Origin of the sequence: Vibrio sp. L85, from assembly GCF_963871815.1 — a bacterium.
GTDB classification, from domain to species: Bacteria; Pseudomonadota; Gammaproteobacteria; order Enterobacterales; family Vibrionaceae; genus Vibrio; species Vibrio harveyi.
In genome coordinates, this window is the sequence record NZ_CAWMYL010000267.1 from 1 (window position 1) to 57671 (window position 57671).

Here is a 57671-nt window from a genome sequence, read left to right on the forward strand (position 1 = left end):
ACCACTTAAGAAATTAGCTTATGTGTCCAACCACTGGGGTCCACTTCTGTTACTTCTTTTCCAGCGCTACCGCTACGCGACCAATTACCCTTATATCCTCTTCAGACACTTCAACAGTTGAGTTACCAAACACGATTGCTAATTTGTGTGGTAATCGTTGAATGTGGTTGATGGACAGACGTCCATTCATATCAATCAAATACTCACCACTCACTGCATCGTTCTGTGTTTTATCTATAAGAAAACGACCCTCGTTAGTTTCTATTTCAATGGTGTTCCTGGCTTCCAAACCCCAAGAGTTGAACATGCGTTGTGCATATGGAATTTCTCCAGTTGGTGCAAGTTGACCGTTCGATAGGCAGAAGCTCTTAATTGCTAAGACAGCTAACTGAGGGTTCTGCAACTCTAGATTAGATGAGGTAATGCCTGACTCAGATGTTTCTTGATTGCCCCAAAATGAATGATGCAGCTCAGTAAGAGGGAAGCTCTTTGGGAGAATCAGTTCTTGAACTGGAATGCCTGTACGTAAATGAGTTCTTACCACTAACTCGTGTGAGTTTCTCTTGTGTGAGTTCCAAGTGCTAAACGTTGTCTTCGGTACATTATAAATATTTGCAAGTTCGCCAAGAGAGCCAACGCCATTGACTTCTTTAAGTTTTTCAGTGAATTCCTCGCCTTTGATGTAATCAAATATCGACAATTCAAAACTCATATACGTTCACCATATTGTGATTGATTTCAAATTTGTACGGGTTTGAGTTGATCGTACGTAAAATCGGATCGATACTAAATTTGTTTTCGGACGTCGTGCCGACCAAAGCATGCAACAACCGATGAAGATAGATATAAATATAAGGATATCACCATGTTAACTTACAAGATACCACCCCTAAGTCCTTATGTGACTTATGAAGAGTACTCACGCATCACCGGTTTGCCTATGGGTACCATCAAGCAGTACGTTGAACAGGGGCGCGTCATTATTAAACCTAAGAACAAACCTCGCGATAAACCACTTATAAATATGGTTGCAATGCATGAGATGGCAGCTCGTGAAGCTATTGCAGTTTTAGGTTGAGTTACTCAAATGGACGTTTTTCGAACATGCACTCATCATATTATGACGTGGAGGTTAGTATGGAAAGTTTAGAACTATTTTTATTGAATCAGTCAATAGAGCAGATACAAAAACTCTTTAGGCAAAGCGGTACGAAAGAACAGCAAACAATACTGCAATATCTTGAGGCTATTGCAAAGAAACTGTCTGCTCCCGAGGTACATCGTCCTCAATCAGACATTTTGGCTGAAATACGCGACGCGATGGAGGGAGAGCGCGCTCGTGTATTCTTCTCCCATTCATTTGTCAGTTGGTATCGCTCCGGAAATGTTAAGTGCGTACCGCAACTTCATCATTGGTCTTATTTGGATTTCAATAATCGTAGCTTGTTTGTGGAGATGCTCACTCTTAGAGACCATGGACATTTCGATGATGAAGCGTTGTTCCAGTTTGAACAATACTGCTTAGGCGCTATGGGGGGCAACGCATGAGTTATCTAACGGTTCAGATACCAATCTCCAACGTTGATGAAGCACTCCATCTTCAGAACGTAGCATCACTAAATATCGCTAAGTATCGAGATAACCAAGTCGAGGGACAAGAGGCGTGTCAAAGTAATTTGATTCGGATTTGGCGTGATATACACAACCAAGCTGGTATAGCTCTTAAGACATTTGCAAGCGAGACGAAAGGATGACATATCTCCTTGTTCATAGAAACTAGAGGGTGCTCTCACGCGAAGACCCCCTCTAAGTCTTGAGCCCTTCAACATTAATAATGACCCTGTTTCTACAGTCGATCCCAATATCGAAGGTTACCTCTGTGCGTCGGGATTATTATAGTGTTGGCTAGAGTATGCCTGTGAAGGTTATCAATTGCTTCCTAACCATGACTAAATAACTTTAGGCAGGTTGTTATGCTCCCTCTAAAAACAACGAGCAGCTCGTTTCAGCGTTTGCTCGATGAAGCCCCGTATCTGTCTAGATGCAGCGATAATAAAACTGCAATGCTTGTTCGACCAAGGCATTATGCTGTCCGCTGGCCTTATATGCAGGTGAATCGTAAAGATATGCTCTCTTGGTTAGTGTTCGACATTGACCATGATGACCAAGCAATCCCCAACCCTTACATTTGGCAAGATGAAGGGTTACCACCTCCTAATCTCATTGTACGAAATCGACACAGTAACAAAGCCCACCTTTACTATGCGATTGTTCCTGTTTGTAATAGTGACAACGCGAGAAGTAAACCTATCCAATATCTCAAAGCTATTTATCAAGCTATGGCTCTACGCCTCAAAGCTGATCTTGCGTATTCAGGACCAGTGGCTAAGACGCCTTTTCATCCATGGTGGCAAACAACCGAACTTCATTCCCAAATTTATGAGCTTGGTGAGTTAGCTGACTCTGTAGAAGTTGAAGCGGCTTTGCATTGGCGTCAACCCGCTAGTTTAGATGATATGTCTCACTCCCGTAATTGCACTTTATTTGAGTATGCTCGTCTCTACGCCTATTCGATTGTAAAGAGCGAGCGTAGGGAAGGGAGTTATGAGAATTTCAAGCGTCGTGTCAGTTACTTTGCAACATACAAGAACCACTCGTTTGATACTCAGACTCCTTTGAGGCATAGCGAAGTTCAGTCTGTGGTTAAAAGTATTGCTCGGTGGACTTGGGATAAGTATTACGCTTGTTCGCATGTAAAGCGGGGAGTGATGAATCTGTCGAGCGACCTAAACATTAAGCAAAGGCAAAGCTTAGCTGCAGCGAGAACACATCAAGTAAGGCGTGAAAAAACTAAAAAGCGCGTGATAAACGCCAGTCGATATCTATTGAATAAGGGGGAATCACTTAGCATCACGCTAGTTGCGAAAACCGCTTGTCTATGTCGAAAAACCGTGCGTCGTTATTTCAATGAAATTCAACCATTGATTGAGTCTGCTGAAGATGCTCGAATTCTCCCCATTTCATCACTACAAGGTTTGAAGGAAAGTGGTCCTTATGCTGTACATCAGATAACAGCCGTTAAGAATGTTTCTTTAAATGGCGTAAGTGTAACGTGCACATCCAATGATTTTGAGCGAGCACTTAAGAAAGAGAGCATGTATGTCGTTGATGGTTAGTTATAAGGGCAATAGAGAAATTTTACATATCTATGTTTAACAGTATTTGTTTGTTAAGAAATATCCTTTATAAAAGATCGAGAGGTTTTATATGGAAACATTTTCCGATTGTTTCGAAGATGAGCTTAAGATTCATTTTATTGCTAAATACTATTGACGTGAAAAAGAGTACCGTTATCTTTCTCTTTGTCTCTGTCTCTATGCATTATGTTGGATAGGTGGTGTTCGACACCCTTTACTCAATGCTGTCTTTCAACACATGAATAAAGAAGGTGTGATTCATAATCAATTGATTCACGAAGGTGTTGATATGTTAAACCAAAAAGAAAACGATGTTGTACTATCAGCTTTAGAAGTTGTCATTGATGGAGTTTCCAGCAGTGAAGCTAGTGAAAAAACTCGGGTCGCAGGAGTTTACATAACAGGCTTAATTTTAGCTGATACAAAAGGACTGCTAGAGATTGACTCTCAAAAAGCGGTATCAAGCATTATCAGGATGGTACACTGTCGAGATAAGTTAAATCTATTTATTGATGATTAAAGGCTGTTCAACTGATAATTGATGAAACTTTTAAATTACTAGTGAGGATTGCTATCGCTAGCTATCCTCACTATGAGTCACATCTCCAGTTTAACGATAGCGAGTAGTTATTAAACTAACATAAAAAATACTCTCTAAGGATTTGCTACATCCAACGATTGCATGCAGCTAATTCTGTTATCTGGCTAAAATCTTCCGCAGATAAAACATCGGTTGGTACATCATTAATCAATGACTCTAATTCACTTAAGTCTTCAGTACTTCCACATTCATACACTAAAGCTCTAATTGTAATGCGCTTAAGCGCATCGTAGTCGATTGGGTTCAGGATATCCTTAGCTGCTTTTAAGTTCTCGATAAGCTCCTGTTTCAATTCACCTAAGGCATCAGTGTTTTCTATGGTTTTAATAAGCTTTGATACTAGGCTTCTATATTGGTTCATTCATGCCTCTATATATCGTGTAATTTTGAGGTGTGGGTTACGTTGGTAATGGAGCACCCTGCAAACGTAAAGTAACTTGATGCTAAAAATGATACGAGTTGTAGGTGAACCTGGCGCGCGCTGTTACAGTTGTGAGTTGCTGATTGCAATATCGCACTCTAATTTGCATGAGCAATCGCTTTTGCTGGAGTATTGGTTTTCTTGCCATCCTTGACAAGTTCGTTTTATGTACAAGTGTTGTCTTTGTTTTTTTACGGTGCTTTCAATATCTGTCGATATATCAAATCCGCCTTTTATGCATCCAATACAAGGACATGGAATATTCAAATTTACTTTATCCGTTGATTGATACTCAAGCGATTCTACCACTTCATGTGCAAGGTGTATGGGCTGTGTAAATTTCAAGGTCACTTTGATATTTTTGGTATTTAAATATCTATATTCGATTTTAGTCACGTGTCATCTCTTTGGTATTTAGAATATTGATATTATCACCTTTAATTATTGGATTGGCTGTCTAATTAGAGAGGCTTATCAGAAATTAAAAACTCACTATTAATTATGCGTGCAGTCCTTAGCTATATTCACTTTACTGAGCCCATTTGTAACGGTGATCTCATATTTTAGGTTAACTCAAGTTTCTATCCTTATTGTGCTCAGTCATTCATCGCATTCCCTTGAACCGTCTACTATCAGAACCTAACCGGCAAGGTAGGGCAGAGCCGCTTCGCGCCCTTGCAGATTAGAACCACGACAGTAGATCGGACAGTCAGGCGAAAACAACATGAACACAAGGATATAAGCCATGACTGAATCAACCTTCAACTATACAGATACGTCATTATTTACCGCGCAAGAGCAGGAAGTATTGTCTCATGCTGCCGCAATCCTAAAGTCAAAGCTGTTTATTAGTGAGCAACCAGCTCTCAGTTCTCCTGAAATGGTAAAGCTCTTTTGTCAAAACTCATTAGCGACTAGAGAGCATGAAGTCTTTGGCGTTATCTTCTTAGATAACCAGCACCGAGCTCGCTCTTGTGCCGAGTTGTTTACTGGGACCGTTGATACAGCCTCGGTTTATCCTCGTGAAGTCGTCAAAAGAGCACTTGTTGAAAATGCTGCAGCCGTCATTTTCTATCACAATCACCCTTCTGGTGTTGCGGAGCCGAGCCAAGCTGACCGTCGTATTACGCGCTGCTTAATCGACGCACTATCACTTGTTGATATCAAAGTCCTTGATCACTTTGTCGTTTCTTTTGAAAACACAGTTTCGTTCGCAGAACGTGGCTGGATTTAAAAAGCGGCTTCGGCCGTTTTTCGCTTATGAATGAAATTTGATGTTTTAAGCGAGCTTAAGTTAAGGATTTCCGTTGTTAACGGTTCCCCACGGTTCGATACAACCGCACTCTGTACAAACATAAGTCAAGGGTTTAGGCTGAACTTTAATTTGTCGCTGGAGTCCGTACCTTTTTCTTATTTCTGCTATCAAACAACACGATCTATGAGCTTTTATTGGATCAAAATTACTAACCCCTTCCATGTCTGGGCAAGGAAGGTGTATGGGGTCGGTAATGGGTAAGTACGCAATAGATACCGACGCTTTGTAGTCGATGTCTTCCAAAATGTTCACCTTTCTTTAGCTTGGTTTCTAATTCTCAATTTAGCTCCCTATCTCACAAGACGAATGCGAGTAGATAGAATACCGTTCCCAACAGACTGCTAACGAATAATGCGTTGACAAATAAGGCGGTGAAGAAGAACCCTTTATTTACTGGTATGTAGCCACTTAGCTTATTTGATATTCGTTTATCGATGGCTTTTAATTGTTGCTCATTTTGAGTTTGCAACTGTTGAATAAGTGAGTCACTAAACATTATTTGTGACTGCTCGATAGCAGATCTTAGTTTCCTGCTGTGCTGTTCCATCTCGCAGGTGATATCGAGGACACGATTTATTTTTTGCTGAAACGAGGCATCAAACTCGCTCGGGACGAGCTTGATGGCCTCACTTAATGCAAGAACCGTTTCTCGCAGTTCGTGGAGTTCATCAAGAGTGAGCTCCTTAGTTATTTTGGCAAGGTTGTTCATGGCACCCCCTTAGATTAGCTTTAACGCAGAAAATGCTTGGTCTAACTCATCATTAAACCCATTGACGAGGCGATGCGCCGAACGCTCAAACGAGAGAATATTGCGTTCTTCTTTTGATTCACTTTGACGAATTAGCGTACGGTAATCTCTCTTGTCATTTAATACATCCAAAAATGGGCGATCTATTTTTGCGAGCAAATCAAACACACTGGATTCGAAGACGACAGGATATTCTGAGAGTGAAATACCAGAAGGTATACCACTTAAAAATTCTGCGTACTCTTTGGTGACGGCCAGTTTTTTATTTGCCATATTGAAGATAACTTTAACGCGTTCAGGCTCTATACCAAGAGTCATTAGATTTTGAATAGTAGTAACAGAGTCCACTTGTTGTTTGTTGGGTGGAGTTACAGGGACTAAAAAGTAATCAATATCTTCATGACTGCTTTTGAACTCCTGCATTTTCAATAAAAAGTTTTCGATGTTGGAAGATCCAACATCTATGATTGAGCAATCATGTTCATCCATTTTATTGAGTACGTCTTCGAACTGCTCTGCTGAAATTTTTTCGTCGTTCGTTCCATCTGAATTAATGGTTTCGACTTTGACAACCTTTGCCCCTTCTAATCTTGGTTTTAATAAGATGTCACAGATGGTAGATTTACCTACGTTACCAGAGTTGTTAACGACAGCAATATTTAAGTACATGTTTATTTCCTCTTCATTTTACGCATGCGATATTCATTGATTCGCGTACTCAGTTGAATTTGGTTAGGGCAATTCCAACTTTTTACTTCTTTCGGTGTTAGGTCAGTTTCTTGCAAGACTTTAATTAGATATTCATTGTGAATGCCAATTTCTTCCCAATCCAAGTTAGAAAAGTGACCTGTTTTTTTTAAATTAGTATCAGGTGAAAGTTTTTTTTGACTTGTTACTTTGTCACTAGAAGTAACAGGTATTGGCATTACTTTGTTTTCAATAGAGGTTGCTTTACGCTTTTTCTTTGCGCGAAAAATCAGTGAATGAAAGTGTTTTAAAGCAATTGGAACATCACAACTACTCAGCAGTTCCTTATAACTGACTCCTGATTTGCTCAGTATTTCTATATCAGAAAGATGCTCATCAATGATGCTCTGTTTATTCCTTTTTCCTTGAGTTAGCTTCTCTTTGATACTATTTGCGGTTTCAATAGTGATTTTATTTATGTCCATTTATTACACCTTGAAAGACAATGAGAATACAAAACGGATACAATGTGAAGATTATCCGGAGATATTTCTCTTTTACCTGTGAGAACATCATGAGGTAATGTGGATAATATTGAAAGTCAATGTGAGGAAATAAAAGACCCGTTTCAGGTCTTTTTTATTTCCATAGGCACGCTGTCGAATGTATACATTCGCGTGCCAAGGGGATAACATCCCCTTGAACCCCTGAAACTCTACGAGTTTAATTATGGAAAAAGAAAGTGCCACTATTCATATTCAAACAAGACTAACACCTTCTGAATATGAACCCTTTAAAACCGTTATAGAAAACTTTGATATAAAAAAGGCTGAGCTTTTTCGCAAAGTTATTTTATCAAACGAGAAAAATATGGTGGAGGTGAGCGGTTCAGTTGAGGAAACTGATGCTCAAAAACGCATGATTTTTCTAGCCAATAAAACCTCGAATAACATTAACCAGATCGCCAAGAAGCTCAACCAAGCTTACCGTGGCGAAGTGGTTAGTGAGCGAAACTACCTCAAGATCATGAATGAGTTGATTGGTGTTCGCTCGGCTTTTGAAAAAGGCATGGATAAATGTTAGTTCGAGTTCGTGGTGGTAAGGATGGCATTGCTGAGTATTTGCGCGATGGAATGAAGTCCGACCGCGAAATGCACCGTGACCAATTAGATAAACGTATTTGTATTGATGGGGATTTATCTATTACCGATACCATTATTAAAACAATGGCGAAAACAGATAAACCTGAAAATTATTTTCATGTCACTTTGAGCTTTGCTGAAAGGGATATTTCAGAAGAAAAGATTCGTGAAGTATATGAGGAATATAAGCGAAATATTATGTCTTCTTACACAGAGGGAGAATTTAATATTTATGCTGAGATTCATGTTCCAAAAATTAAGTCCTACGAAGATAAGAGTACAGGGGAAGTAGTAGAGCGCTTTCCTCATGTTCATGTTGTAATACCTAAGAAAAATCTACTCGATGATAAAAACCTGAATCCTTATGGTTTCTACAAAACAAACTTGGAATATTTTGACGCTATCCAAGAGCGTATTAATTCAAAGTTTAACTTGGTATCACCATTTGATAATCAGCGTGTATTTAAAATCGACCAATCGAAACTATTGGCGCGTTACAAAGGTGACAACTTCAAAGGCGCGAACGCCAAACTCAAGTCTGAGCTGTTTGACGTTATCCAAGACAAAAACATCACCACTATGGCCGCTTTCAAAGAAGAGCTCGCGAAGCATGGTGAAGTCTCGATAGGTAAGGTCGGAAAGCCGGACGAATACCTCAAAATCAAACCTCACGGCTCAACGCGTAATGTTCGTTTAACGGACAGTTGTTTTCGCCCTGAGTTTATCGAGCATCGAACACTTAAACGGGAAAAGCCGAGCGAAAAGCAAGTGAACCGCTTGGTTAATGAGTGGGTCAACAGCAAGTCACATGAGGTTAAGTACATTCACCAAGCAGCCCCCAAATTGCGCGAGCAATACAAGGCGCTGCCAACCCAACTAAAAGGGGAGTTTTTAAATGAGCAACGAGAGCGATATTACCGACAATACAACCTTAGCACCGGAGCCCGACTTTCTGAACGAAGCACAGGAACCGGACTTTCAGAACGAGGCGCCGGAGCAAGCCAGCGGAATATTCCAACGAGCAGACGGGCGCGTGATCGAAAGCTTGGTGTTGGACGAGGCATCCCAAGAGGATTTACCGACATCCCCAACGGCTTGCCAAGTATGTCCGAACTCAATGTGGCTACAGGAGGAGGACAACGGGGAAGTTGTCCTACAGAACTATTGCATGATAATGCATCGGATCATTTGGCAGTCAAACAAACCAGTCGAAGTCCTCAATTGCGACGGGCTGGTTATGAACCTCGACGACGAGTAGTTCGACTTTCGCTTTACCGAAAGCCTTCACCGAACGCGACACTGGCAACTATCAAGCGCATCAAAGCCAAGGCGCAACATAGCGAGAGCTACGTGACGCAATTGTTCGACACCTTCCAAGAAAATAAGCAAGAGCAAAGCGAACTCGGTCGCTTTCGCACTATCAGGCAAAACCTAAAAGCCGAGAGCCTACTTTCTCACCTTTCCGACTCTCATGGCTTAGTCCAAGACCAGTACAGCCACTTTAAGGCCAAAGATGGCTCTGTGCGGATAAAAGCTGAAACGCGAGCTTATAACGTCAGTGACTTTTGCACGAAATACATGGGGCTGAGTTGGGATGAAACCAAAGAAATCCTAAAGACGACTTACGGCAAGCAGAGGCAGCAACTCGCGCAACAGCAACGAGTTCGCCAAGAGCAGCAAGCCGTCAATTCCATCGTGTTTGCCAGCAATAGAGTTACTCAAGGTTGGGGTAAAAAGAACCCGCTCGATGAGTCCATCCGATTGCTCAAACACTTGCAACGCAAAGAGCACATTGGAGAGTTACCTATGGCACTACACGAACTAGAGCGCCATCGCGCACCAGAAGCTAAAGATAATGCTATCGTTTCAGCTAACGAGAGCTTTAGCGCCGTCGAGAGTGCTAAGCGCATCATGAAGGCGAGAGAGACTGCCGCGCAGATCACGTTGAGCATGAATGACCTAGTCGCGAGTAAGAACGACGCAAAACGGTATGTAGACTTCTCGGATAAGAACACGGGCGACAAGGTGTTTCGTGATGACGGTGAAAAAATAATTATGCACAGCAAAAAAGCTGATATTAACCATACTGCAGCCGCGCTGACGCTTGCTGCCGAAAAGTTTGGGGTGGTGAAAATCAATGGGACAAAGGAGTTTAAAGAGCAAGTCATTGATGTGGCTGTGAGCAAGGACTTAAATATCGTGTTTGTTGATAAGAAGATGGAGGCGGATTTTATTCGTCGTAAGGAAGAGTTAAAACGTGACGCTATTATTGAGACGATGGATAGCGCGGGTTCGAAATGCGAAGTGGCAATAGCTCTGAAAGATAACGTGTCTTATGAAGCTGCGAACACGCAACTTAAAGAAGAGGTGCTCAAACCTGCCAAATTTGAACTCGATTATAAGTGGGATGAGATCAGCGAGAAGCTGCAAGTGACAATAAACGGCAAGTCGCCAAATCGATTTGAACAATCCACGGTCGAGCAAATTGTAAAGAAAGATGCTTTCTTGAAACATTACACCATTAAAGAAGTGCAGTCTGGTTTGATAGATCAAAAGAAAGCGCAAGGTGTCCAACCTGTGCCTAAAAACTACGATGCGCAGGTTAACGTCATCGACAAAAGTCGCGCGCAAAAACAAAGTTGCCGCATAAAATAGTAACGTAGGCTCTGATTGTGGCAGCGGATTTCGCATTCTGTAGTTTTATTGGTTATCGCTTTCAGCCTTATCTCCAATTTAATCCTAGAGACAATTGGAGCAAAAAATCCCCTTAATCGTTATATGGTGGGGGCAGTTAACTAAAAGTGTCACCGCAAGGCTTTCATCACCTTTCTTTGGGATCCAAAACCATCAGTGATATTACATATCAAAACTAAGGGTCACTCATAAAACTGAACATTTCTAATTGAGCATCTGGGCTATATGCCCAGTTGTTAAATATAAAAGCAATGCCAATTCTAAGTGTGGCAAATTCCTGTTCTATTAATGATTTATGCCAGAAGTGTAGTTGAAAAGTATGAATTTAAAGGTTATTTCTATCTTATTTGGTTCGAAAAATGAGCAACAACCTCCAGAAAAAACCTGTTTGTCCTCAATCGCATACTCAACGTCTAGTTGCGATGTTTTCTAGAACATCTGCTTGGCGTTTCTAAGCTCTTCACCTGACTTCTTTTCAACTTACATGTGAAGATTTCATGGTTCCCTTTTTGATCTTCTTGGCATTTTATAAAATTAGTTTCACTTTTGGTGTTAATGATAATTATTATCAATTATATTCATTTTGGAAATGGAAGTGACCCTTTCTAGGTTCCTATCCATGAAAATCAATATTGAGTTAGTCAAATTGGTCTTAACTTTTGATTATAGGTTAACGCTTTGTAATCAAATTTGAGCTGTTTATATATGTGAATAGTCTTCGTTGTGAACCACCATTTTATAGGTTTTGATATGAAAAAATGTCTAATTGTTTCGCTTTTAACTCTAGGTTTTACTGCTCCTGGTTTAGCCTCTGGATGGAAAAACTCTTCTGATTTAAACATCAAAGGACTTTATCCCGCTGATGAAGGGTTGTACTTCTATGTCACGAATGAAAGTGAATCTTCTTCTACTTCAACATGCGACGGTGATCGTCGTTTTCTTATTCCGACATCTAGCCAGAACTACGAAACTAAAGTGAGCGTCATGATTGCGGCTTTCATGGCAAGTAAATCGATACGTTTAAGGTATGAAGAAGAGCAAAGTACAGACTGTTCGATAACGGTTGCCAGTTTTAAAGTTAATCTTTAATTAGAGCTTGCTTATATGAATCGATACATTCGTCATTTAATGATTGGTATGACCGTTGTTTTTGTCCTGCTTACTACGCATTTCTACCCATCTTTTTTTTTGCCAGCGAAGCAAAATGAACTATTAAATGCTGGGAACACAAGCATGAAGGATGTCGGTACAACATTAAGCGAAGATGCTGAATTTCCTTCCCCCGTAATTCAACTACAGCAAGCAATTTTGGTTGGATCGGAAGAGTTTTCCTCTTTGCAAGAAGGCGCGTTAAACGTTGATTTAAAAGCTCTCTATGACGAAATCCCTTATGAAGATTATGTGGACTCCGATGAGATTGTCGAGTTAAAGCAACAGCTAAGTAAACTTCAGAAATTACAAGAATTCTCGCTAGATAATGAAAGGAACGAATAGTGCTTAAACAATGTTGTATTAAAAAAGTCGCGCTTTTCGCAGTTTTATCGATAAGCTTAACGGCAGGTACAGTAGAAGCCCAAGCGCCAGCTTTACAGTTAGACCGTTTGAACTTGTCCGGTGAATATGAAACTTCCGGAGGGGAGGCTACTTATACGTTACCAATTTCTGTTTCTTCCGGCAGGGCTGGCTACCAGCCTGAGTTAAGCCTCGATTATCGAAGTGATGCGCCGAATAGCATCATGGGGATGGGATGGCAGGTTAATGGTCAATCAGTAATTTATCGTTGTGGAAAAAACCTTGCTACTGATGGACTTTGGGGAGGTGTGAACTTTAACGCTAATGACCGTTTTTGTTTGGATGGACAACGCCTTATTGCAATAAAGGGTAGTAATGGTGCCGATTCTACAGAATATCGTATCGAAGAAAATGGTTATGACAGAATTGTTTCTTTTGGCTCTACTGGTGGTAATGGTCCTGCGTACTTTAAAATATGGAAAACTGACGGAAGTATCCTTGAATATGGTGTGACCAAAGATGCGCGAGTAGAACTATCCGGGCAGTCTCTTGTTTATAAGTGGGCATTAAATAAAAAAACGGATATCACGAAAGCTAACCACATCAATTATCTTTATAGTGAAGACAATAAGGTTGGAACTCATCGACTTAGTCAGATCAGGTACACAGGCGGTAAAATCGAGTTTCTTTATGAAGATCGTCGGGATAGAGCATTTTGGTTTTTATATGGTAGTAGAATAAATCGTTTCAAACGTTTAAACGCTGTCGTGACTTACGATGCGGATAATAAAGAAGTAGGTCGTTATCAACTTAGCTATCAATATTCGAATTACACGCATAGAAGCTTACTCTCTAAGATTACATATTCAAATTTACCTCGAGGCTTAAGTACACCGATCACTTTTGAATGGGTGCAGGCAAAAGCAAATGAAAGCAGTGCTTCGGTCCCAAGAAACCCTGATGTATCGTTGCCTTTAGCTGAAGTTAAATATTTTGATGTAGACCGGGATGGAAATAAAGAGTCCTTCGGTATAGTGGAAGCCTCTACATCATCAAAACTTGGTGCATTTAAAGATCTCAACGGTCAATCTACTTTTCCAGGGCAAGGAGGTACATTGGTTGGCAGTTTAGATAAACCGATCGTAAAGCCAGCTAAAGTAAAAAGGCATTGTAACCGAGATGGTGATGGCTCTCATCGCTGCGATTATTATTATACTTTAGATAGCGATTATACACTCGCAAGTTATATGCCGGGAAATAACGGAGTATTGGTTGAATATAATGCCAAAACTCATGTTGCGGGAGATTTTAATGGCGATGGAAAGCAAACACTTAGAGCTATACCAAGTCAAGAAACATCATTTTTTGGTAATCATGATAACTATATTTCAAAACGTTCTTATTATCCTACTTCTACCACTGACATTGATAATGATGGCATCGATGACTATTCTTATCGAAAGAGTAGAACTAATTATCTAACCCTTGGTCTTTCTAGCAAGTTACATAAAGAGTTTGATATTTATTCCCCTTCTGGATGGGATAATTATCGCTTTGTTGATTTGAATCTAGATGGATATTTGGATTTTGTTTCGTATAATGTTGATTATTCTCGAAGACGAGTTGAATTAAGAACTCAGTTTTTTGATGGTAAGGTGTTCAAGAATGCAAAAACACACTACTTTGCTTTAGATAATCGTCGTACTAATATCGAAGTTAACTTTATTGATTACAGCAATGATGGTTATTTAGATGTATATATCGATGGGAAGATATATACAAACCAAGGTGAGGAATCTGTATTTTCTAAGAAGTCGTTATTTGACTTACCTAGAGGGATATATTTGGTGGATGATATCAATGGTGATGGTATTGATGATTTCGTCACTCATGAGCAAAATATTCCGCCATATCGTTCTTCGAAAGTTTATCTATCGAAGGGCACAGCAGTCGATCGTATTCAAGTTATAAAAGAACATGCCTTAACTTTTAATATTGACTATAAGCCTGCTTCTGATAAGGCTGTGCATACTCAAGAACGTTATTATCAGTACCCAGTTATAAACACCACTCCAAATAAACTGCTGGTTTCAACTGTCGAGAAAATGCCTAAGGGCTACCAGTCGATGTTATATACATATCGTTATGAAGGTGCGAAGTCACACGCACTTGGCGGAGGTTTTCTTGGTTTTTCGAGGATTACGGAAGTCCTCTCTCACAAGGCCCCTTGGTTCGCGAAATATGATTTTGTAACTACAACGACAGTTAGTGAGTTTAACCAAATTGATCGAGAAAAAGCCGGTAAACTGAAAAGTGTGACGGTTTACAAGCAAAGTAAAGAGAATAAGTTATTTAATCATCAATCGACGGATAAGACCTCTTATACTACTTATCAATATAATGTAATTCGAGCTAATGGCGGTAATTTTCAGGTATATCCAAGATTAACTGAAGAAGAAATCTATGAAAAAGGCGTTTTGCAAAGAACAAATATGTATAAATATACTCTTAATGAGTATGGGGCTTTAATTAAAAAGAGCAGTAGGTTTAGCAATGGTTTAAAGGTGCGAGATACATTCACCATTAACGAAACTTATACCTATGAACTAGATAATATTAATAATGTTTCCAATGATGATTATTGGAAAATTGATGCGTTAAAACAAAGTTCAAAATTGACCCTTGATTGGAATACTGGGGTTTTATTAAGCAATAAACTAGAGTATGAATATAATAATTTAGGCTTGCTTTCTAGTATAAAAACATATGGCTCTTCTTATTATAATGTTGGTGACCATGGAAAACGATTTTTATTGACATCATATCAGTATGATATCTGGGGTAATGTTGTTCGAGAAACATATTCTGGTAGTGAGTTGCCTCCTCGTTCGACTTCTTATCGTTATGAAAGAAATGGTTTGAAACTTAAAGAAAGTATAAATTCAAAGGGACACGTAACAGCATGGAAATATGATTCTCAAGGGCGGGTTCTTGCAAAAAAAATTCCTCTATATAACCGGAATACTACGTTTGAATATGACGCTTTTGGTCGAGAAAACCGAATTACTCTACCTGGTAAAAATAATGTTACTCGAAAACAGTTTTTTTTGGCGAATGAATGTATTGAAGCGTTAGATTCAACCTCTTATTGTATCAAAGTTGAAGAGGCTGATGGCTCACAAAGTCTAACCTATTACGATTACGCCGATAGAGAAGTTCGACGTTTGCACCGTGCGTTTGATGGTCGATGGGTTGTGGTTGATACTGAATGGGATCTAAATGGACGTAAGCGATTTGTAACGGCGGCAAGGTTTCTTAAGCAAGCAGGTAAACCTGCGCGAGTCGTTTTTGATTATGATATTTACAATCGCGAAATACGTCGTTCTGAACCCCAAAATAGAGGTGGCTCTGCCGTCTTCATTACTAAATATCTCGGATTCCGTACAGAAAAAACAGATGCAAGAGGCTTCAAGCAAAGCACGACTCATAATGTAATGGGGTATGTGATTCGAAAAGATGAACCTCTGGGCTCCTACCAAACGTATGACTATTTTCCCGATGGAAAATTAAGACGCACTACTGATTCAGATGGTAATGCAACACTGATTAAATATGATAGTTTGGGTTATCGAATGGAGTTAGATGACCCGGATATTGGTTTGTGGAATTACCGATATAATGCTTTAGGTCAGCTTGTTTATCAACGCGATTCAAATGGAGTAGTCACTACGATTAACTATGATTCGCTAGGTAGAAAGATTAAGCAAAAAGAAGGTAGCGAAACATCTCTCTGGGGTTATGACGAAAGGGGGGCCGTGGGGACTGTCTCATGGATGAGTGGTAAAGGGCAACGAACCGATTATTTCTACAACCTATCAGGATTGTTACAAGAAAAAGCGGTGACAGTTGGAAGTGAAATTTTTTCAACTCAATATGTTTATGATGGCTTTGAGCGTATAGCTCGGGAAATCAGACCTGATGGCTTAACCTTGACAAAAGCATTAGGTAAGCTAGACAACCAACGTTTAGCCGTGGAGTACCTGTATAACCAATACGGTTATTTAGCGGCAGTTCGAAGTCCTCGTAGTTTTGCAGATGATATTTTTACCAGTGTTAAGTTTCGAGAAGAAACTCGCCAGTTAATTAATGAGGCTATTAAGCAAGCAAATATATTCCTGGGACGAGCGAACCGTTATGCTAAACAAGAACGGTTCTTTCGCGACAAGCGTGCAGAATATAAACAAAAAACGATAGGCGTATATAATTTAGACCGTTCTTCTGCTCAATTACTTAAAGCACATCCTCGCTATAAGCAATGGTGTGATAAACAAGGTGTTTGTTACTTACGACCAACAAAGTGGACGACAGTGCATAGCGGAGTTAGTACTCTTGTTGATGTTACATTAGGACATGACGTCTATCGAATTTCATCTCAGAAAGATAAAGATACTTGGAAGCCAATCTTTAGTGGCTTACAAGGATACAATACAAAAGCGACTCGCATCCATGAAAATGCGTTAAAAGGACTTAAGTTAACTCCATCTTACAATATGAAACTTTCCGGAGATTATGATGGTAATGGCACGCCAGACATTATGCGCGAAAGCGAGGCAAATGGGGTTAAAGCAGATAAAGCCTTACGAAGTGAGCTTTTGTTTGCCGCAGAGGATTTAGAGCAAGCCGCTGATGTTGCTGAGCTTCAGTATAAGCAATATAAGGCTTTAGCTACCGGCTTAATTGGGTTATCAGAAAAAGTGGCACAGTTGAGTGGTTTGTATTGTGAGTTCGCAAATAAATTAGCGGGTCGACATATCGATAATAAGTTACGCCAAAACTGTAAATCTGATGATGATATCAGCCAAGCTGATATGCTAGATACCATTTTGACGAATGCTGAAATATCAGCATCGAGCAAAAATAAAGCCTACCTTTATTATTGGCAGCGCCAAGCAACAGATGCTTTCGACCATACGCTTAATGAGATGCTTGGCAACGGATTGATGAACACCTATGAGTATGATGCGTATACTGGTCGCGTTAATACTATTTCTACTTACCAAGGAAACCAAGTATATAGCTCTGATACACTAAGTGCGATTTCTCGAAACCAACACATTCGCTATTTGAGCTATCAATATGATAAACACAATAACGTCACGGAGCGTTTTGATGAACAATTAGGTATCACTGACGTCTGGACATATGATGCACTCGACCGAGTAGAATCCAACACTGTAGTATTAGTTGATAAGGCGCGACATGGTGTCAACAATCCAGATTTAACAGGTAAACGTACCTTCCGTTATGATCCGTTGGGGAACATACGTTACAAATCTGATGTTGGGGATTATCAATACTCAGGTGTCGGCTCTGGTCCACACGCAGTAACAAGCGCGGACGGACTTGATTATCGATACGATGCTGCCGGTAACATGATTAGCGCTAAGGCAAAGGGGAATACGTCAAACAAACGAACGATAAGTTGGTCACCATTTAATAAGCCAACCAGAATTGTCCGAGATGGTAAGTCAGTAGAGTTTTCTTACGATGCCAATCATGAGCGCTATCTGAAGCGAAGTTCGGATGGAACAGAAACATTTTACTTCGGTAAAACTTATGAGCGAGAGAAGAACCAAAAAACTGGAGAGATTCAGCATAAGCACTTTATCTTTGCTGACGGCAAGTTAATTGCTTTAAACACTCAGACACTCGATAGCAAAAAACAGCTGAAAAACAAACAAGTTCGTTACCTACATTACGACGCATTAGATTCAGTAGACATGGTGTCCGATGGTTATGGCTTGATTGTTGAGAAACGTAGCTATGATACTTGGGGGAAACAACGTCACGTCTTATGGCAAAGCAAGAGTATAACGAATGTTATTCAGTCGACGATCACCAATCGAGGGTATACTGGGCATGAGGAAATTGCGGAAGTTGCCTTGATTCACATGAACGGTCGTATCTATGATCAAGAGTTAGGTCGTTTTCTAAGTGCGGATCCGTTTGTCCAAGCGCCTTTCCAAACTTTTAGCTTTAATCGGTATACTTACGTTAATAACAACCCGTTAAAGTACACGGATCCGAGCGGTTACTACTTCCAAGATAAAGATGGAAATGGAGTAACAGGTACGTGTAATACCGATGGTAGTCTCTCAGGAATGAATTCTGCAAATGGGGGCGATAAGAATGAGCATCAAGATGAAAATAGGAGTGGTTGGGTTGAAGTAATTAGCATTAACCATGGTCCTCGTGACGGGTTTAATGAGGTTGTATCTGTTTATGGTTATTATGAAGAACCGGACTTCGGTTCACAGAGTGAGTTTGCAAAAGCATGGGTTGTTGCTGCACTAATAAATAAGGGAGCGTCGCAGGACGTTATTGACTCTGTTGCAAGAGACTTGGATGCTAACAGTCAAAACATTAGGGATGCGTATCGAACAGCTACTATGATGGCTGCTGTTGGGGCGGTATTAAGTAGAAAAAGTGGTACAAAGGGTGCAGATGATTTTGTTGATCTTGCGAGCCCTCAGCGCCGAAGGCATATTCTTGATGGCGATGCTACAGGTGGAGGCCATCGTCCAGGTACAGGTAAACCTGGTAAGAGCGAATTTCCGCAAGGCTGGTCCGATGATAAGATCATGCACGAAATTTCAGATATAGCGACTGACCCAAATGCGATTCGTAGGAATGGACGAGGAGGTAGAACCATCACTGAGGGCACACGAAACGGAATAGACATTCGCGTAATCCAAGAAAGGAACGGTGATATTGTTTCTGGTTTTCCAACTAATGTACCAAGGAATCCAAGGTAATGACCGATTATCAAATTATTGAAGAACTATTGGGACGATTACTCTCTCTGCTAGTTAATGTATTTAGTGAATCTGAGTCTGGTGAAGTACAGGAATTCATCGATGCTGGGGAATATGGATTAGCCCTCGAAACTTTTATTGATATTGTTGATGAAGAATCCAAAACGATTTCTCATGAAATGCTAGAGCTGGCTAAGCAAGCTGCGGCTGCAATGAAGTTGGACAGTAAGGCGGTTGAGGAAAGATTAGTGGGTTTTGTAGCTGATAGTTAAGATTTAATGTTACAAAGAGTGGAACTTTCCCTAAAACAGCTGATGAAATGAGTGCTCTAATTGGCCCTCCTAATAAATAAGGGAGCGTCGCAGGACGTTATTGACTCTGTTGCAAGAGACTTGGATGCTAACAGTCAAAACATTAGGGATGCGTATCGAACAGCTACTATGATGGCTGCTGTTGGGGCGGTATTAAGTAGAAAAAGTGGTACAAAGGGGGGGCGTGGGCAGCAAGTTGGAAGCATGATAAAAACTGATGGTTCAACCACAGCCAGCGCCATAAAAGCAAAAGCGGAATCGGTAGGTTTTAAATCCACCCAAACAGCAAACGGTCCTTTGAAAATGGTTGATGAAAATGGAGTGGCTCGGGTAACGATTAAAGGTGGAAGTCAACGTGCACCTGGTAGTGCTGGTCCCCATGTTGAGCTTAAAACTTCTAGTGGTCAAAGGGTAAATCCTGCTGGCAATCAAGTAACGCGTAAGAGTTCTGAAAATCACACACCAATTGACTTTGATTTATAGGGGGGCTGTGTTATGAGTAATTATTATGACTGGGAAGGTTTTGCTGGTATTTATTTTGAAGATAGCTTTGTATTGGGTATTTATGAATCTTCCAATGAAATTTCTTTTATTGTTGAAGCGGTCTTAACAGAGAATCACCCATTGTATACGCCACCTGAGAGTGATGAGCAATATTGTTATAAGAAAGGGAAGATTGTTTTTCAAGGCTTAAAGTGCGTTAAATGGATAAGTAGAAACGAAACTCCATTTAAAGATGTTTCCGGTGAAGAGGATTATGGCAATATTGATGTTTTTCAATTATCGAATGATCAGTATTTTCTGTCGGGCGATTGGGGTGAACTAGAAGTCACGTCATCACCTGTAAAGTGGATTTGGATTTAAAGTCAGAGCCATTCAGAACAAAGGACCGGAGTTGATGACAATCACTACCACCAACCAAAGCCCGCATTCGCGGGCTTTTCTCAGCCGCTTTTTAAATGGCGTCAAATTAATAGCAACTTGATACTACCGTATCTCAAGCGAACAAAGAGCGTTGCAACACAGCTCCCGTTACTCTATCTCAAGGGGATATCTACGGGCGATATGCTGCCTGCTCTGGAGTCTCTGCTTGACAAGACCTGTCAGCTAACAGCATCTGTCGCCTCAAAGAGTGCTGGTATGCTGAGTACGAACAATGGCGTAAGCGTGACCTCGGTAGGCATCGCTATGTTTACGTTTGGGCTGATGGTGTTTATTGTCACGTTAGGATGGACGATAAGCTCTGCTTACTCGTCATCATTGGTGTCGATGACACTGGACTCAAAGAAGTCCTTGGCGTTCTGGATGGTCATAGAGAGTCAAAAGCAAGTTGGACGGAACTCATTGAGCAGCTACGAGCGCAGGGATTACAGTTAGCACCGAAGCTCGCCATCGGAGATGGCGCGCTTGGCTTCTGGAAAGCGGTTGCTAAGTGCTGGTCTCAAACGACTCAGCAACGGTGCTGGGTACATAAGACGGCGAATGTGCTTAACAAGTGCCCAAAAGCGTACAACCACGAATGAAGGAAGCACTGCAAGATATCTGGATGGTAGAAACTAGAGATGATGCTTATCACGCCTTCTCTACCTTCCAGAAGCGCTTTGAAGCCAAGTATCCAAAGGCAACCGACTGCTTAGTGAAAGATAAAGCTGAAATGCTGGCGTTCTACGATTACCCAGCAGAGCATTGGGTTCATATCAGGACAACCAACCCAATAGAATCGATGTTCGCCACAGTACGTTTACGCACGAACAAAACAAAGAACTGTGGAAACAGAAAGATTACGTTGATGATGGCCTACAAGTTAATGTGCAGTGCAGAGACAAAGTGGCGTCGTCTACGAGGTTTTGCACTACTAGCGGATGTTGTGAAAGATGTTCGCTTCAGCGATGGAGTGAAAGAAATGGAGGCTCATCAACAAGCTACAGCATGATCCTCTATACGCCACATTTGACAATAGCTCTTTTTTCACTTTGCCATACCTTAAGTTATTCATGTTTTGCTAATATTCGATTTTGCGAAAATGATTTATGTCCAAAAGTTTCTCAGTTTGAATTCTTACCTGTGGCACTTCGATGATTGCGATTGCTCGTTTCGGTTTATTCCGAACACTTGATCCTACCGCTTTATCAGTTATAGCAAAGGCTCCTTCACATTGTATTTAGCTAAGTTTGCTATACCTAAGCTAATGTGAAAGACAAGGTGCAAGGCCTGATTAATAGTCTGATATTGTCGAAGCTCTTTGCAAATTGCACTCATTTCATATCTTAATGAGTGAGGTGAAGCCAGTGTTCAAGAGCTTATTGGGTGGATAAACAAAGAAAATCTTCCAGTTATCGACGGACGGACAACAAAAGTCTTACGGTATTTCGGGTTTGATGTGAAGCAATTGAGCGAGCGAAGAATCGTCGAGATAAATGCTCTGGAACAATGATTTACTTATCGTCATGATTATTCACCTCTAGTATTCTTTATGAACCAGGTTTTACTCAATGGCATTTTAAAAACGACGCTTAATGAAGAGTCCAGTCTGGTTGGAGCAGATCAATTTATCCAATCACAAGGCATTTGTTCACAGCGAAAGTTAGTCCTTCATTAATCAATAGAGGTGCTAAGAAAGGCTCCCTGGTAGAGTTATCCTTCTTCTGAGCATTTTGCGCTTGTTATTTTACGAAGTTATTGAACATAAGCTATATCTGCCAATTTAAATTGAGGCATGCCATTACCCGCCAATTAACACGGTTGGCATCCCCATTACAATGCTTCCACCATGGGCTGTTAGGTCACCCATGCGCGCCGCAGGCTTATTGTTAATCAGCACAGTTATACTTCCTTTAACAACACTATCTGGTGGACCGACACAAACACATATCTGTCCTAGAGTTGCGGCTGGCAGGTTGCCGATCAATACTGTTGTTGGCAGAGGGAGTAATGGTCCGCCTACGTGAGGTATTGGCACCACTGCTGGTGTTTGCATCGGGCACATGTGCATGTCTGTTGCTCTGGCTGCTGGTAGCATGTTCTTTCCTTATCGTTGACCGTTCCCGCCAGAGGCAATGTTTAGACCCATTTCTACAAACTGCTGATAGCGTTCTTTTGCTTCTTCACCGTCAGGTAAAACTGCTGAAAGGTTAATGCTTCCTGCGACCGCTTGTGCATACAAGTATGGGGGAGGGGGAACGGCAGGATCCTCCGGCTTAATCATACTGCCGCCACTCCAAAAAGCCGCTTGAGCTGCCCAGCCTGCACCGGTTCCTAACCCCGCTTTTTCTGCCATTTGCTCTGCAAAACGACGGCTTGTTTCATCAGGTGTATAAACCCAAGCCTTTGCTGCGCGAATGGAATTAGCTTCGTCTTCTTTCCAGTGATGAAGGGAAGCGGCGCAGGTCACGCTCCACCAAATAGATTCACGAACTGGGAGAGCATGTGCAAGAAAAGTCACAGCATCGGAAAATAGTTCTTGTTCCATTGCCACAGAAATCAATTCGATAGGCGTCGTTTTCACGTCTGCTAACTCTGCGAATGTGGTATTCGGCTCGTAGACACTTAAGATGTCTTGCGCGGATTGGTGGGGAACCTTTATCAACATCATCAGTTTACCTTTGTAATTGAGCCTTGAATTTGCACCATGGCTCCGGCTTTTATTTGTGTCATGGCACTGCCATTAACCGACACTAACGTTGCTTTTACATCGGCTTTACCTTGTCCTTCAATATTGATCATTGCGGCTTTCATCTCTGCCTTTGCTTTGCCTGAAACTGAAACTTGAGGAGCGTCGATCTTAATACCACTAGCGCTGATCTCAATTTTACTCGTGCCAACTTTGAGTTCGATCTTCGATTTACCGCAGATCGAAACTTGGCTGCCATCAACGTTGACTGTCGATTTAGCCGCTATATTAATGTTGGAAGCGGCATAGAGGTTTAGATCTTTCTCACTGTCACCCGTCCAGTTGTCTTTACTTTTGGCAGTAAGCGATTTTTCGCTTTCGATTTCTATGTCTTCTTTAACGCTTAAGGTGGCACTCTTCTCAACTTGGGTCTTTTTCATGCCTTTAATCGTTGATTGGCTGTCATTATTTACGTCCAGTAGCCAATCTTTTTCAGCATGTAAGTACACTTGTTCTTTGTCTTTTTGATCTTCAAAACGTAGTTCGTTTCCTTGCTTGCTGCTGGCTTTAGGCGTTGAGCGAGTTTTGATGCCATTTTGAGTATCCGAGCTGTAAGGCGCTGCGTTGTTTTTGTTGTATAAGGAGCCTGTCACGATAGGGCGATTGGGGTCACCATCAATGTATTGCACAATCACTTCATCACCAATGCGTGGTGTGAACTGAGAACCGAAGCCTTTACTGGCGAACCCTTGCGATACTGGCAACCAACATGAACTGTTTTCGTCATTTTTCCCGCTTCTATCCCAGTGAAATTGCACTTTTACTCGACCTAATTTATCTCGGTAAATCTCTTCTCCCTTTGGCCCGGTGACGGTTGCTGTATGTAAGCTATGTACACGCGGTTTATTTAATATTTCTGGACGAAAGACCAGTGACGAAGGGATGCAAGAAAACTGATTTTGATAAGCGACGTCGTAGTTTGATTCTTCTCTGGATATGCAGTGTGATAGATGAGTGACGATGTACTCTTGATTCATTGAACCGAGAGGATGGTTCGTTAGTTCAAATTTATAGCCACAAGCAAGCGTTGCTAAATTAGATGATGAGTGAGAGGCCGATTTCTTAAGATCCAGCGCTTCCATATGTATTTTTGCAGCGTCACGGACTTCATTCTTATTCTCGTGACCAAATGCAAAGAGTTCCTGCGTCAATGAAGTTGACACGTAACTTTCGGTGCTTTTTCGGGTACCGCTATCAAAAAATTCAGCTAGATCTTGAGTATGATCGGCGACAGATACTCTTCCGCTGCCAACATGATGGGATTGACTCCACGTCGTTAATACGTGTTGCAGATTATCGCCACCTATTTGATAGCTTAACTTTGGATCAGACATTTTCTCAAATCGTTGATTCGAATCGCCAATGCAGATTGTTGATTTATTGGATTGATGGCGTACATGGTAGTGCCAACCTTCGCTTGCTAACAGGCGCTGTATAAAAGCTTGGTCGGTTTCATCAAGTTGAACACAATACTCGTGCTTTTTTCCATTTCCAGAATGCGAAAAGTGAAAATAGCTTTTGAGATCAACTTGTTCTAGCAGCTTCTCAATGATCTGTTTCGTCGTCATGTTTTGAAAAACCTGACGACTGCGTTTGTATTGCAACAAGCTAAGCGGGTCCAATATCTCTACTTGATAATAAAACTGGTGCTTGTCTTTGCTATATCCTGTGAATTGCAGAGTGCTACATATGCCTGAAAAAAAGCGCTTTCCAGAATCAAACTCATAAGACACACAAACGGCTTTGCCTAAGTTTTTGGTATCGATCTCCATGCTTGCAACGACGGAAACGGAAAACTTACAGCCTCCGGATATACTTTCCTCCCCAATTAATTGAGTGACAATATAACTTTTGCTATCTGAAAGCTTAACGGTGAGGGAGCGGGTTTGGGACTTTAATTCGTTACTGCTCATGTTCACTTAGTTTACTATTGAATAAACAATTCTAAAAGGTTGTTTGTTGGGGTTGATGTTACTTGACGCGTTTAATTTATTTCGAGTTAAAGATTAATTCAAGATAATTCGTTTATTTAATTATTGCCTAAACGGCATGCGAACGACTACTTTGCTGTTTTTGTTATGTCTAGATTCAAGCATAGAGAGCTATACCCATACCTTTGAACAGTGTTGGTATCTGAATCACTTAGATATTCTCCCAAGTTTTGCAATTCGAACCTTTGTGATAGTTAGAGCAGCGGTGATATGGGTAAAGCAAAAAATGAAGATATCTGCTCAGTGCAAACTGTAATTAGCTGTTAATGTAGATACTTTCGAGGCAATTTGTATGGAAGTCAGCCTTACTAATTTTAGCGGTGATGAAGTTCTACTTGTATTGCTCAAACTACTACGCAGAAAAGCCATTGCAGTATCTTCTGATAGAGTATATGACTCTAGGCGTTGTCACGAAATTTTCAAAAAAAGATTGTCCTCCTTTTAATAGCGTGCCACAAAGCGTTGTTTTTGTGAGGGAGGTCGTCGCTGAAATTAAGCTATACCAAAATTAAGGGGCGAGTAAATGGTAAACTGAGTTTGAAGTTCTACACACTCAAGTAGGACACTATTAAAGTTATAGAGAAAGATATAGGACTGAGAGTTTCCTTTGTCGGCTAGAAATATATGGTGCCGTTGTTCTCAAGTTGGTTTGAGCAACTCCGAATTTTTACTAGACAAACGGGCTACAGGATAAGCAAGCCACCTAAACCGAGTATGAGGAAGGTAGTAATCTACTCTGACTTGTCTTTTAATTATATAAATGCTGGCAACAGCACTGAATTTCATAACTGCGAGCCAAAAAGTATAGCAATTGGTTTCATTTTGCCAAATAAGATTATTTATAGAAACGAAATTCTAATAAAAAACTATTGGTTTGATATGGCAATGTTTGCCGAAACAGAACTTCATATCATATATTGTAATGTTTGCCGAAACAGAACTTCATATCATATATTGTAATGTTTGCCGAAACGGAACTTCATATTATATATTGCAATGTTTGCCGAAACGGAACTTCATATTATATATTGCAATGTTTGCCGAAACAGAACTTCATATTATATAAAGCACTTAAGAAAGCGCCAATAAATTAAACTCACTTCAACATAAAAGACTTGTGCACAGAACATCCATAGAGTATATTCGCGAAAATTTGTAAATTCTCGCATTTAAAGTTTGATACTAAACTTAAATATATTTAATACTTAGGATGCAAGGACCTATGTTCGTGTACTTATGATTACTATTTTTCCTAATAGGTACATAAGTGATTGTTAATGTATGATCTCATATCAGCATGAATCTTTATTTTATCCTTAATAAAACTGGTGATTTATATCACTTGTTTTTGTGGTGTTATTTTTAAGATGTTAGATATTCTATTTGCCGCCAATATAATGTGAGTAGGTATTTCTATAATTCAAATCAAAATAAACTCCCATTGATTGATTGTGTGATTTTTGTGAGTAATTTTAACAAGATGTTATTTTTTAGTTAGCGGTGACTTGTCGAATTGAATTAACGCAATTCCTCTAGCTTAGAATACAAAAGAATAGCGATTGAACTTAGTTGGCACTTGAATGGATAGTTGTAATTAGAGTAGGAACCTATGCCCTTTTCAAAGCATCAAATTGAGCAACTTTCTACACCTTTGAGTGATGAATCTATTTGTGGCGTTTACCTTAAACTTAACAAAGGTGCTTTTCGACCACTACGTAATGAATTTAATGTCGCGCAAACAGCGCTGCGTAAGCTGAGCCAAAATCCCAGTGCTGATGAGAAAGACGCGTTACAAGAGGCATGCCTGAATAGTTGGAAGACTCTCTCTGACAGCTTGTTCGAACAGTTTTCAAATACAACCAGAGATATCGAGCTCATCTCATGGTTTGTTGCCGCTCAATTCCTTCTCGATACCACGTTAGAAAGTGCTGCGAATAGCCTTGAGTGGTTAGCCGATTTAAGTGAGAAGTACTGGGATCACCTCAACCCTGTTCTGCCAGTTGAAAAGCTCAAATCTGATGATGATAAGGGTAAAGAGAGAGAGCAAGCTGATGCGAAAGTTAAAGCATTTTTCCAATTAGTTGGTGATAGCGAGGAAAGCTCGATTCTCTATGCACCGATGCTGCAACTGCCCTTAGTTGGGGAAGTGACGTTTTTTGATTTTCAAAGTGCAGAGAGAAAAGGCGAAATCAGCCAACTGAAATCTACGCTTACCACCACGGTGGCGCAAGAGCGTTCCGCGATTCAATTCAAGATGGAAAATGCCAAACGTTGTATCTCCCAGTTGGAGCGTTTGTCTGCGTTAGTGAGCGCTCATTGTCAGTCTGTAGGCAGTCAAACTACCAACTTTGGATTTGCGAAGTCACTGCTTACCCGTGTTGAAAACGCTTTGGTTCATTTAAGCGGAATTAAGTTGGCCCCGAAAGCGGAGGCCAAGGCCGTAGAGCAAGAGGTTGCCGAAAGTTCAGTTTCTGAAGGTCATCAGCCAAGCGATATGGATGTAAAACAGATAGAGCCAATACCTATGGCATCGGAGCAGGCTCAGACCGTAAGCCAACACTTACACGCAGGGAATCTCTCTGAACTGGGTAACTTAAACAACATGAACCGAGACTTAGCTTTCCATTTGCTGAGAGAAGTCTCTGATTATTTTCGCCAGAGCGAACCGCATAGCCCAATTTCATTCTTGTTAGAAAAAGCGATTCGATGGGGATATTTATCCTTACCTGAGTTGCTGCAAGAAATGATGTCGGAACAAAACGGTGACGCTCTTAGTACGATTTTTAATGCCGCCGGATTGAATCATCTCGATCAGGTTTTGCTGCCGGAGGTGAGTACTCCAACGGTGGACATTGAAAGCCCCCAGACACCTCAAGCGACGCCTCCCGTTTCGGAGTCGCCAAGTGTCGAAGAGCATGTATCTCAGACTTCCCCTGTAGATACCCAATCTAAGCAAGATGAAAAACCACAATCATCCGCTACGTCGGCTCTGAGTTGGTAATTGTGTTTAAAAAAATAAGGAAAAATCATGGCAAGTATTTACATGCGTGTAAGCGGTCTTCAAGTTGAAGGCGCTGCGACTATCGGTCAGCTAGAAACGGCTGAAGGCAAAAATGACGGTTGGTTTGCAATCAACTCTTACTCTTGGGGTGGCGTTCGTAACGTTGCTATGGACATCGGTAACGGCACCAATGCGGATTCAGGCATGGTTGGCGTAAGCGAAGTTAGTGTGACTAAAGAAGTCGATGGAGCTTCTGAAGATCTATTGTCTTACCTATTCAACCCAGGTAAAGAAGGTAAAACAGTTGAGATTGCATTTACTAAGCCTTCTAACGATGGTCAAGGTGCAGACGTTTACTTCCAAGTTAAGTTAGAAAAAGCACGTCTAGTTTCTTACAACGTGAGTGGCACTGACGGTTCTCAACCGTACGAAAGCCTATCTCTTTCTTATACTTCGATTTCTCAGAAACATCACTACGAGAAAGAAGGCGGTGAACTACAAAGCGGCGGTGTTGTGACTTACGACCTACCGACCGGAAAAATGACTTCTGGTAAGTAATTTTTTCATTAGACATGCCATTTAACGTGGCATGTCTATTTCATGAATATCTCATTTTAGGACACCTTTATGGCATTGAACTCACAACATAAACGCGTTAGTAAGAACCGTGTCAGCATCACCTATGACGTTGAAACGAACGGCGCTGTAGAGACAAAAGAGCTGCCGTTTGTTGTTGGCGTGATTGGCGACTTTTCAGGCCACAAACCAGAATCAGAAAAAGTTGATTTAGAAGAGCGAGAGTTCACGGGCATCGATAAAGACAACTTCGATACAGTGATGGGTCAAATTCACCCGCGTCTTTCGTACAAGGTTGATAACAAGCTAGCTAATGATGATAGCCAGTTTGAAGTGAACTTAAGCTTCCGTTCGATGAAAGATTTCCACCCAGAGAACTTAGTTGATCAAATTGAGCCGCTTAAGCAGTTGGTTGAAACACGTAACCAGCTAAAAGTACTTCTAAGCAAAGCCGATCGTTCGAGAGATCTTGAGCGTCTACTGAAAGAAGTTCTGCAAAGCGCAGATGCCATCAATGGTTTAGCTCAAGAACTAGGTTTGAGCAAAGAGGGAGCGGAATAATGTCTGTAGAACAACAAACAGTACAAGGTGCTACTGAAGCAGAAGCAACGCAGAGCTTTCTTGACCGAGCGATCAGCGCAACAGCACAAACACCAGTAGATACGACAAAAGAGCTATTGAGCATCATGGCTTCTCAAGCGCTGGAAGGTACAGTGACTTGGGATAAGAACCTAACGTTGACGATTGAAAAAGCAATCAGCGCGCTAGACAGCAAAATCTCTGAGCAGCTGTCAACGGTGATGCAAAACGGTGAGTTCCAAAAAATGGAAGGCTCATGGTTAGGTTTGCAAAAGCTTGTGAAAAACAGCGAGCTAGGTCCAGATCTGAAAATCAAACTGGCGGATTACACCAAAGACGAATTGCTAGAGCAGTTTGAAGATGCACCAGCGATCGATCGCAGCCGTTTCTTCAATATGGTTTATCAAGAAGAATTTGGTACAGCGGGTGGTCAGCCATACGGCGCACTGCTAGGTGACTACGAATTTGGTTACGGTGATGAAGACGTTGCTCTGCTACGTTACATGGGTGAAGTTGCTTCTGCGTCTCACGCACCTTTCGTTGCTGCCGCGAATGCAAGTATGTTCGACTTCAATGCATTCAGTAGCTTTTCTGAAGGCAAGCCAGTTGCAGCAGGCTTTGATTCGCCAGCATACGCAAGCTGGAATGCATTCCGTGAAAGCGATGATTCACGTTACGTTGCTCTGACTCTACCGAAAACGATGGCTCGCCTTCCTTACGGTGCAGAAACTGTTCCAGTTAAATCATTTGCATTTGAAGAGCTTCAAACTCGCGACAACGGTCAGCAAGTTGTGTCTTCAGACGGCGATTTTGTATGGAGCAATGCGGCGTATGAGTTTGGTCTTCTAATGACTCAAGCTTACACCAAGTACGGTTGGTGTACGGCGATCCGCGGTACTGAGAACGGCGGTAAGGTTGAGAACCTGCCAAACTTCACTCACTACTCTGATGCCGGTGACTTGCTACAGCAATGTCCGACAGAAGTTAACCTAACGGATGAGCGTGAGAAAGAGCTGAGTGATCTTGGCTTCTTGCCACTGGTTCACTACAAAAACACCAACTACGCGGTGTTTATGGGTGCTCAGACTGCGCATAAACCAAAAACGTACACAGACCCAGATGCAACGGCAAACGCTGCAATTTCAGCACGTCTTCCATACACAATGGCAAGCAGCCGAATCGCACAGTACCTAAAAGTAATGGGCCGTGATCGTATTGGTTCAAACCTAGATCCAAACGACGTTGAGAAAGAGTTGAACTCTTGGATCAACCAATACGTTAACCCAAATGCGATTGGTAACGATGCGAAAGCAACACATCCATTGGTTGAAGCGAAAGTGACAGTAGAAGAGCAAGCTGGACGCCCAGGTGCTTACTCTGCAGTGGCTTACTTACGCCCTTGGCTGCAAATGGAAGAGCTAACCACTTCACTACGAATGGTTGCGAACATTCCTGGCTAATTCTATTCGGGGGCGCTGTCCCCGAATGTTTTGAACTGAGTCGCTGATGTATACAGATTCCGAATTTGACCGTATTTTAGCTGAGAATCCTGCCTGGCAGGAGCTGTTAGTGTGCGCGAAAAGTCAGTCGGTGGCTCAATTCAAAGCATTGTTGGTTCGTTTGATCTCCGAGATTGATACGTCAATAAGTGAACAGTTGTCGGACGTTATCCAACACCCTAACTATAAGCAGTTAGAAGCCTCTTGGACGGGGCTCAAATCGTTAGCGCAGCTGCAAGTATCCCAGCGTCGAGTCAAAATCAAAATGCTCGACTTGAGTTGGAGTATGGTTTCGGCAGATCTCAATTACTCTTTCGATCTAAAGCAGTCATCCCTATACCGAAAGCTGTATTCAAATGAGCTAGATACCGCCGGTGGTAGCCCATTTGGCATGGTGATGGTTGATCACAAGGTCTCGGCTGATTACGCCGATGATCAGGAGTATGACGATCTCTACACCCTTCAACTGCTCTCTGAGCTGGGGGAGCTCTCTTTTTGCCCAATGGTGCTCGGAACCGACGAGTTTTTCTTTGGTGATGAACCGAGAAGGTTGCTTCACGACAGTGCGAGAATTGATCGCATTCTTACTAGTCGAGATTTTGTTTCATGGCAGCTGCTACGAGAAAAAAGCTCATCACGATTTTTGCATTTGGTGATGCCAGAGCATTTGATTCGTCAACCATATCGTCAATATCAGGCTGGATTTGTTTTTAACGAACGCCAGCAAGAGAAATATGCCTTATGGGGCAGCAGCGCTTACCTCTTACTCGGTAATGTAATGCGAGAGTTTGACCGAATCAGTTGGTTTGGATTCCTGCGTTCTTACGATGAGACAGGTTCGTATGGGGCTATCGTTCAGGACTCAAAAGAGCTTAAGACCAAGATAGACATCTACAGTGAAGATGATGGCTTTTGGTCGTCTCAAGGGTTCATGCCTTTAACCAGTATTTACTTAAGTGGCCATAAAGGTTTCTTTAGCAATCAATCTGTTTGGCAAGCGCCTGATGAAGCTCAACGTCAGCTCGGTATGCTCCAAACCAATCTAATGGCTTGCCGATTTGCCCATTACATCAAGGTTCAAATTCGTGACCAAGTTGGTCGATATGACAGCGCAGAAAGTTGTCGACGCAGTCTAGAGCGATGGCTAGAGCAGTTCATTAGCAACGTCAATTATGGCGAGGATGCCGTACTTGCCCGATATCCGTTGCGGTCTTGCTATGTACGCATTGAAGAGGCTCCTCATGATAAAACCCGCTACCTATGCGAGATCATGCTTCAGCCTCAATATCAATACGAAATGATGGATGCGAAAGTGGTGTTAACTACCTCGGTATCTGGCAGTGAGGTTGGAGAGACATCGTGAGCTTAATGGCTAAGTTAACCCAAAGCTGGAATGACGATATCGACAGTGTTCGAGATGCGATTGTTGATAACGTCTGTGATCTTATTTCCAGCCGAGCACCTCTGCGCTCAGAGATGTTTTTATCGGAAAAAGGAACGATTGCCGAGTTCGGTATGCGCAACATGGCTCGTGCTCAAAGTAAAAACAACACCAGTGACATTGTCGCAGAAATTGAAGTGCTGATTCGAAACTTCGAACCTCGCCTGAGCCAGGTAGAGATTGATGTTCAAGAAGGGGAATTGGGTAGCAACCAATTGAGCTTTCGCCTTTCCGCCGTGGTGCATTCAGAGCTCGGTGATGAGGCGATCGTATTGGATTCTTTTTTGGATTTGAGCAGCAACAAACTAGATGTAAGGAAGTCGAATTTTGTCTGATTCATTGCTTTCCTATTTTGAACAGGAACTGCGCTTTATTCGCAATGAAGCCTCTCAGTTCGCGGAACGTCATCCGGGGACGGCTCGTGCGTTGGGAATGCGTAAAGACAGTATTGATGATCCTCAGATCGCGCGTTTAATTGAAAGTGTTGCCTTGATGAACGGCAAACTGCAGCAGCGCTTGGATGAGTCTTACCCAGAGCTGACAGAAAGCTTGGTGAACTTGTTGTTCCCGCATTATCTAAGGCCAGTGCCGTCATACAGCATGTTGGACTTCGCTATTTTTGAAGAAGCGAATGCAAAGCACAGTATACCTAAAGGCACAGAATTTGATGTCGCGAGTGAATCTGGTGAGCCAGTGGTGTTTCGCACTTCCGAAGATATAGCGCTGCTTCCAATTCAAGTTGCTTCGGCTGAAGTGCTGTTTGCGCCATTTGAACTGGCTAAGCCTGCGGGTGCAGAAAACGCAAAAGCGATGTTGGAGCTGACGATTAAGGCAACCGACAGCGGTATCGAGTTGCGTGATCTGGATATTGACCAGTTGAAACTGCATCTCAAAGGTGAAAGCCACTTCGCGTTGCGTTTGTATGATGTACTCGCCCATGGGCGCTGTCAGGTGTGTATCCAGAATAATGGCAAGAGCTACTCATTAGGTAAGTCTGCACTACAGCCAATTGGCTTCGATGTGAATGACACTATTTTACCGTATCAAGCAGCAAGCTTTGGCGGCTTTAAGTTGCTGACCGAGTTCTTCATGTTCCCTGAAAGATTTCAAGGATTCAAATTAGACCTTGGCAATGTCATGCAACAAGCAATCGGCTCAGAGTTTCGTATTCAGATTTTCTTGAATGAGATGAGTGTGGTGCAAGCTCGTAGCATTCAAGCACAACATTTTTCTCTGTTTTGTACACCATTGGTGAACCTGCAAACCAAAGTGTCAGAACCTCTGCAAATCGACTTCACCCGAAAGCAGTACCCAATTTATCTTGATGCAAGCCAGGGTAATGATTTGGAAGTGTTTTCTGTTGATGAGGTGCTAGACGTGACGGAGGGCAAACCGTTTAAGGTCTGTCAGATCTACGGAGACAAGTACAACAGTACAGAGACTGCACTTCGTTGGCAGCTCGTACAGGATACCCACGAAAGAGGCGTGCTTCGCAGTGGCTTAAAAGTGGCTGATATTGGGCATGTTAGTGCCACGATGTCGTCGAGAGTTTGGTCGGTGACGACAACTGCGACTGACGGCATTCGAGCAGGCTCATTGCCTGTAAACAGCCAAGTGACATGTCGGGAATCTCTTACGATTCCAGCGGCTATGAACTTGCTGCGCCGCCCAACCTTGCCAGTGCGTAGTCGTGACGCAAATAAGAATGTATGGGCACTGCTTTGCCATTTGCACTTTAACTATCACGCGATTCTAGGGACGGATGACCCAACCGCTACGCTGAAAAATGTGTTTGATTTGTATAACCACAACCAAGCGGTGCAAAACCACATCTATATCGAGTCCCTGCAAAATATTGAGCAGGAGCAAGTGGTGGCTCCGATCCGTGTGTCAGGAAAAACATGTTTTGCTTACGGCACAAAAATTTCGGTGACGTTAGACGCAAGCAATGTCAACGGAGGCGTGTCGCTCTTTGGTCATTTGCTTGACCACTTCTTTGCTTATTTCGCAGGCTTCAACAGCTTTACTCAAGTGGATATTTATTTGGAAGGCCAAGACGGTGTTTACCTGTCCTTCCCGAGGAGAACTGGGTGCAAGAGTTTGTTGTAAGCCGTTTCGCTTATGGTGCGTTTGAGGGACAGCTAGAAAAAGCGTGGCAGATCTTCAAGCATCAGGCTCATTTAAAGGGTCATCGACCTGAGGTGAGGTTCAGTGCGGAAATTCTCCCAGCTTACTATCAAGCTGAAGTTTCTATGGTTACTTCGGAGCGAGAGGGTGAATTTACGGTAAAGACATCATTGGCGGCTTTGTCTGGTAACTCTGGATCGATGCCAAGAGCGATGTACGGCGATGCACTAAAAGCGCGTTTTGAACTTGGCGATGAAGCGCCACTCGACTTCTTCGACATGTTTAATAACCGTTACTACCGTTTGTACTGCGAAACAAAGCAAAAGCACGAGCTGACGTATCAGATTGAGGAAGAGGCGTTTCATTGGAATCGTGACCGTCAATCTATTACTGAAATGCTTTCCAGTTTGGCTGGACAGACTGGAGATAAGGCAACAATGCCGGAATCTCATTTGGTGCAATACACCGGCTTATTAGGGTTGAAATTGACCTGCCCATTGGCGCTTAAGTCGATGCTAGAAGATTACTTCGAGTCGGAGTTTGAGGTTGAACGCAGTGGCCTAGAGTATTTGCCTCTCACAGAGTGTTCGTTAACTCAAATTGGCCAAGCCGGAAATAATCATCAACTGGGAATGGGCGCGTTGGTCGGGATGTCGACGCCAATGACGGGGCAGAAACTCAACATAAAAATTTGCCCCCAAGACTATCAGCATTACTTAAAAATACGCAGTGACAAAGAGATGGTTCTTGCACTGGACCATATGGTTAGAAGCTATATGGGAGTGAATACCAAGTATGCACTCTATATGAAGGTAAATAGCCAGTATCTACCGAGAGTGAAGCTATCAGGCAGTCACCAAAAAGCGTTAAGAATTGGCCAATCCGCATGGATGAGTCATCAATCAGATCATCAACAGTTTGTTGAAATGCCACTGACGAAAAGTTAGGAAACAGAATGATAAATATTGAACTACAAAGCTTGGTCAAAAGGCTTACTCCGTTACTAAAAAGTGCCCTGGAAACGGCTGCTGGAGATTGTGTAAGTAAAGGACACTTTGCGATAGAAGCTGAGCATTGGTTTGTTCAGTTGTTACAGCAGTCCAAAGGCTGGGAAGCCGCTTTGCAGCAAGCATCAATGGCCAAAGAGTCGATGTTGGAGCGTTGCAATGACCGTCTGATGCACTTGGCTCGTGGTAATGACTCTTCCCCTTCTTTGTCACCTGAGTTAGTTGAGTTGCTTAAAGATGCATGGATGCTTGCTTCATTAAACAATCAGCAATCGGTGGTGAATGAATTTCATCTGCTGATGGTGCTGAAGCAGCGTCTGGACCAAAGCGCTTACAACGGCGTGTTGAGCTCGTGGGTGTCAGTATTGTCTTCTGAATGGTTACGCAGTCAGTCGATGGTGATCAGTGGACCCAGTGAAGTCTCATCGTCTACCGAGAGCATGGTCCCAACCGGTGGTGACTCAGCGACGCCAGCTTTGGACAAGTTCTCGCAAAACCTGACAGAGGCAGCGCGTAATGGCGAGTTGGATCCTATTACAGGGCGCGGAGATGAAATTCGCAAATCCATTGATATTTTGTGCCGCCGCCGTCAAAACAGCCCGATCCTCGTTGGTGACCCAGGTGTAGGTAAAACGGCCATTGTTGAAGGCCTTGCCCAAGAAATCGTGAATGGCAATGTCCCACCTGCGCTTGCGAACGTTGAGTTGCGCAGCCTTGATTTGTCCCTTTTGCAAGCAGGTGCGAGCATCAAAGGTGAGTTTGAAAACCGCCTTAAAGATGTGATCAATGAGATCAAGCAGTCAACGACGCCGATCATCATGTTTATCGATGAAGCACATACGCTGATTGGGGCGGGTGGCACAGCGGGCCAGAATGATGCGGCTAATATTTTGAAACCAGCGCTTGCACGTGGCGAGTTTCGTTCACTTGCAGCGACCACATGGGCAGAATACAAACAGTACTTTGAATCGGATGCTGCGTTGACTCGTCGTTTTCAAGTCGTTGCGGTTAATGAACCTAATGAAGAAGATGCTATCCACATGCTTCGCGGCGTGAAGCGCAGCCTTGAAAAGCACCATGGCGTTAAAGTCATGCAAGAAGCCATTGATGCCGCCGTCGCTCTCTCTATTCGTTACCTTCCTGAGCGTAAGTTACCTGATAAAGCAATTAGCCTGTTAGATACAGCGTGTTCACGCATTGGGTTGAGCCAAAGTGCGGCACCTAGACAGTTAGAAGCCATTGCAGAAAAAATCCGCTACACTAACAACGAGATCGAAACGTTACATCATGAGTCGGCATTGTGGTCGATTGAAAGCGTACGCTTGGAAGAAGCAAAGCAGCGATTAGCGGCTTTAGAACAAGAGCATCAGTCACTTGAGCGATCTTGGAACGCAGAGCGCCGCTTGGTGGAAGAGATCATTGAGTTGCAGTCTGGCTTAGACACTGAGCTAAAAGAAAATGGCTCGGTGATATCGCATGAAGCGAAAATCCTGCTAGCAGACAAAATGGCAGCCCTGCGTGAGATCCAGGGTGAGCAGCCATTAGTATTGCCACAGGTAACAGAACAAACCATCGCTGAAGTGGTGGCGCTATGGACGGGTATTCCAGTAGGCAACATGCTTAGCCAAGAAGTTGAGAAGTTGATGCACCTAGAGGCTCGTATCGGTGAGCGAGTGATTGGTCAGACAACGCCGATAGCAGAGCTTTCACAAGCAATTCGCTTGTCGCGTGCAGGTTTAACCGACCCACGCAAACCTGTTGGGGTATTCCTGATGTGTGGTCCAAGTGGTGTGGGTAAAACCGAAACTGCATTGGCGCTTACCGACTTGCTATACGGTGGCGAGCGAAATATCACCACCATCAACATGACGGAGTTTAAAGAAGAGCACAAGGTGTCGATGCTTTTAGGCTCTCCTGCGGGTTATGTTGGCTACGGTAAAGGCGGTGTCTTAACAGAAGCGGTACGTAAGAACCCATATTCTGTACTGCTGCTGGATGAAATGGAAAAAGCCCACCCTGGTGTGCACGACATCTTCTATCAAATCTTTGATAAAGGCTCTATCTCGGACAGTGAAGGTCGACACATCGATTTTCGTAATACGATCATCATCATGACATCAAACGCGGCCGACAGTGCTGTTGTTAATGCATGTGAAAATGGTCGACCGGATGTTCCGACGCTGACTCAGTCTATTTTCCCTGAGCTGCAGAAACACTTTAAACCAGCATTTCTTGGTCGTGCGACCATCGTGCCTTACTTCCCTTTGAACGATGAAGAAATGGCGCAAATTGCAACCTTGTCTCTGAACCGCATTCGCAAGCGCGTTCAATCCCACTACAAAGCAAGTTTTGAATTTCACCCTGATGTGATTGATCTGCTGGTCAATATGAACGATTCACCTGAAACAGGCGCTCGTGCCGTTGAGCAACTGATTAATCGTCAACTTATGCCGGATTTAGCGAATCAATGCATTGTTCGCATGAGTGAGAACAAGCCGGTAGAAGCGGTCACTGTTCACGTTGAAGAAGGCAAATTTAAGATTCAGATTCAATAGCATTAAGAGGCGGCAGACCTCAAAAAAACAATGGGTTGCATATCAACCCAACTAAAACAATAACGTAATTTTATTAACGCTTTTTGTTGCAGGCCGTGTTTAACGCGCCCTTTTCGCAGCACAACATTATGAGTACTAACAGATGATACATTCAGTCTTTTCTACGCAACAATTGGAATGGATTCGCAAGAACTTAAAAATCGCAGTGATTCACGGTGGGGATAAAGAGCAGGACGGCAGTTTTATCTTTGAAAACTTGAGCCCTCGCTCAACCAAAACGTATGCACCTGTTGCACACGATATTGCTAATGCACTGCGTGAATCTAATTTCCAGTTCGTTGAGGTGTTAGCTGAAGACATCAACTTAGCGCAGTGCCTGAAAGATAAAGGTATTGACTTGGTGATCACGAACAGTGGTGGTTTGCAAGGTTTTGACTCCATGTGTCATTTGCCTTCTACATTGGAAATGCTGGGCGTGCCTTATGTAGGGCACTCGCCAATGACGGCAGGGATCTTGGATAACAAGCACCTGTTTAAGCATGAAATTAAAGCCGCTGGACTGCCGACTGCACCATTTATCACCATTGGTATTGATGAACATTTTGAAGATGCAGCAAAGCAAGATGCGATCGATCAAATTGAAGCGCAGTTCAAAGATGGTTTCATTGTTAAGCCAGTGTCTGGTCGAGCTTCAATCCATGTTTATCCTGTTTTTAATCGTAGTGATCTCGCGGGTGTTGTAGAGCATGTACGTCAAGCGACGGGGAACACTGTAATGATTGAACCTTTCCTTGGTGGCCGAGAGTTTGTTGTTGCTGTTGCGGGAGAGTACGTGTTTAAAGAAGGCAAGCTGACGCAGTCTGAAATGCCGATGGCTTTCTCAATTACTGAACGTGTACTGGACGCTGACGAGCCGATTTTTACTTCTATGGATGTAAAGCCGATCACTCAAGACCGTTTGGTTGCTGTTAATGAAGAGGGGCTACGCAATCAGTTAGCACTGATCGGTCAGAAGATTTATCGCCAGCTTGGCCTTCAAACGTTAGTGAGAGTGGACTTACGAATGGACAAAGAAGGCAACCTGTATGTGCTTGAAACCAATCCAAAACCGGATCTAAAGCGTCCGGAGGGAGAGAAGGTAAGTTTGGTTTGCCATGATCTGGCTCGTGAAGGTATGGATTACACAGACCTAGTTCAGTCGTTGGTGTTTAACCGATTATCTTTCCTCAAGCAAAAACGACCAATGTCGGTAGCGCATTGCCTCAATGAGCAATTCGACGCTCTAAGTGTGTGTTAGGAGTGAACTTTGAACTCTTTTAAGCAATATAGCCGCTTGTTGCTCGGAGCATTACTGGTTCTGTTATCACTAATACTGATCTTTGTTGTTGGGTATGCACAAGCATTGAAAAGCTATCAACAGCAGAGCCGTGATGCGATTTTAGCCCAAACAGAAGCCGCCCGAATCGGTATAGAACAAGTTCTCAGTTCCGGCGTGCCGCTTCAGGACTTTGCTGGTCTTGAGAAAGTGCTATCGCCAATCGCGAAAGCGGATTCTTCTGTGGTTGATATCCGAGTGATTTCTGGGCAGCAAGAGCTATATCGCTACACCGATGACAACTTTGTTGGCAGCTTAGTCACCATCCCTTTGAACAATAAATTCGCTCAAGTTGGTGCTTTGGAGATTTGGCTGAGTGATGAAGAAATCGAAAGGAGCATCGATAGGCACTTCCAGCCGATGGTGCTGCTGGTGGTTTTACTGACCGCTGCGTTTATTTTCTTTGTGTTGCGTAGCCAAAACCCCAAGATTTACTTCACTGCATTTGGTGGGGTGTTCTTAGCCATGTCGGCGAGCGTGCTGTTGATGGTCGGTGCATTGTACAAATCCGGCTTGGAGCACAAGGCGGATTCCATGGCGAACATTGTTACTCAACGTTTGGCCCCAGTACTGAATGCAGGGATCAGCTATCGTCAAGTGAGTGGCATCGATGAGATGCTAGACAGTTTTCGTCAGTCAAACCCAGAAGTCTCTTCCATTTCTGTTGCTCAGGGATCTGAGTTGATCGCCAAAAGTAAAGTGCAGAACAGTATGTCAGTCGATGAGATGGCCGCATTTCTTGTCAGCGATGCGAAAGGGAACGAGGTGACGGTCGCTTTTTTCCCTAAAGTACTGTTTGCGCAGTTGGTACGTACACTAAAAAACTTTGCCATTCTATTTGCTGGTTGTGCGTTCATTTGCTTTGCTTTTATTCGCTTGCTGAGCCACTCAGAGCAACAGCCAAAAAACGATATTGTACTGGCACAGGTTAAGCCGTTGCTGTTGGTTACGGTGCTGATGGAATCGTTAATGGCGCCGGTTTTACCTCAGTACTTAACGCAAATCGCGGTAGAGAATGGCGCGGGTGAAAGTTGGTCGTCTTACTTCTTTACACTCTACTTTGTCGGCTTTGCTGCAACGCTATTGCCTGTTTCGCGTTTAGTTGAAGTGTTTGATATTCGCAAAGTACTTGGCGTGGGTATTCTGTTATCTGCGGCTGGCTGCCTGTTGCTAGCGTACGAGTCCCAGTTAGCGATGGTGCTTATTGCGCGATTCACCTCTGGCGTTGGGCAAGCGACGATCTTTATTGCCGTTCAAGGTTATATTCTGCGTTGCAGTGATCAATCTAACAAGACACAAGCCGCAGGCATCATCGTATTTTGTTTCAATGCTGGATTCATCTCTGGTGCGGCAATCGGTGCCTTGTTGGCTGATACCGTAGGCGTGCAAGGCATCTTCATGCTGTCGGCTTTAGTTGGTGGCCTGATGTATCTGTTCGCGTTGTCGCTGCCGTCGATGATTCCTCAGGGGAATGCTCAAGGTTCACTCAAAGAGAACCTGATGATGATGCTAAAAGATTCCGCTGCTTTGATGCGTGTACCGTCATTCATGCGCACCATGTTGCTTGTTGGTATCCCAACCAAAATGATGCTAACGGGTGTCGTATTCTTTGCTGTACCAATCCTTCTTTCTGATGTCGGTGTCGAGCGCGAAAGTATTGGTCAGGTGCTGATGGCTTATGCATTCTCTGTGCTTTTCATTAGTGGCAAGGTCTCACCAATGATTGACCGTATTGGCTCTGCAAAATGGGCGCTTTGCTTAGGAAGCATCGTTGGCGCTGTTGCTTTGGCCATTCTTTCTGCTGCCTTCTTATTTGAAGACATAACCTATCTTGTCCTCGTCGCAACGTTCGCAATGCTAGTCATGGGCGTTTCACACGGCTTTATTAATGCCCCAGTTGTGACTCATGTGGTGACCACGACTCAAGGTGTGAATGCCAACTCAGTAGCTTCTACTTATCGCTTTTTGGAAAGGCTAGGTCATGTGTTGGGTTCGGTCGTTGTCGGTGCTTTGCTTACTCACCTTGGAACGGACTACGCATTCTTTGCGCTTTCAGCATTCTTTACCTTAGCTGGCTTGTTGATGCGGTTGTTTGACCGTGGTGCACAAAAGGAGGCGAAAGCATGATTCGATTGATTTTACTTTTGGTACTGGCTGCATCCTCATCGGTGAGTTTGGCGGATTGGCCTGAGTGGTTGGGTGAACACTTACAAGCTGAGAAGGCGGTACAGTGGGAAATCAATGCTAATGACAGCGATGTATTGTTCGCCCCACGTGGTGAACATCCGATGGTTTGGGTTTTAGTTTCTCGAAAAGCGGACTCGTATGATGTTGCGTTGTCGACCATCTTAAAAGTGTTTCGCAGAGAAATGCCTAACGTTTCATTTCGCGCTTTCCTTTTACCTAAAAGACAAGAGGAACTGGTTGCTTGGACGAAAGCTGCCGATATAAAGGCGAACATGATCTACACGGTTGGATCTCGTGCGACCGTCTCACTGCATAAGATTTACGCTGGAGGTAAGCTGCCGGTTGTATCGGTGAACGCAAAAGATCCGGTGTTACTGGGCCTGACGGATAACTATCACTCAAGCGGCAACAACTTTGCTTACACCTCCTTGAATTTGCCTGCTGATATTACGCTGAGCTTTTTACGTCGCTTTAAACCAAGTCTGACTCAAATTGGTGTGTTGTACGCTAAGTCGAACACCAGTGCTTATCTCACTCAGTTTTTGCCACTTCAAAAAGAGGCTGAGAAGCAAGGAGTGACAGTCTTTCCTATCGAAGTTGACGAGAATAATCCTGAGCTTGCCCTCCAGTACGTGATGCAAACCACCGTTGAATCGATGAAGGTCAACGATGGCAATTTACGTCAATCCTTGCTTTGGCTAACGGGTAGCTCAAGTCTTCTTAACCGACTTGATGAGATCAACCTGTATTCGGAGCAGCTTCCTCTGTTAACCGCAGTGCCTGATGCGGTTAATGGCACGCAACAAAGTGCGCTGATGTCTGTTGGCGTAGGGTTTGAGAACAACGCTCACCAAGCGGCACTTTACGGCATTGAAGTACTTAAAAAGGGCGCAGCACCTGCCTCTCTGCCTGTGGGCGTGCTGTCGCCACCAGACATCTCGATTAGCTTTAAACAAGCAGGCCGCGTTGATACGCAGCTTCCGTTTGTACTGATTGAAATGGCCAGCGATATCTATTCGCAAGATGGCAAGCTAGTGCGTTCTGCAGGCATGAGCATGGAGAGCCATTAACCATGATACGTGTCGTTTTTATTGCCGTTATGTTGACCGTGCTGAGCCAACCTGCTTTGGCCTATCAGCGTCCAGAGCGATTACTACTCGCAACCCAAGAATGGTTTCCTTATCAGTACCAAGAAAACGGGGAAATGAAAGGGCCGGGGATAGAACGAGTGAAGTGTGTCATGAGAGTGATGGACCAGCCGTATCAGCTCACGATGACTAAGTGGGATAGAGCTCAGCTCATGACAGAGGTTGGCTCACAACATGGTTTCTTCCTTGCGTCTCGTAACAGTAAGCGTGATGAGTATGCCGATTATTCTGCGCCACTTGATCAACAGAATTGGAGCTGGTTTTCGCTATCTGATTCAACAGAGTTAGACAACGCAATGTTCAAATCTCAGGTCGAAGTCGCAGCACTATTTGGCTCAAATAAATGGTTTTGGCTACAGAAAAACGGTTACAGCGTGAGTAAAAAGCCAAGGACGCCAAAAGCCCTAATTGAGTTGATGCTGAACGGGGAAGTCGGAGCGGTATTGGGCAATGACGCTGTCATTGACGAGACGATAAAAAAAATGGGTATCAGTTATCGAGCGATTTCTCGGACACGGGTTAAATCGAATCCATTGGGGGTGTATTTCTCCAAAGCATTTACTAAGAAATACCCCAACTTTCTTAATGAATTTAACGAGGCGGTTTCTCAGTGTCGTTAACTCCAAATATTGAATTTATTGAAGGTCAGTCAAATGCCTCTATCGATTAGAATTATTAGCTCTCCAGATGGTGAAAGCATCGCCCAATGGAATCAAGCATTTCCAGAAGATGGTGGAGATATCGGGCGTGCGTTTGGCGCGACGCTACAACTTAATGACGCAAGTCGTGAGATTTCAAGTACCCATGCGACGATTCGTAAGACCTCGCGTGGATACCAAATCATGGACAACAGCACCAATGGCCTTTACATCAATGGCTCTGATGCGCCTTTGGGCAATGGTAACCAATCGACATTAAGTGATGGTGATGTTCTTGATATTGGCCGTTACCGATTGCTGGTTTCTTGTTTCTTCCCTGAATCAGCGAAAGCGCAAACCCAGCAGTATCACTCTGATAGCTCTCGACTAGGTGATGATCCGTTTAGTACTGAATCAACACCTTTTATTCAAAGTATTCCTGAAGTCGATGAAGCGCCAGAGTTCACCATCTCGGCAACAGATGTGGTGGGGGATGACCCATTTGCGAATGATGCCTCAGTTAAGCAAGAGCAAGCGCCTCACTTTAATCTTGATTTTCAGACGGATGAGGATGACCCGCTGAAAGACAGTGATTTTCGTGCGTCATTTCCAAACCATGAAGTGATGGCGCCTCCCTCTTTCGCTCAAGAAGAGTCACCAGTTAACCAATCTCAGTTTGCGGTTACTGAGTTTAAGAAGCATGAGCAGCGCTTACAGGAATGCACGGACAAAGCATTAGAAATGGCATTGGCAAGGTTGTTGTCTGACATTTCTCCGAATGCGATGGAGTCGATGTTTGATGATTTGTCGGGCAACGGCTTTTGGTCTCGTAAGCCGAAGTACTGGGATATGTACAAACGCTATTTCAACCGACAAGTAGAGAATCGCGATTGGCAAATTAAGTTTCAAGCGTACTTCAGAGATGCAATGCGTATGCAAAAAAACTTCGAAGGGGATCAGTAATGGTACGTTGTTTATGCCTAATGTGTATCGCCCTTATGATGTCAGGGTGCAGTTTATGGAGCGATGAGCTGGTTGAGCCAAAACTGGTCGTTGATATTAAAGCTGCGACCAATATTAACCCTAATGTTGAAGGTAAGCCTTCTCCGGTAGAGCTCCGAATCTATCAATTGACGAATAATAATGCGTTTGAACTCTCTGATTTTATTCAAATTTATAATGATGACCAAGGCGTATTGAAGGCCGAGTTGGCCGTTTCTCGCCAGTTACCAAGCATTTTGCCAGGTGAAACTCGTCAGGAAATTATCCCACTTGGTAGTGGCGTTAAGTACATCGGTGTGATTGCGGGTTTTGCTGATTACAGAGAGGCGAAGAACAAGGTGATTTATAAGCCGCTAATTGTGAATTCAGCGGTTATCAGTATTGAAATTGATGGCATTAATCTGTCTGTGTCAGGGGAAGAATAATAATGGATAATAATAAAGTCGTGTGGAGTGAGGGGATGTTCCTTTCCCCTCAGCACTTTCAACAGCAAGAGCGCTATGTTGAACATTTTACTCGCGAGTTCGCCGGACAAATTAGCCCTAATGCTTATGGATTGACCTCGCTAGAGCTTGACCGCTCGATGTTGAACATTGGTAAGGTTTCGGTGCGTCGTGCTAAAGGTATTTTCCCTGATGGAACGCCATTTGAAATTGAGCAAGCACTCGTGCTCGATGTGCCGAAAAATACCAGTCATAAGAAAGTGTATCTGGCCCTTCCGGTTTCAAGACCGGGCACTATTGATGTTGGAGAAGATGCGCGTCTTAGACACTCTTCACAAGAGCACCCTGTTTACGATACCAGCCGAGAGCACAGTGACCCGGTTCAGTTAGAGCTAGCAACATTGAACATTCAGTTGCGTTTAGAAGGTGATGAGCTAAAAGATTTTGTATTGATATCCGTTGCTGAAATCAGTGAGCACAAATCTGAAGGTGTTGTTGTGTTGAACCAAGCATTCGTTCCCCAATGCTTGCAGTTTGCCGTATCTAGCTACCTAACCGATAACGTTGCTGATCTATTTGCACAAGTACAATACCGTTCCCGAGCGATACATACTCGTTTACAAGCGGAGTCCAGCAGTAAAAGCTATCAGTCGTTGATGCGTGACTACTTGTGGCTGCAAGTACTGGGTGCTTGGATGCCAAAGCTTGAACAATGGAGCCTAGATGGCTCGTTGCTGACACGTCACCTCTATTTAGAGTGCGTTTCGATGGCGGGGCAGATGCAGGGTTTAGAAGGGAAGATGCCAAAGTCTTTCCCTGCATGGAACCAAGATGCGTTATACAGCATTTTCTCGACCGTGTTTTCTGAGTTATTGGTGTTGCTGCGTGAGGTTCAGATAGATAATGTATCAACATTGAACTGGGACAAGCAGCTGTTCGTGAGCCGCCGCTTACTACGCACACTGGTCGATGATCGCAGCCTATACAATCAAGGGCGCTTTGTGTTGGCCGTTTCCTCGTCTATCGGTGCTACTCGACTTAGTGAAGAGTTTCCTCGTGCTGCGAAGCTAGCAGGGAACAGTGATATTGCCGGTTTAGTGCGTAATGCACTTTCAGGTGTTCTTTTGCGCCATCTTCCTTATGCACCTTCTGAGCTGAAGTCTTTGAATGACGCCGCTTACTTCGAAATCGATACTAAGTCTGAATTGTGGCAAGCGTTGATCAAACGTGATGAGGCGATCGCTCTTCATATTGATGAAAGAATTGATGATATCCACGTCGATTTTCATGTGATCAGGTAGGTTACGGATGGGCGGATTATTTAACGAAGAACCGACGGTTCAAATTCGACGAGTGACATCGACCGAATCACCTCAAAAGCAGCATCAGTTGCCACCCAAAGCGGATACTTCGGGTACAGAGCGATTGATTGAGAATCTTGCCATTTATGGTAGCCCTTTAATGAATGCGGCAACGGAGCTGTTGGGTATTTTAGTGACGATTAAGCGTCAAGGTGCGCCGAGAGACATCAACCGTTTTCGTCAAAAACTTTTGTACGCCATTGATGCGTTTCGTTTGCGTGGTCTGCACTTGGATTACCACCCAAGCGTGATTGAAAAAAGCTGCTTTGTGTTGTGCGCGGCATTTGATGAAGCTGTGCTGTACACCGCTTGGGGAGAGCGTGCCCGTTGGGAAAATCATTCGTTGTTGAGCAAGGTGTTTTCGCAGCGTGATGGCGGAGAGGCCTTTTTTGTGTTGCTAGATAAGGCCAGCCAGCAGCCGAATAAACTTGTTGATTTTATTGAGCTTCAGTACGTGCTTTTGGCTTTGGGTTTCAAAGGGCGCTTTCGCCATGAAGACGAGAGCCAATTGCATGATATTACCGCTCGTGCGTACGGCCTCATTCGCCACTATCGCAGTGAAAGTCCTTTTCCGGTACCGCAAACACCAACGTTAATCGAAGGTAAACGCCCGTGGCTAATGATCAGTATGGGCAAAACGTTAGGCTTGGCTTGTTTGGTTCTGGCATCTGGGTATGGCTTTACTGAATATTGGTACAACAGCCGCGTGCAGCCGTTGTTGGCACAGTTTAGCGCGATCGATATGTCAGACGTCAACCTGAAGAAAAACAGCAGTGACTTAGTGTACTTAAGTTCCGATGCGGATTTGGGGCGACAGAGTGAAAGCCTAGAGGAAGAAACGGGAATGAAAGGAAAAGTGGTCACTCAGCAATGGGAGATCATTCTCGCGGTATTTTCTCGGGCGAGCGACGCACTTCGTTTATCGACAGAACTCAAACAAGCAGGCTATGAGTCTTTTACTCGTGAGACGGAACATGGTGTTGAGCTTTATCTTCACGCAGGTGACGACTTAAACACCATTCGTAAGTTGAAAAATGAACTCAATGTTCGCTTTGGTTTGAACGCCACGATTAAAAGAGCGCTGAAATAAGATGTTTAAAAAGATATTTTCTATTTTCTTGGTGATTACTGCCATTTTAGGGACGGTCGCATTTTGGATAACGGCATCAGAAGAGCAACCAGTCTGGATAAAGTGGGGAATGCTCGCTGTCACCGTCGTTATTGTCTTCTTTACATGTGTTTGGTGGTGGAAACAGCGCAAGCTTAATCAAACAGAGAAAGAAGAGCATGACCAATACGTACTGCTTAAACAAGACACACGCGTGATCCAGCAGCTGTTTCGTATCGCAACGAAAAAGATACAAGGACAGGCTCGTAACAAGCTAGAAAGTCTTTACAGTCTGCCTTGGTACCTAGTTCTAGGTGGTGAAAAAGACGCGAAAAGTGCCATATTGCTACAGAATGGTTTTGAGCCAGTTAACGAGCGCTACTTGGATGAAAGTGATACGGAACAGTACCTACGCTTTTGGAGCAACGATAACGCAGTCGTTGTGGAAGTCGGTCATCGTATATTTGATAACGACGGTATTGACGAGTCACTTTGGCAAGTACTGGCGAAGCAATTACTTAAATACCGTCCGAGGCAAGGGCTGAACGGCATTGTGACGGTTATTGGGTGTGATCGCCTAATGACAGGAGACAAAAAAGAACGTACTAGGCTCTCAGGCATCTATCAGGAGGCTGTGTTGTCGATGGGCGCAGAGCTTAGCTTAAACTTGCCTGTTTACGCCGCTTTCTCTAAAGCTGACTCGATTGCAGACTTCACTGGTTTCTTTGAGAGCTTCACTGCATGTGACTCAGAAAATCCTTTTGGTATTACCTTTGAGTGCGATGTTTCGCGCCGTTATGACAAACAGCAGTTTGAGGCAGAAAGTCACGCGTTGATTCAATCCATTGCGGGGCAGCAGTTTGAGTTACTGAGAAATGTCAGCAGTGACAAGTCGAGCTCTATAATCGCTTGGCCATATCAGCTAAGAATTTTCCTAGAGCGCGTCAACGAGTTTTTGAGCGAGATTGGTCGCGAGAACCGTGTCCGAGAAGCTGTATGGATCCGCGGCGCTTATTTAATGTCATCCGGACAAAAAGGCATTGAGCATGATCTACTAACGCAGGTAGTGGCCGAACGTGCTGAGTTCAACACTAATAATCAGGTTGAACAGCAGCCAAATCGTCGTGGTTTCTTCACTCAACGTTTGTTCAATAAGGTCATCTTGCCGGAGAAGAATATCGTCGGTGTCAATGAATGGCGTCATGCGGGTTATCTTGTATTTCGAACCGCTGTTCTAGTATCCGTAGCTGGGCTGATTTCTATTGCAGGTCTGAAGTTACAGGAAAACTGGAATGTTGATGAAGATTGGCGCACAACGGCTCTATCTCAAATTCGTTTTTATCAAAACGATGTTCACAAGCTGAGCAATGACAATTCTATGTCGGAGGTTGTGGCGGTATTAAGAGAACTCGGCGACGTGGTTGCTGAGGGCGTTCAACCTAAACCGTGGCATGAGAAAGTCAGTATTAAGCAAACAGATACGGCCGAGAGTGTTTACTCTGCTTATGAAAAACAGTTGCACCAGATAATGCTGCCAAAGCTCGAAGGGCTGATCAGCAGCGAGCTGTATGTTTATGTGAACCTTGGTAATCCAAGCCGAATCTTTGAGATTTTGCGTTACTACCAGATGTTGTTTGACCGAGAGCAACTGAACTTTGCGGAACTACAAACTTACTTGCTTGATAACTTGAAAGACCAAGGTGAGCTTTCTCCGGACGAGCTTTACTCTTTTTCTCTTTTAATCGAAGACTTGTTTAAAAGTCAGTACGACAAGCAGCTACAACCGAACCTAGACCTGATAGCTGTTGCAACGAACAACCTTGAAGGCTTGTCGCCAGAGCGACTGATTTATGCGCGTATTAAAGAGATGCCAGAGTACCGTACTCAAGTGGATCTCCGAAGCCAGCTCGGTGAGAAGTTCGATAGCTTGTTTGAGTTTACTAATGATTTCCATGGCTATCTGATCCCAGAAATCTTTACTAAGCAGGGCTATAGCCAAATTGATTTGACGGCAAAATCGCCTCTGCTTAGAAGCTTGATGAGCGAGTTTAAAGCGATTCAAGGTGATATGTCTGGCGCATCAGTCATTGAGCTTAGAGAACTGAGTAAACAGGTTCAACGTCTGTATTTTGCCGATTACATCTACTACTGGAAAGACCTAGTCAACAACATTCAAATCAAGCAGTTTGGCGATGCTTCAGGACTCAGCTATGCACTAAGGAACACACGTTCTCCGGCTACGAGTCCACTACTTGACGTATTGGATGCAGTTGTGGTGAACACAACATTGGCTGTCGCCGATCAACCGGATACGAAAGGACAGAAGCGTGCAGCCGGTCAACTAGGATTGAAGAAAGCGAAAAAGGTGTTGAATAAAGCCGACAAAGTAAATCGAGCAGTTGGCGATAACCTGTTGAGGCTGCAACCTTCATTCGTCGTAAATGAAGCATTTTTGCCTTTTTCTAGGTTTGTGAATGGGAACGGTAAAGATAAGGATACACCACTGGAGCAGTTGATCGTTCAAGTTGATGAGGTTAACTCGTTTTTCGATGCCGCATTGTCTAGTTCAAACCCAGGTAAATCATTCCATGCTTATGCCATCGCTCATGCGCAAGGTAGTAGCGATCCTATCGTGAACTTCCGTCAAGCTGGCAGTAAGGCTCCGAACATCGTCGCGTCTTGGACGAAGAGTCTCAGTGAACAAGTTTGGAAACAAGTAGTGAATGGCAGCGTGGTGTATCTAAATACACAGTGGGATGAGCAAGTTTACCAGTTTTATGTGTCTGCCATTGAAGGACGATTCCCATTTGATCAACATGGTCGTGGAGAAGTGAGCTTAGATGACTTTTCTCAATTCTTTAAACCAAGTGGCCGTGTGGCTCGCTACATAGAAGAAACCTTGAAGCCGTTTGTTTACTGGGATAACAGCAGGCTCAAGCTAAACGAAGTTGACGGCTTAACGCTACCAATAAACTCAAACACTCGTGAGCAACTTGAATTAGTTCAAAAACTGAGTGGCATTTTCTTCGGTTCTTCAGGGGATGATCTTGGGTTAAGGCTTGAAGTGAAAGCGAGCTCAATGAGTACCGACGTGACGGAATTCCGCCTACGAGAGGCTGAAACGATTTACGACTACAAACATGGTCCAAGAGTGTGGCGCGAGATAACTTGGCCAACCGCAGGAGTGGATGGTTATTTGAGTGCAGAATTCTACAACGGTCAGAATCGAGTCGCACAACAATCATTTACCGGTCAGTGGGCGTTGTTGCGCGCTATTTTTGCGAATAAGAGCAGTGCTACATCGAGCCGCTTGATTCGTAAGCTCAACTACAAAATTAACCAAAACAACATCGTATTGGATTACACGTTGCGTGATTCAAAACAACCATTGGATAAATCTTTATTTGTTCAATTCTCGTTGCCTAAGCAGCTTTAAGGTTGTCGATGTTGAAAGCAGTGATTGAACCGCAGGAACGAGTGCGTTGCCAAGTTTTGGCGACTCACTCCCGTGCACATGAAATCAGTAACGACTTGACCCACTACACTAAGCAATTTGATTCGGCAGAGAGCCTGCAAAGAGAATGGGTTGCTTTGCAAGAGTGTCAGGGCGTTCAAATACAAAAAGTAGTGGATGTCGACTGGAGCAAATTGCAGCTAAAGCTGGAGTTTGATCAAAGTGCGATACCGCTGATTGAGTTTGAGCCTAAGGATTTGGCGTTATTTGCTTCGCTTTTGCCTAGTGCGGTTCAAGCGATCAAACACTGCCATAGCAAGGGGTGGGTACATTGCGATATCAAACCATCGAACCTGCTTTATGTACCTCAATTGCAACATATTCGATTGATCGATTTCGGTGCTAGTTGTCGGACTGGAACTTCTAGGGAAGCACTCTCTGATTGGCAAGCAACTCTAATGTTTGCTTCGCCAAATCAAAAGGGTGGGGAAGGTCTGGTAGAAACGGGGGACGACTGGTTTTCACTGATTCAAATCATCGATCAGGTCATGCCATATGGGCATGACTACTCAATAAAGTCAACGCTTATTCAGTGGCGAAAAGCCCTGAGCCTTGAGATTTAGATAGAAGGAAAGCTAATGAATAAAAAACAGCTTGCTGCAGCCAATCTTGACTTCGACGTGTCGTCAATCAAAGGGACGGATGGAAAATTAATCCCTAACTTAGGATGCGCTATAGAAATTGAGCAATGGTTGAAAAAACTGTCTCTAGCATGTGGGAGAAGGCATTCTAACAGAGCCCTACCTTATTTAGAAAAAGCGATAGATGTTATATATTCTGAGGTTGAGGCGGAATTGTATCGTCAGTCGGGAAACAACAGTAGCGCCTACGAAGCTAGCGCAGTTACTAAGCATCCTGTATGGCAGTTTTTTGTAGAACGAGTGACGAAAAAGTTTGGTAGTGTTGTTAAGGTGATTCAACCACACCGTTCACCAACGGAATCTGTACGTTCGAAACTGATTAATCGTACTTTCTTCCAAATGTTGCATAACAAGCATGAAGTTTTGAAGCGTTCTCATAGCAGTATCTTAGCATCAGGTGAGCTTGGTCAAGCCAAGGTGGAAATTCTTGATGCACAAGTTAATGCTTTACGAGATGCCTACTTTAATCATGCGAAGTGCAACGCTGAACTTTGGCCTGCTATAAATGAACTGTTTCAAAAAGGAAATACCCGCTCTGTTGAGGGCAAAGCAGATCTTGAAGGCGGTTCACTGACATTCGAAGCCTCACAAGCACTATTTGCTGAAGCAAAAGTCGAGTTTGAAAAAACTTGGGACTTCGGAAAAATGAAAAACCAAATTAAAGCATCGGCTGAAATTGGTGTCCGAGAGACCAGCAAATTTAGTGCTAGTGCTAAGGTTAACAAAGGCGCTTTAGATGGAATCGGGCACAGCCGAGATCTTTTTGGTGCGAATAAAGATAAAAGTACTAAATCGGACTTTTCAGTTAATAAATTAACAGGGAATCCTACTTATAGCATCGATGATTCTGTAATTACTACTCAAATTATACCTGGTATTGATTTAGAGGTTGATGCAGTACTTGCTGCTCAGATGGGCATGAAACTGACGGTCTCTCATGAACTCTCTGTGGCTGACTTTATGGCTCTAAAGAATGAGGGAGAATTATTTGTTGGAGCAACCGCAAAAGTTCAATTCACTGGTGCAATAAATAGCGCCAATATGTTTTCTGGAAACGAAGTCATAAAAACCAAGTTTGGTGCAAGTGCTTTTGTTGGTGCTAAAGCGAGTGGTACAAGCTCTTTCACTTTGAAATCTCGCGGAATGAGTATGCTATCAGGCAGCGTCACTGGCACCGCATCAGCCGGTTTAGGTGCCTCCGCAGCTTTGGAAGCCATTGTTAAGGGGTCTGGAGACTTCACATTTAAGGCTGGAGCAGGTGCGACGATGGGGGTAGGAACCAACATAGAATTTGGAAGTATGGTTAACCCGATGCTACTCAAAGTGCTCCTGTGGGATTCGTTCGGTCAGCACCTACGTTCGAAGCAGACTAAGCGTAAACAGGGAATTAAATATAACAGAAACGTCAACCAGGTTGCATTGAGCCGCTGTGAAGAAAGTATTCTGTCGTCGTTGAACTTGATTGAAGCGGACTACCGAGTCTTAGCAGAAGAGATCTGGCGGATTCCAACCTTTACAAATGTATCTATGAAGGATGAAGTCACCACGATCCATGATCGTATTGCGAGCCCTGATAGAAATGTAATGGATAAATACCTAGAAATGCTTGGCGTCAATGATGCTATCAACATGAGCCCTGAGGATATTGCCCAAGCGGCTGTGGATATTGATAATCAGGCGCGCTTTAATCAATCGCAAAACATGCTTCTTAAGCAGGCAAAGAAAGCGGCTTCGAAAAAAGGTTCTAAATCACTTTCCGGAGGGCTGGCTTTAGTGGGAATGAATGTTATGAATCCAACAATGGGGTTACTAGCTGTCAAGCCTTAATAACTCAGAGTGGCGGGATATCCCGCCCCTTTGAGTTATTGTTATAAATTAAAGCGTGTGATTCATAGACATCCTTTCATCACACTGGATGTCTATGGACAGATAGGTTCAACAAAGATTACGTTGGGTAAAACTCTACCAAAAGTGTCGTGATGCGAGCTTGTTTTACCGCTGTTGTGGTATTTGAATATCAACATTTCGCAAGTGGGTGACCCTATATTTAAACGATAGTTTATCGGGCTTAAAAAACATTAACCGAAAAACTCATTCTTCTCTTAATATTAAAGAGTTGATTTTGAATAGAAACCTTAGAGCAAGAAGCCTCTAATCTGAATTGGCACGCCTTCATAACTTTCATTTCAGCACCGAAATCATCCATGACGTGCTTGCTAGCCACCAATACCGTCACTCTCATTGCCACTTACCGTAGGAAGCAATGATTTCAGTGCTATGAAAGGTCAACTCTTGGCAATAGAGTTCAGATGGATACTTGCAAAGTCGCTCTTAGAGTTTATCAATACACGGCAATAGTATGTGTTTTGTCGAGCTATTCACACCGTACAGCAACTAACACGCTAGACTTTCATGAGTGTGTAATCGACGAAGTGCCTGTTCCAATTTAGAGAATTCAAACAGACAGGGGGTAAGAGTTCCTTGCAGTGCCTGTATCAAGAGATACTCAAAGAGTATGGGATAGTTTCTCTTGGATAAATCAGTTTCACCGCACCTCAATGGCAAGATTGAGTGGTCTCAGAAGACTTACAAATATGAGTTTTACCTAACAATAGAGACCGAACTGACAAACTTGAATTGAGATAGAGGCAGATGAGCGGATGCTGAATTTTATCGAGATGCGGTAAATATAGAACTGACGGGCTTACTACGCCTACTTACGGGGTTATTGTAATTGATATGAGAGAACTGTGCTCAAGTCTTAATGATAAGGGGGACATATTTCGCTGCATTAAATCGGACTTCATGTCCTATTTTTCTTGAGCTTTACTACAAAGGTGAGTACTAATATAGGCTTCCTTTCGAATTAGATATTGAGATATTTTTGCGATGGTTTCTAATTGATAAACCTAGCGTAATCATATGCTTGATGCTATTTAGTGCGAACGCATTATTTTTAGATCAATGCCTAGTGCAGTTTCGGCAATGTTGATTTCTACTTACGAAATGATAATTTCAAAAGCTACGTCCAAGTGATATGGAGGAAATGTATTTCACCTGTTAAATGCATAGTCTTGTGATTTTTAGGGAGAGAGTGTGGCTAAGTAAACTCTAATTAGATATTCAGAGAATACGAAGATTTTTTGTCAGAATTATACTTTTTGAAGGATATTGGTGATAAATTATAAACTTAATCTGTCAATTTTAATAGCATATCATATCTTTTTTGATGATAATCTTGGTGTAACAAACGTTATTTAATGGAGTAAAAAATGAAAGTTATAAGTGCTTCACTTGCTGTTTTGCTTTCGTTGCTTGGATGTTCAAATATTGAACAGTACGAATATAGAGGTTTTTTTACATACGGGCATGAAACATCTGTTTTTAGATCATGTAATGATATGCGATACTTCTGGTTAAACGGCGAAAGTGTTAATAGAGGTATTATAGATAATGCCTCTTTAGAGCTTGCCGATAAGGTTAACGAACCATATCAGGCTATTTATATTAGATTCAACGGCTTCATTGAAGATAGAGAACCTGTTGGGTTTGAGGATGACACTGATGACTTAATATATATGACAGAGCTTTTGGAGTATTCAGAACAGATTCCTGAAAGTTGTAATTGATTTTAGGGTAAATTATTGTATAGGCTTCTATCGAAGCCTATACAAATTTATCGTTTATTAATTGTCAGTATCAACATTTACAATAAAAAGTTTCCCAAAATTTTGTTGTTGAACAAGCTTCCAAGGAGGGTTTTTAACAATAACATTTCTTACACCTAACTTTGAGTAATCTTGAGGTAAGTAAGTCCAACCCGTGTATTGATCGGGGTCAAACTTTCTATAGGTTTGTGATTGCCCTAATGTTGTAATTTCTTGTTTTACTTTAGTTTTTTTAAAAAGCGCATCCTCGTCCTTTTTAACTTCATCAAGATACGCTTGCATTTGTTGTAAGAGCTTTTTAACTTCTTCTTCTCTTTTCTTTTTGGGCAAGGTTTCAAACATCTCATCAATTTCAGATGTATCAAACTCTTGACTGCTTGCCCCTCCATGAAAACCGATGATGGCTTTATTTGATATGTATTTATATCTTCCGGAAGTGAATATGTAGTTTGCACAAGAAGATAAGCAATAATCTTCGACTTCCACGTCTAATTTTTTGTCAAAGACCCATTCACCTAAAGCGATCCCTAATTCGACATCTCCACCATCACTGGTAATTGAAAGTGTCTTTGGTTTAACTTTTGAGTCGTTATATACCTTAAAAACAGACTCATTCCCCTCTGGTGTTAGTGTTCCAGTGTAGTAAATTTTATCGTTTTCAAGGAAAACGCGAGTGTCCGTTTCTTGATTAGCAAAGATAACAGGACTTAAAGATAACAATATTGCAACATTTATTATTTGTTTTTTCATAAAATAACCTTATTGAATGAACTATTGAGGTAGACATTATTTAGGTTAGTTAAGTTCCCATTGTAGAATAAATTTTAATTTTGTCGTCGATAAATTTCTTTTCAGGTTTGATAAAAGTATTAAAAATACATAATGAGCAGAGGCGTTCTAGCTTATTTTTAATAATATGCGTGATGGTATTATGGATCTTTAAGTTGATAGTTATTGGAAAATACCAGCTTTTTGGATTGAATGTTGGTTTATGACGCCTACAAAAGCCCCTTTTCTGTCTAATACGGGAAGAGCTGTAATGGCGAGTTTACCCATCAACTCTAAAGCTTCAGTGCATAGACTAGATTGAGTGATGCAAGTAGGATTCTTTGTCATCACGTTACTCAATATTGTGTTAGATAATACACCTTTCGTAAATGCCCTGCGTAGATCCCCATCTGTAAAAGCTCCTGCTACTTTTCCTTTTTCGACAACAGCTAATAGTCCGTAACCTGTTTTACACATCACCTCTACTGCTTGTTGTATTGTTGAAGTTGGGTAACAAAATGCACTTTTATGCTGTTCATCTAAAAGTTGCTCTATTGTAGTTAGTAATCGGCTACCCAAAGAGCCTGCGGGGTGTGTGCGCGCAAAATCAGTATGATCAAAGTTACGTAATTTCATAACGGTCAATGCGATAGCATCGCCTAATATTAGAGTGTTAGTTGCACTAGCCGTTGGTGCTAAACCAAAAGGACATGCTTCTTTTTCTGATGCAATATCCAAGGGATAGTTGCTATTTTTTGCTAAGTAGCTTTCTTGGTTAGCAGTGACTCCGACGCTGATTATTCCTTGCGCTTGCAATAAAGGCAGTATTATTTTGAATTCAGTTGTCTCCCCTGAGTTTGAGATTAACATTATCAAATCAGATCGATCGACCATCCCTAAATCTCCGTGTAGAGCTTCCGTTGGATGGATGAAAAAGCTTGATGTTCCCGTAGATGCGAGCGTGGCAGCTATTTTTTTCCCAATGTGCCCTGATTTCCCCAACCCCATAACTATAACTTTTCCTTTACATTTTAGTATTGTCTGACATACGTCTACGAAAGAATTTCTCAAAGTTGGTATCAAGCGTTTTGCTTGTTCAATTTCTTGAGAAACGATATGGCGTCCCTGAAGGAAGATCTCTTCTACAAAAGCATCTCGACTCATATGTATTCCTTTTTGCTGTTTTTGTTACTTATAAAATTTTCATTGTGAAAGTTAATGTTTGATTTATACATCATAAAACTAACGATTAGCAATAATGAAAAAGAGAAATAAACAGAGCGATTTTTTATTTTTGTGATTAATCCCTTTTAACTTATTGTTTTATATATGAAAATGTTTATTTTTAGTTCTTGCTATTCTCTTGAGATTTTATTTAACCTGTATTTTGTTGTGATCTTTGTCATCAAAATGAAAATCAAAGCTTTTAAAGTGAAAGTTAAAATGAAAATATGAAAAAGAGGACAAACAGAACTAATCAAAACAACGAGGTAAATTATGGAATGGATAATTAATGGCGCGGAATGGTTTATAGGACTGTTTCAAAAAGGGGGCGAAGTGTTTTCTGGTATGGTTGCCGGGATCTTGCCTCTTCTTATTTCTTTATTGGTTGCGATGAACGCACTCATCCGCCTAATAGGTCAGGACAAAGTTGAGAAATTGGCTCAACGTAGCGCAGGTAATCCTGTGTCCCGGTACCTAGTTCTCCCAGTTATTGGAACATTTATCTTTTGTAATCCCATGACGTTGAGTTTAGGGCGCTTTCTTCCAGAGCGCTATAAGCCATCATATTATGCTGCAGCTTCATACAGTTGCCATTCAATGAACGGTTTATTCCCTCACATCAACCCTGGCGAGCTCTTTGTTTATCTGGGTATCGCCAGTGGACTCACTACTCTCGGGTTGCCATTAGGTCCACTTGCTGTGAGC

The 57671-nt window shown here is 42.7% G+C and carries 47 protein-coding genes and 1 pseudogene (1 of these 48 running past the window's edge); 37 read left to right on the forward strand and 11 right to left on the reverse strand.

What is annotated here, in order from left to right:
• Positions 1–49: 49 nt before the first annotated feature.
• Positions 50–712: a helix-turn-helix domain-containing protein gene (locus tag AACR11_RS29305; RefSeq protein ID WP_017819274.1), complete on the reverse strand. Its 663-nt coding sequence runs from the start codon at positions 710–712 to the stop codon at positions 50–52.
• 153 nt (positions 713–865) lie between these two features.
• Here AACR11_RS29305 and AACR11_RS29310 point away from each other — a divergent pair, with 153 nt between their 5' ends.
• From AACR11_RS29310 to AACR11_RS29330, 5 genes are all read left to right on the forward strand, one after another.
• Positions 866–1078 (forward strand): hypothetical protein, encoded by a 213-nt coding sequence (locus AACR11_RS29310; RefSeq protein ID WP_017188785.1) that lies wholly within the window; start codon positions 866–868, stop codon positions 1076–1078.
• 59 nt (positions 1079–1137) lie between these two features.
• Entirely contained in the window at positions 1138–1548 is a 411-nt protein-coding gene (locus AACR11_RS29315) for a hypothetical protein (RefSeq protein WP_017819273.1), read from the forward strand.
• On the forward strand, positions 1545–1754 hold the full coding sequence (locus AACR11_RS29320) for a hypothetical protein (protein WP_017819272.1): 210 nt from the start codon (positions 1545–1547) through the stop codon (positions 1752–1754). Before AACR11_RS29315 ends, AACR11_RS29320 begins: the two co-directional genes overlap by 4 nt.
• A gap of 219 nt (positions 1755–1973) precedes the next feature.
• Positions 1974–3176 (forward strand): replication initiation protein, encoded by a 1203-nt coding sequence (locus tag AACR11_RS29325; RefSeq protein ID WP_079325383.1) that lies wholly within the window; start codon positions 1974–1976, stop codon positions 3174–3176.
• 259 nt (positions 3177–3435) lie between these two features.
• Positions 3436–3717: a hypothetical protein gene (locus AACR11_RS29330; RefSeq protein ID WP_017188789.1), complete on the forward strand. Its 282-nt coding sequence runs from the start codon at positions 3436–3438 to the stop codon at positions 3715–3717.
• Positions 3718–3862: 145 nt separating this feature from the next.
• Here AACR11_RS29330 and AACR11_RS29335 read toward each other — a convergent pair whose 3' ends face one another.
• Together AACR11_RS29335 and AACR11_RS29340 are read right to left on the reverse strand one after the other, a co-directional pair.
• A complete protein-coding gene (locus AACR11_RS29335) occupies positions 3863–4159 on the reverse strand; it encodes a hypothetical protein (RefSeq protein ID WP_017819271.1) in 297 nt (98 codons plus the stop codon).
• Between the two features lie 123 nt (positions 4160–4282).
• Positions 4283–4615, reverse strand: coding sequence for a hypothetical protein (locus AACR11_RS29340; RefSeq protein WP_139374638.1), 333 nt, complete (start codon positions 4613–4615; stop codon positions 4283–4285).
• Between the two features lie 349 nt (positions 4616–4964).
• Between AACR11_RS29340 and radC the strand changes: the two genes are divergently transcribed.
• A complete protein-coding gene (gene radC / locus AACR11_RS29345) occupies positions 4965–5453 on the forward strand; it encodes a RadC family protein (protein ID WP_017819270.1) in 489 nt (162 codons plus the stop codon).
• Positions 5454–5829: 376 nt separating this feature from the next.
• Here radC and AACR11_RS29350 read toward each other — a convergent pair whose 3' ends face one another.
• The 3 genes from AACR11_RS29350 to AACR11_RS29360 are packed head-to-tail and all read right to left on the reverse strand — an operon-like array spanning position 5830 to position 7454.
• Complete coding sequence (locus AACR11_RS29350; RefSeq protein ID WP_017819269.1) at positions 5830–6243, reverse strand: hypothetical protein; 414 nt, start codon at positions 6241–6243, stop codon at positions 5830–5832.
• A 9-nt stretch (positions 6244–6252) separates the two neighbouring features.
• A complete protein-coding gene (stbB, locus tag AACR11_RS29355) occupies positions 6253–6951 on the reverse strand; it encodes a StbB family protein (protein WP_017819268.1) in 699 nt (232 codons plus the stop codon).
• Between the two features lie 2 nt (positions 6952–6953).
• The gene (locus tag AACR11_RS29360; RefSeq protein ID WP_050923350.1) at positions 6954–7454 is read right to left on the reverse strand and encodes a hypothetical protein; all 501 of its coding nucleotides are present in this window, start codon (positions 7452–7454) and stop codon (positions 6954–6956) included.
• A 244-nt stretch (positions 7455–7698) separates the two neighbouring features.
• On the opposite strand from AACR11_RS29360, the gene AACR11_RS29365 reads away from it, so the two are divergent.
• The 9 genes and pseudogenes from AACR11_RS29365 to AACR11_RS29410 all read left to right on the forward strand — a co-directional run.
• Positions 7699–8052 (forward strand): plasmid mobilization relaxosome protein MobC, encoded by a 354-nt coding sequence (locus tag AACR11_RS29365; protein WP_017819266.1) that lies wholly within the window; start codon positions 7699–7701, stop codon positions 8050–8052.
• Positions 8046–10766, forward strand: a complete 2721-nt coding sequence (locus AACR11_RS29370) for an LPD7 domain-containing protein (RefSeq protein WP_079325387.1) — start codon at positions 8046–8048, stop codon at positions 10764–10766. Before AACR11_RS29365 ends, AACR11_RS29370 begins: the two co-directional genes overlap by 7 nt.
• Before the next feature lie 789 nt (positions 10767–11555).
• A complete protein-coding gene (locus tag AACR11_RS29375; protein ID WP_017188797.1) occupies positions 11556–11894 on the forward strand; it encodes a hypothetical protein in 339 nt (112 codons plus the stop codon).
• A gap of 15 nt (positions 11895–11909) precedes the next feature.
• Positions 11910–12299, forward strand: coding sequence for a hypothetical protein (locus tag AACR11_RS29380; protein WP_017188798.1), 390 nt, complete (start codon positions 11910–11912; stop codon positions 12297–12299).
• Positions 12299–19132, forward strand: coding sequence for an RHS repeat-associated core domain-containing protein (locus tag AACR11_RS29385; RefSeq protein ID WP_079325389.1), 6834 nt, complete (start codon positions 12299–12301; stop codon positions 19130–19132). The genes AACR11_RS29380 and AACR11_RS29385 overlap by 1 nt, the downstream gene beginning before the upstream one ends.
• The gene (locus AACR11_RS29395) at positions 19132–19404 is read left to right on the forward strand and encodes a MafI family immunity protein (protein ID WP_017817642.1); all 273 of its coding nucleotides are present in this window, start codon (positions 19132–19134) and stop codon (positions 19402–19404) included. Before AACR11_RS29385 ends, AACR11_RS29395 begins: the two co-directional genes overlap by 1 nt.
• A 168-nt stretch (positions 19405–19572) precedes the next feature.
• Positions 19573–19926 carry a hypothetical protein gene (locus tag AACR11_RS29400; RefSeq protein WP_139374639.1) on the forward strand — a complete coding sequence of 118 codons (354 nt, stop codon included), beginning with the start codon at positions 19573–19575 and terminating at the stop codon, positions 19924–19926.
• Between the two features lie 12 nt (positions 19927–19938).
• The gene (locus AACR11_RS29405) at positions 19939–20307 is read left to right on the forward strand and encodes a hypothetical protein (RefSeq protein ID WP_017188800.1); all 369 of its coding nucleotides are present in this window, start codon (positions 19939–19941) and stop codon (positions 20305–20307) included.
• Positions 20308–20409: 102 nt separating this feature from the next.
• Positions 20410–21376 (forward strand): annotated as a pseudogene (locus tag AACR11_RS29410) (IS256 family transposase); the annotation flags it as partial.
• A 789-nt stretch (positions 21377–22165) separates the two neighbouring features.
• Here AACR11_RS29410 and AACR11_RS29415 read toward each other — a convergent pair.
• Genes AACR11_RS29415 through AACR11_RS29425 form a run of 3 tightly spaced genes read right to left on the reverse strand, consistent with a single transcriptional unit; the run spans position 22166 to position 25026 of the window.
• Positions 22166–22462 (reverse strand): PAAR domain-containing protein, encoded by a 297-nt coding sequence (locus tag AACR11_RS29415; protein WP_017188801.1) that lies wholly within the window; start codon positions 22460–22462, stop codon positions 22166–22168.
• Positions 22463–22471: 9 nt separating this feature from the next.
• On the reverse strand, positions 22472–23035 hold the full coding sequence (locus AACR11_RS29420; protein WP_017188802.1) for a DUF6931 family protein: 564 nt from the start codon (positions 23033–23035) through the stop codon (positions 22472–22474).
• A complete protein-coding gene (locus AACR11_RS29425) occupies positions 23035–25026 on the reverse strand; it encodes a type VI secretion system Vgr family protein (RefSeq protein WP_026000182.1) in 1992 nt (663 codons plus the stop codon). The genes AACR11_RS29420 and AACR11_RS29425 overlap by 1 nt, the downstream gene beginning before the upstream one ends.
• A gap of 1687 nt (positions 25027–26713) precedes the next feature.
• Here AACR11_RS29425 and AACR11_RS29430 point away from each other — a divergent pair.
• The 21 genes from AACR11_RS29430 (at position 26714) to AACR11_RS29530 (ending at position 54935) form a co-directional block, all read left to right on the forward strand.
• Entirely contained in the window at positions 26714–28105 is a 1392-nt protein-coding gene (locus tag AACR11_RS29430) for a type VI secretion system protein TssA (RefSeq protein WP_017188805.1), read from the forward strand.
• A 27-nt stretch (positions 28106–28132) separates the two neighbouring features.
• The gene (locus AACR11_RS29435; protein WP_008219014.1) at positions 28133–28663 is read left to right on the forward strand and encodes an Hcp family type VI secretion system effector; all 531 of its coding nucleotides are present in this window, start codon (positions 28133–28135) and stop codon (positions 28661–28663) included.
• Between the two features lie 69 nt (positions 28664–28732).
• Entirely contained in the window at positions 28733–29242 is a 510-nt protein-coding gene (tssB, locus tag AACR11_RS29440; protein WP_008219012.1) for a type VI secretion system contractile sheath small subunit, read from the forward strand.
• Complete coding sequence (tssC, locus tag AACR11_RS29445; protein ID WP_017188806.1) at positions 29242–30720, forward strand: type VI secretion system contractile sheath large subunit; 1479 nt, start codon at positions 29242–29244, stop codon at positions 30718–30720. The genes tssB and tssC overlap by 1 nt, the downstream gene beginning before the upstream one ends.
• A gap of 46 nt (positions 30721–30766) precedes the next feature.
• Positions 30767–32122: a type VI secretion system contractile sheath domain-containing protein gene (locus AACR11_RS29450; RefSeq protein ID WP_017188807.1), complete on the forward strand. Its 1356-nt coding sequence runs from the start codon at positions 30767–30769 to the stop codon at positions 32120–32122.
• Positions 32119–32535, forward strand: a complete 417-nt coding sequence (tssE, locus tag AACR11_RS29455; protein WP_017188808.1) for a type VI secretion system baseplate subunit TssE — start codon at positions 32119–32121, stop codon at positions 32533–32535. The genes AACR11_RS29450 and tssE overlap by 4 nt, the downstream gene beginning before the upstream one ends.
• Positions 32528–34309 carry a type VI secretion system baseplate subunit TssF gene (tssF, locus tag AACR11_RS29460; protein ID WP_079325393.1) on the forward strand — a complete coding sequence of 594 codons (1782 nt, stop codon included), beginning with the start codon at positions 32528–32530 and terminating at the stop codon, positions 34307–34309. The genes tssE and tssF overlap by 8 nt, the downstream gene beginning before the upstream one ends.
• A complete protein-coding gene (locus AACR11_RS29465; protein ID WP_017188810.1) occupies positions 34291–35274 on the forward strand; it encodes a type VI secretion system baseplate subunit TssG in 984 nt (327 codons plus the stop codon). Before tssF ends, AACR11_RS29465 begins: the two co-directional genes overlap by 19 nt.
• An 8-nt stretch (positions 35275–35282) precedes the next feature.
• Positions 35283–37889 (forward strand): type VI secretion system ATPase TssH, encoded by a 2607-nt coding sequence (gene tssH, locus AACR11_RS29470; protein WP_079325395.1) that lies wholly within the window; start codon positions 35283–35285, stop codon positions 37887–37889.
• Between the two features lie 142 nt (positions 37890–38031).
• Positions 38032–39186, forward strand: coding sequence for a D-alanine--D-alanine ligase family protein (locus AACR11_RS29475; RefSeq protein ID WP_017188812.1), 1155 nt, complete (start codon positions 38032–38034; stop codon positions 39184–39186).
• A 9-nt stretch (positions 39187–39195) separates the two neighbouring features.
• On the forward strand, positions 39196–41391 hold the full coding sequence (locus AACR11_RS29480; RefSeq protein WP_047515429.1) for an MFS transporter: 2196 nt from the start codon (positions 39196–39198) through the stop codon (positions 41389–41391).
• The gene (locus AACR11_RS29485) at positions 41388–42521 is read left to right on the forward strand and encodes an ABC transporter substrate binding protein (protein WP_017188814.1); all 1134 of its coding nucleotides are present in this window, start codon (positions 41388–41390) and stop codon (positions 42519–42521) included. The genes AACR11_RS29480 and AACR11_RS29485 overlap by 4 nt, the downstream gene beginning before the upstream one ends.
• 2 nt (positions 42522–42523) lie before the next feature.
• Positions 42524–43219: a substrate-binding periplasmic protein gene (locus AACR11_RS29490; RefSeq protein ID WP_017819257.1), complete on the forward strand. Its 696-nt coding sequence runs from the start codon at positions 42524–42526 to the stop codon at positions 43217–43219.
• A 33-nt stretch (positions 43220–43252) separates the two neighbouring features.
• A complete protein-coding gene (locus AACR11_RS29495; protein ID WP_079325397.1) occupies positions 43253–44200 on the forward strand; it encodes a type VI secretion system-associated FHA domain protein in 948 nt (315 codons plus the stop codon).
• Positions 44200–44664 carry a type VI secretion system lipoprotein TssJ gene (gene tssJ, locus AACR11_RS29500; protein WP_079325399.1) on the forward strand — a complete coding sequence of 155 codons (465 nt, stop codon included), beginning with the start codon at positions 44200–44202 and terminating at the stop codon, positions 44662–44664. Before AACR11_RS29495 ends, tssJ begins: the two co-directional genes overlap by 1 nt.
• Before the next feature lie 2 nt (positions 44665–44666).
• Complete coding sequence (gene tssK / locus AACR11_RS29505; RefSeq protein ID WP_029790791.1) at positions 44667–45983, forward strand: type VI secretion system baseplate subunit TssK; 1317 nt, start codon at positions 44667–44669, stop codon at positions 45981–45983.
• 7 nt (positions 45984–45990) lie between these two features.
• Positions 45991–47133 (forward strand): type IVB secretion system protein IcmH/DotU, encoded by a 1143-nt coding sequence (gene icmH / locus AACR11_RS29510; RefSeq protein WP_010446946.1) that lies wholly within the window; start codon positions 45991–45993, stop codon positions 47131–47133.
• Between the two features lies 1 nt (position 47134).
• Positions 47135–50587, forward strand: coding sequence for a type VI secretion system membrane subunit TssM (tssM, locus tag AACR11_RS29515; protein ID WP_079325401.1), 3453 nt, complete (start codon positions 47135–47137; stop codon positions 50585–50587).
• A gap of 8 nt (positions 50588–50595) precedes the next feature.
• Positions 50596–51228 (forward strand): protein kinase domain-containing protein, encoded by a 633-nt coding sequence (locus AACR11_RS29520; RefSeq protein WP_017188820.1) that lies wholly within the window; start codon positions 50596–50598, stop codon positions 51226–51228.
• A 15-nt stretch (positions 51229–51243) separates the two neighbouring features.
• A complete protein-coding gene (locus AACR11_RS29525) occupies positions 51244–53133 on the forward strand; it encodes a hypothetical protein (RefSeq protein WP_079325403.1) in 1890 nt (629 codons plus the stop codon).
• 1445 nt (positions 53134–54578) lie between these two features.
• Positions 54579–54935 carry a hypothetical protein gene (locus AACR11_RS29530; RefSeq protein WP_079325405.1) on the forward strand — a complete coding sequence of 119 codons (357 nt, stop codon included), beginning with the start codon at positions 54579–54581 and terminating at the stop codon, positions 54933–54935.
• 57 nt (positions 54936–54992) lie between these two features.
• On the opposite strand, the gene AACR11_RS29535 is transcribed toward AACR11_RS29530, so the two are convergent.
• The gene (locus tag AACR11_RS29535) at positions 54993–55724 is read right to left on the reverse strand and encodes a peptidase (RefSeq protein ID WP_079325407.1); all 732 of its coding nucleotides are present in this window, start codon (positions 55722–55724) and stop codon (positions 54993–54995) included.
• A gap of 201 nt (positions 55725–55925) precedes the next feature.
• Positions 55926–56906 carry a KpsF/GutQ family sugar-phosphate isomerase gene (locus AACR11_RS29540; protein ID WP_049536976.1) on the reverse strand — a complete coding sequence of 327 codons (981 nt, stop codon included), beginning with the start codon at positions 56904–56906 and terminating at the stop codon, positions 55926–55928.
• Between the two features lie 333 nt (positions 56907–57239).
• Here AACR11_RS29540 and srlA point away from each other — a divergent pair, with 333 nt between their 5' ends.
• Positions 57240–57671, forward strand: the 5' portion of a protein-coding gene (gene srlA / locus AACR11_RS29545; protein WP_017188826.1) for a PTS glucitol/sorbitol transporter subunit IIC. 117 nt of this gene lie beyond the right edge of the window; only the first 432 of its 549 coding nucleotides appear in the window; it begins with the start codon at positions 57240–57242; its stop codon lies beyond the right edge, outside the window.

Excerpts from the sequence above, each read along its gene's own strand:
- AACR11_RS29305 (WP_017819274.1), bottom strand. The coding sequence starts at position 712 with ATGAGTTTTGAATTGTCGATATTTGATTACATCAAAGGCGAGGAATTC.
- AACR11_RS29310 (WP_017188785.1), top strand. The coding sequence starts at position 866 with ATGTTAACTTACAAGATACCACCCCTAAGTCCTTATGTGACTTATGAA.
- AACR11_RS29315 (WP_017819273.1), top strand. The coding sequence starts at position 1,138 with ATGGAAAGTTTAGAACTATTTTTATTGAATCAGTCAATAGAGCAGATA.
- AACR11_RS29320 (WP_017819272.1), top strand. The coding sequence starts at position 1,545 with ATGAGTTATCTAACGGTTCAGATACCAATCTCCAACGTTGATGAAGCA.
- AACR11_RS29325 (WP_079325383.1), top strand. The coding sequence starts at position 1,974 with ATGCTCCCTCTAAAAACAACGAGCAGCTCGTTTCAGCGTTTGCTCGAT.
- AACR11_RS29330 (WP_017188789.1), top strand. The coding sequence starts at position 3,436 with ATGAATAAAGAAGGTGTGATTCATAATCAATTGATTCACGAAGGTGTT.
- AACR11_RS29335 (WP_017819271.1), bottom strand. The coding sequence starts at position 4,159 with ATGAACCAATATAGAAGCCTAGTATCAAAGCTTATTAAAACCATAGAA.
- radC (WP_017819270.1), top strand. The coding sequence starts at position 4,965 with ATGACTGAATCAACCTTCAACTATACAGATACGTCATTATTTACCGCG.
- AACR11_RS29350 (WP_017819269.1), bottom strand. The coding sequence starts at position 6,243 with ATGAACAACCTTGCCAAAATAACTAAGGAGCTCACTCTTGATGAACTC.
- stbB (WP_017819268.1), bottom strand. The coding sequence starts at position 6,951 with ATGTACTTAAATATTGCTGTCGTTAACAACTCTGGTAACGTAGGTAAA.
- AACR11_RS29360 (WP_050923350.1), bottom strand. The coding sequence starts at position 7,454 with ATGGACATAAATAAAATCACTATTGAAACCGCAAATAGTATCAAAGAG.
- AACR11_RS29365 (WP_017819266.1), top strand. The coding sequence starts at position 7,699 with ATGGAAAAAGAAAGTGCCACTATTCATATTCAAACAAGACTAACACCT.
- AACR11_RS29370 (WP_079325387.1), top strand. The coding sequence starts at position 8,046 with ATGTTAGTTCGAGTTCGTGGTGGTAAGGATGGCATTGCTGAGTATTTG.
- AACR11_RS29375 (WP_017188797.1), top strand. The coding sequence starts at position 11,556 with ATGAAAAAATGTCTAATTGTTTCGCTTTTAACTCTAGGTTTTACTGCT.
- AACR11_RS29380 (WP_017188798.1), top strand. The coding sequence starts at position 11,910 with ATGAATCGATACATTCGTCATTTAATGATTGGTATGACCGTTGTTTTT.
- AACR11_RS29395 (WP_017817642.1), top strand. The coding sequence starts at position 19,132 with ATGACCGATTATCAAATTATTGAAGAACTATTGGGACGATTACTCTCT.
- AACR11_RS29400 (WP_139374639.1), top strand. The coding sequence starts at position 19,573 with ATGATGGCTGCTGTTGGGGCGGTATTAAGTAGAAAAAGTGGTACAAAG.
- AACR11_RS29405 (WP_017188800.1), top strand. The coding sequence starts at position 19,939 with ATGAGTAATTATTATGACTGGGAAGGTTTTGCTGGTATTTATTTTGAA.
- AACR11_RS29415 (WP_017188801.1), bottom strand. The coding sequence starts at position 22,462 with ATGCTACCAGCAGCCAGAGCAACAGACATGCACATGTGCCCGATGCAA.
- AACR11_RS29420 (WP_017188802.1), bottom strand. The coding sequence starts at position 23,035 with ATGATGTTGATAAAGGTTCCCCACCAATCCGCGCAAGACATCTTAAGT.
- AACR11_RS29425 (WP_026000182.1), bottom strand. The coding sequence starts at position 25,026 with ATGAGCAGTAACGAATTAAAGTCCCAAACCCGCTCCCTCACCGTTAAG.
- AACR11_RS29430 (WP_017188805.1), top strand. The coding sequence starts at position 26,714 with ATGCCCTTTTCAAAGCATCAAATTGAGCAACTTTCTACACCTTTGAGT.
- AACR11_RS29435 (WP_008219014.1), top strand. The coding sequence starts at position 28,133 with ATGGCAAGTATTTACATGCGTGTAAGCGGTCTTCAAGTTGAAGGCGCT.
- tssB (WP_008219012.1), top strand. The coding sequence starts at position 28,733 with ATGGCATTGAACTCACAACATAAACGCGTTAGTAAGAACCGTGTCAGC.
- tssC (WP_017188806.1), top strand. The coding sequence starts at position 29,242 with ATGTCTGTAGAACAACAAACAGTACAAGGTGCTACTGAAGCAGAAGCA.
- AACR11_RS29450 (WP_017188807.1), top strand. The coding sequence starts at position 30,767 with ATGTATACAGATTCCGAATTTGACCGTATTTTAGCTGAGAATCCTGCC.
- tssH (WP_079325395.1), top strand. The coding sequence starts at position 35,283 with ATGATAAATATTGAACTACAAAGCTTGGTCAAAAGGCTTACTCCGTTA.
- AACR11_RS29475 (WP_017188812.1), top strand. The coding sequence starts at position 38,032 with ATGATACATTCAGTCTTTTCTACGCAACAATTGGAATGGATTCGCAAG.
- AACR11_RS29485 (WP_017188814.1), top strand. The coding sequence starts at position 41,388 with ATGATTCGATTGATTTTACTTTTGGTACTGGCTGCATCCTCATCGGTG.
- AACR11_RS29490 (WP_017819257.1), top strand. The coding sequence starts at position 42,524 with ATGATACGTGTCGTTTTTATTGCCGTTATGTTGACCGTGCTGAGCCAA.
- AACR11_RS29495 (WP_079325397.1), top strand. The coding sequence starts at position 43,253 with ATGCCTCTATCGATTAGAATTATTAGCTCTCCAGATGGTGAAAGCATC.
- tssJ (WP_079325399.1), top strand. The coding sequence starts at position 44,200 with ATGGTACGTTGTTTATGCCTAATGTGTATCGCCCTTATGATGTCAGGG.
- tssK (WP_029790791.1), top strand. The coding sequence starts at position 44,667 with ATGGATAATAATAAAGTCGTGTGGAGTGAGGGGATGTTCCTTTCCCCT.
- icmH (WP_010446946.1), top strand. The coding sequence starts at position 45,991 with ATGGGCGGATTATTTAACGAAGAACCGACGGTTCAAATTCGACGAGTG.
- tssM (WP_079325401.1), top strand. The coding sequence starts at position 47,135 with ATGTTTAAAAAGATATTTTCTATTTTCTTGGTGATTACTGCCATTTTA.
- AACR11_RS29520 (WP_017188820.1), top strand. The coding sequence starts at position 50,596 with ATGTTGAAAGCAGTGATTGAACCGCAGGAACGAGTGCGTTGCCAAGTT.
- AACR11_RS29525 (WP_079325403.1), top strand. The coding sequence starts at position 51,244 with ATGAATAAAAAACAGCTTGCTGCAGCCAATCTTGACTTCGACGTGTCG.
- AACR11_RS29530 (WP_079325405.1), top strand. The coding sequence starts at position 54,579 with ATGAAAGTTATAAGTGCTTCACTTGCTGTTTTGCTTTCGTTGCTTGGA.
- AACR11_RS29535 (WP_079325407.1), bottom strand. The coding sequence starts at position 55,724 with ATGAAAAAACAAATAATAAATGTTGCAATATTGTTATCTTTAAGTCCT.
- AACR11_RS29540 (WP_049536976.1), bottom strand. The coding sequence starts at position 56,906 with ATGAGTCGAGATGCTTTTGTAGAAGAGATCTTCCTTCAGGGACGCCAT.